Source organism: Streptococcus rubneri (genome assembly GCF_004785935.1).
Classification (GTDB): Bacteria; Bacillota; Bacilli; order Lactobacillales; family Streptococcaceae; genus Streptococcus; species Streptococcus rubneri.
In genome coordinates this window covers 1-57,370 of record NZ_SRRP01000003.1, presented here as the reverse complement: position 1 = coordinate 57,370, position 57,370 = coordinate 1, and the positions used below count along the sequence as shown (strand labels likewise).

The following is a 57,370-nucleotide window of genomic DNA, read 5'->3' as shown; positions in this document are numbered from 1 at the left end:
ATTTCTCTGCCGTCACAGCACCCAGAGTTAAGATGGTTGCTTGGTCCGCATAGCGAGGAAGAATACGGTGAAGAAATGTGAGTTCTTCCTGGCGTGACCAAGTCGCCATTTTCTGGTAGGCATCCGCAAACAACTCTTTTAAAACCCGTTGCTTAGTGACCAGTGTCGATTGGCGCTTTTGATTTTCAATTTGTTGGCTTTCACGTTGCAAGTGGCGCTCAATGGTTTGCAATTGAACCGTCCGTTGGTGTAACTTTTCTTCTACCAAACGTGCTTCCTGCAACTGGGCTTCTGCTTGGATCTTAGCCGTCGCTTCCGCCACTAATTTCCGGCCTTTTTCATGGGCCTGTTCAAGGATGGAATCCTTTAATTGGGAATAATCCGTCATTGTTTTTATTTCCTCCTTTGGAGTTCTTCACCACCGATAATAGACGAAGAGAAGCCTCCTCATCTTCGACTTAGGTGTGTCTAGATTAGCCGACGCGAAGAGTCAAAAGGAAGGACACAACGAAGGCCAAGATAGCATAGGTTTCAACCATGGCCGCAAGGATAACTCCTTTCATCATGTCTTCTGGGCGTTTTGCCAAGATTTGCATCCCAGCCGTTGCGACATTCCCTTGGTGTTTCGCTGAGAAATAACCAACAATCGCAACTGGAAGAGCTGTAAAGAAGTAAGCGACCCCTGTTTCAAGAGCCATATCTGGCTTAATTTGCAACCAGATCAAGATCCCAATAACGAAACCATACAAACCTTGTGTACCTGGCAACAATTGCAAGATCAAGGCTTGGGCAAATTTTTCGGGTTGTTCTTTCAAGAGTGCGGCAGCAGCCTGACCGGTCTTACCAACACCTAGGGCTGAACCCATTCCGCTAAGAGCCACTGCAATGGCTACACCAAGGGCTGCAAAGAAGGCCCCCCCATGAGCTGAGAAATATGAAGCTAAAGATTCCATGAATATACTCCTATAAAATTTTGTATGAATGATTTACTGAATTATTTTTTTGTTTTGACATAGCGTTCCGACGGTTTTAGAGGTTGGAAGGGCTTGCCACCACCCTCGTAGAACTTGCCAAAGAACTCGACAAAAATCAAACGCGCTCCATGCACATAGCCTGATAAGAAGGACAGGAACATGTTGATGGCATGGAGGAGGACAAAGAGGACTAGGCCAACTGTGAACCGTCCCAGGGTTGGGAAGAGATTGACAATCAGGTTAAAGGCTGACCCGATGCTGGCCCCGGACAAGCCAAGCGCCATCAAACGGGTAAAGCTGACCAAGTCTCCGACATACCCACTAACATTGTAGAGATTAAAGAGACCTGCTGCTAGTCCTGATAATTTCTTGGCACTGACAATGGACACCACCAGAATCCCAATCGCATTGAGAATAGCTAGCCACTGACCAATGGGGACTAGGTAGGATAAGCCTGGTAGGATATTTCCGACTGCTAAGAGCATCAAGCCCAATAAAATCAAGACCCAGGCAAAGCCTGCGTTGTAAGCTTCGGTGTAGTCTTTCAGGCGGATATTTTTCATCCCTCCTAGGAAGAGACCGACCAAAACGGTGATAAAACCAAAGACGACCGATAGGATCAAGATGGTCATGGCATTGGTCGTCGTACTGATCAAAGCAAAGGGCATCTCAAAGCCGAAGAAGGAACCGTAGACGACTCCCCAAAGGGCTACCGAGATTCCTAAGAGGCAGAAGAAGCGAAGGTTTTTTGCTGCGCTCGGCTGTAGCTGGAAAGCTTTTAAAGCAAAGCCAGTTGCCAGCGTTAACAAGAGCCCATAACCGATATCTGCTACCATCATGCCGAAGAAGACAAAGTAGAAGAGAGAGACGATTGGCGTCGGATCTTTCTCGTAATACTTGGGCAAAGCATACATCTCCGTCACTAACTCGAAGGGCTCCACCAAGGCATTGTTTTTCAGTTTGATGGGTACCTGATCCCATTCTTCTTGGGTGACCTCTCGCGTCTGCAAGACGACTTGCTCCCCAAATTCCTTTTGAAGTTTAGTCTTTAAAGCTTCTAGTTGAGCTGTTTCGATCCATCCCTCTAGGGCAACCAGGTGGGCTGTACTAGCAAGAGAGCCTTTGGCCTCTTCTCGGGCTCCTAAACTCAAGACATAATCTAGTTGGTACTTGAGTTGGTTGAGGTCTTCCTTAGCCTGACTGAGCGTTTCCAAAGTAGCTGCTTCGACAGCACCTTGTTCTTTGATCTCTCTCTTGAGTTGCTCTAAACGTTCTTTCGGCAGGGCCTCTCCTTGGTAGTCAAACTCTTTAAAATGCGAACTGGTCAGCGTATCTTGAAGGTCTGTTAAATCCCCAGACTTATACAAGACTACCACTCCATGTTCCGTTTCCGAGCTGAAAACCACATCAACCTCTACATCTGGATGCGCCAGCAAGGCCTGACGCGCCTGATCCTGTTCACTATTCGGAATGGTACCGATTAAGCCACGGACATAGCGGAAACGCTTGAGTTGGTCCGGTGTCGTTGTCAAGTCAACCCATTTTTCCAAAGAGGCAAGCTCTTCTTGGGCTAGTTGAATTCGATCCCGCGCCTTTGCTAAGACAGCTAATTGTTTGTGCACCGACTGTAAGAGACGTTGCTCATCACGGATAAGCCCATGGGACTCTAGCTCTTGGAAAGACAAAGACAAAGGAGCTTCTTTCAGTTTTTCTAATCCCTTCTTTTGAGGAATGAAAGGCTCCAAGGCCTGAATGGCCTTTTCCAACTGTTCTTCCCGACGTCTTAGTTCATCCAGTCTTTGAGCTAATCCTTTGGTCCCATCACTCGTCTGAAAAGCAACTTGCCAATCTTCTTGTGCGCTCAAATCATAGATTTGGACAGATTCCTCTGACTGGAGCGACAAGAGAAGCTCGTCCATTAGATTTGTGGGCAAGACCAGGGAAAGGTGTTGCATTGGGCTAATTGCCATAGGTTGCTACCACCTTTTCTACAATTTCGTCTACCAAAGCTGCGCGCTTATCTGTCATGGCTTGCTGCACCTTTTCGTCATTGCGTTGACTGGTCACTGCAAGGTCTGCTTCCAAGCTAGTAATCATCGCTTTCGAGGACTCTTCCCGCTCTGCTACTAGCTTAGCGGTCTCTTTGTCATAGGATGCTGCTACCTCCTGTAGGTGATTACCTAGCTGTTGGCGCAAATCTTGGACCTGATCCTCGTAACTTGCGACAACGGCTTCTGCCGCCATTTCAATCTCTTGCATCATTTCCAGTGTTGCATTGGCCATCACTCCACCTCCTTACATCTTCCCCTTTTGAAAAAGAGGAAGCCATTCTTGTGTAAATTATATCACATTTTGACTAGTTTTTAGAACCTTTCCACAGGTAACCTTGTTTATTTTACAGGCAGGATGAATGAAAGCCTCCCCGTCTTCATTCTAGCCCTGATTTCAAGCTCCTCTCTTACCATATTGCTTGTATATCAGTGTTATTTATGTTATAATATGTAATATATTATGGTTTTTTCCTCCAGGTATAAACTTGGTAGAAAGGAGAACAGCTGTGAAACAAGATCAAGATCTTCGGAATATCATTACGAGTCATCAAGCAGAAATGACTGAGCTAGAGTTAGACATCGCCCGCTATTTTTTGTCCCCTGAAGCACAGCAGCACTCCCTTTCCTCTTCTAGAGTAACCCAACTCTTACACGTATCCAAGGCAGCCTTGACCCGTTTTTCTCAAAAATGTGGCTTCACTGGTTATCGTGAGTTTATCTACCACTTTAACGAAGAAACTAAATCAAAAAAATTAGAAACGCCCCATGACGAACTAACACAAGATGTCTTACGTCGTTACAAACAAGTCCTACAGGCAACCGAAAACCTAGCCAAAGATGAACAAATCAAGGAAATCGCTCAGCTCATTGCTCAGGCTGGACGTGTCTATTTCTTTGGAAAAGGAAGTTCCGGTCTAGTTGCCTCAGAAATGAAGCTTCGCTTTCTCCGACTAGGGGTGGTCTGTGAAGCCCTAACTGACCAGGATGGCTTTGCTTGGACGACCAGCATCTTAGACGAGTCTTGTCTGGTCATTGCCTTCTCCCTCTCAGGGACCACTCGCTCTATTATTCATAGTCTCTTGGATGCTAAAGAAATGGGGGCCAAAACTGTCCTCCTCACTGCGAAACCAGCTACTATCAAGGAGGCTTTTACCGAAATATTACCGGTGGCTCCCCTACCAGGTAGCACCTACATCGATCGTATTACAGCTACTCTTCCTTTCTTGCCAGCTATTGATTTGATTTATGCTCATTTCCTAGAAATGGATCGGGAACGCAAGGAAAGAATTTTTAACAGCTATTGGGAAAACAAAAAACTCAATGGCTATGACTCTCGCAAACGATAACTTTCTTAAGCGGAGTTAGCTCCGAGAGATTTTCTCTTTTTTGCTGGTTTAGTTACTAGATATAAAATGCTCGCGCAAATTGCGCGAGCATTTTTATACTTCTTTTCGGCTAGATTGCTTTTGTTTGAAATGGTAGTAGGCTCCTATCATACCCGCTGTATTTTGATGACGAGCAAACTCCAGTTGCATTTTATCTGCTAAGCTTGGAACCAGGGAGGCCTTAAGAGCAGCTGAAATTTTTGGTTTCAATATCGCTTCTTGTCCCATAACCCCACCACCAAGAATGACCACCTGAGGGTTGACCACATAACAGATATTGGCAAGGCCTATGCCGAGATAGTCAACCATTCGATCGATTCCCGCCATACAGATGGTATTTCCTTGGGTCGCTTCCTTGAAAATTCTACGACCACTCCATTGTTCTACGGGATCCCCATGCTGGCTTGCAACGTAGTCTACCAGAGCAGTTGTGGAAGCTAAATCCTGGAAGGCTCCATCTTGGAGATGAAGGTAGCCTACTTCACAGGCGGAATTACTAAAGCCATGGAAAATCTCTCCATTAATCAAGAGACAGCCACCGATTCCCGTACCAACGGTTAAACAGACAGCGACTTGAGCGCCCTGCCCATTCCCTGACATGACTTCTGCTAAACCAGCACAATTCACATCATTTTCAATCTCGCAGGGAATTTGATAAGCTTCCTCAATTTCTTTTTTGAACTGAGTCCCGGCATAATTAGGAATCTGAGGGCCTGCATAAAAGATTTCTCCCTTATCTGGATCCACCATGCCAGCTGAAGAAATACAGACTCCAAGAATATTATTTTCTTCGAGGTAAGATTCTACCAGAGCTTTGGTCTTCCTAAGAATTCCAGGTCCACCTTGTTCAGCCTCTGTTGGCATCTCGTGGGACTCAATCAAATTTTCCTCTTCGTCGATTAGACCATATTTGATATTGGTTCCACCGATATCAATCGCTAGGTAATAGGTCATACACCTCTCCTTTCCGATTTTTATTCCTTATTTAGAGAAAACGTTTCTTAACCTCACAGATCAAGCTAGCTGCTTTTTGAACCACTTCCTGGTCTGCTTCAGTCACTGGCGTTAATGGGCAACGCACAGAGCCTAATTCCAACCCTTCGTTAATCCGCAATACTTCCTTAATCACCCCATACATATTTCCATGAGCAGAAGTCAAGACTCCAATAATATCATTGATGGCAAATTGCAAGTCACGCGCTTGCTCCAAGTCTTTCTCTGCAATCAGTTGATTGAGTCTCAAGAACAATTCCGGCATAGCTCCGTAGGTACCTCCAATACCAGCTCCTGCTCCCATGAGACGGCCACCTAAGAATTGCTCATCCGGACCATTAAAGACGATGTGGTCTTCACCACCTAAAGAAGCAAAGGTTTGAATATCCTGCACCGGCATCGAAGAGTTTTTCACCCCAATGACCCGTGGATTTTTCAACATTTCTTTATAAAGACTCGGGGTCAAAGCTACCCCTGCCAATTGCGGGATATTGTAGATGACAAAGTCTGTCTTTGGCGCTGCTGCGCTGATTTCATTCCAGTAGTGGGCAACACTATACTCTGGCAATCGGAAGTAAATCGGCGGAATGGCTGCAATGGCATCAACCCCTAACTCTTCTGCATGTCGTGCCAATTCAACGCTATCCTTGGTATTGTTGCAGGCTACGTGAGCGATGATGGTCAATTTTCCTTTAGCCACCGCCATGACTTCTTCCAAGACTAGCTTGCGATCTTCCACGCTCTGGTAGATACATTCGCCAGAAGATCCGTTGACATACAAGCCCTGCACACCTTTCTCGATAAAATACTCCACCAGAGAGCGCACTCTCTCTGGACTGATCTCCCCCTGGTCATCATAGCAGGCGTAAAAAGCTGGGATGACCCCTTCATATTTTTTTAAATGTGACATTTTTTCTCCTTTTCTATTCACTACATCCTAAAACTTTTCTTTTTATTCTTTATAACGAGCAAAAATCTTTTCCATCAAGCCTACTTGGAAGTAAGCCAAGCTTGAAAATCCAATTAAGAAAAAAACCATTCCTCCTAATAGGAAGGCCAAGACAGAGGTCGCTAACACCATAATAAGGAGTAACAAGATTCCTCCCATCACGAAAAACCAAGGGAAGTGAAGCCCTGTAACTAATAGGGCTTTTTGAAGGCAGTCCCTCCAGGTTAGTTGGTAGCGTGCTGCCAGCGGATAAGCCGCTAACAAGACCAAGACCATAAAGAGGAAGAGGCCAAGACAAAGCGCTTTGATCCCGTGCATCGGCAAGGCTGTTTGGTTCCAAAGAAGGAGGAGATCCAACAGGCAAATGCCTGACACAAGCAACTCAATCGCCCCCAATTGAAGCCCCAGCTTCCAGTTTTCTTTAAAGGCTCGACTATATTTGCGAATCACTGGAACTCTACGCTGGTGTTTGATATCAAACAAGGTCTGATACAAACTAATTTTCGCAATTCCAATAGTAACAATTGGCAGACAGGTCAGTACAAAAAGGAGGTTGACCGTCACCAAATCTAAAATTTTTTCACTGATACGCATCACTAGATTGTCCGTATCAAAAACAGTTTTGATTAATCCTGCTCCCTTTTGCGACATGCTGTCTCCCTTCTGTTACTTCTAATCAATCAAGATTTTATATAAGTGTTTTCGAACCACTTCCTCTTGACCTGCATAGCCATTGGGCTGGTGAGGCTCACCTGGGAAGAAAATGGCAAAATTATGATAGCCCAGATGAAGCGGATAAGATTCCTGGCAATGAACAAAGCCAATATCCGAAGCTTCATCAAAGGCCTGAGCTTCATCTTTGATCCGCGATCCATAAGCTGAATACTCGTGCCCTTCTACCAATAAATGCAAATCTGCATATTTTTTATGATGCTCAAAGCGATTATTTTCTTCTTTATTGAGGGTGTTTTCTTGGACAACTAGGAAGACCTTGTCATCGTCGATATCATATTTCCCCAGCTCAAAAGAATCCTTCCGGTGCTCATAGAGAAAATCAATAGCCTTATCCAAATTTGGATGGATTCCTTTGTAAAAAGTGATGTTTTTTAAATCATCGAATATCATACTCTATCCTTTCAGCACTTTTTAATGACGAGAAAAGAAAACAAGTGGTTTCTTCCCCAGCCCTTCTAGGGCACTGATGAGGCGCGGAGCCCATAAGAACCCTACACCTCTCAGCCTAGAAAAAAGTATCTGTACACAACTATCGTTTGTCCAAGCGGACAACTTATCCTTTAACCGCTCCCATAGTGATTCCTTGTGTGAAGGATTTTTGGAAGACAAGGAAGACCGTAACAATTGGCACCGCCGCCATGGCTGCACCTGCCATGATCAAACCATAGTTGGTCGCCATTTCGGCCTGCATGGTCGCAACCCCTAGTGAAATAGTCAGGTTTTGACGAGAGGTCAGCATTACCAATTGCATAAAGTAGTCGTTCCAAGTGTTGATGAAGGTGAAGATAGCAAGTGCCGCAAATCCCGGCTTGACAATCGGGAAGGCAACGCTCCAGAAGGTCCGCAATTCCCCACAACCATCAATCTTAGCAGATTCTAAGAGTTCCGTTGGAATATTTTCACTAAATTGTTTCATCAAGAAGACCCCGAATGGCCATCCCACCAATGGTAGGATAACGGCCGCAAGAGTATCGTGGATTCCCATGAAATTGATAATCCGCACCAATGGAACTAAGACAACTTGTTTCGGCAGAGCCATAGCTGCGATGAAGATGGCAAAGAGAATCCGCTGACCATAGAAACGTTTCTTAGCCAAAACATAGCCGGCCAAGGAAGACGTCATACAAACCAAGAGCATGGTTGCAAGGGAGATAAAGACACTGTTCCACAACCATTGTAGGGCTGGGTTTTGCACCATCAACTGTTGGAAGTTTTCCATGGTTGGTGTCTTTGGCCACCACTGAGGTGGGATCATAATCGTATCCGGTTGAGACTTGAAAGCTCCTGTTAAAATCCAATAGAAAGGGAAAATGAACAAGACTGTTAAAAGGAGCAAAATGATGGTTGAAATCACTGTAAAGGCAGTGATTGGTTTCTTTTGTGTTGGTTTCATCTGAGGCTCCTTTCTTTAGTATTCTACGTCGTTTCCGAGGATCTTGAATTGCGCAAAACTGATAATGGCAATCATCACCGCCAAGAAGACACCCATAGTGTTGGCGTAACCATATTCAGACAGTTTAAAGGCTTTTTCGTAGAGGTAGTACATCAGAGTACTAGTTGAGTAGTTTGGCCCACCGGATGTCAATAATTGGATCAAGGCGAAACATTGGAAAGAGTTAATGGTCGTAATGATGGCAATGTATAAGGTTGTTGGCAACAAGCTCGGCCATTTAATCTTCCAGAAAACTTGGAGTTCAGTCGCACCATCTACACGTGCTGCTTCTACAAGTGAATTATCGATATTCCCCATAGCCGCGATGTAGAGGATGATCGGCTGACCAACAGAAGTTGTCAACAAGATGATAATGATAGCCATCAAAGCCCAGTGCTTATCCCCTAACCAAGAAATATTTTGGTCGATGACATGACCTGATTTGAGGACAAAGTTCAAAATACCTGATAGCGGATCATAAATCCATTTCCATACAACCGTTACAGCAACACTCCCAGTAACAACAGGAAGGAAGAAAACGAAACGGTAGAAGGAACGAGCAATGGCATTTTGGTGATAGGTTTGTGATGCTACAAAGAGGGAGAAAAGTACTACGATTGGCACGGACCCAATTACGATGATCACAGTATTAATCAAGGATTTGATAAAAACCTCATCACTAAACATCCGTTTGTAATTATCAAGGCCGATAAATTCAAAGGAGGTCATAGAGTAGTTAAAGAAACTAGTAATGAAGCCCATAATCATCGGTGCTAATACAAAGACAATAAAGAAGATTAAAATGGGTGCTAAGAATGCGTAGGAAACCAGTGTCTCCCGCATTCGGATTTTATTTACCTTCACAGCAAGGCACCTCCTGATGTTCTTTTTCTATAGTTATTCCCTTAAGCTTATGCGCGAAGTGATCAGAGCTCCTCTTCCTGCATAAGATTAATAGAAGAATGAGAACATAAGGCCCCCTCTTTCAATCTACACATGGAGATAAGAAACCGAGGGGGCCTATGCTTTCTTATTTCTATGAAAGGATCATTTGAGTTTCATAGATGATCGATTATTTCTTGATCGTTTCGTTCGCTTTTTCGGTGAATGTCTTCAAAGCATCTTCTGCTTTTTCATCTCCGTTTGAAACAGATTGCAACATTGGGAACCAAAGTGTACGCATTTCTGCAAAGCCATCGATTGTGTTGTAGTATGGTGAGTAGTATTGAGTCCAAGTGCTGATGGTTTCCATCCGTTTGTCATCGTACAACTTACCAAATGAGTTACGAACTGGGAATGCTCCTGTACGAACAACGTCTTTTGGACCCCATTCTTTGTCATCAGCAATAAATTGAATAAACTTCTTGGCTGCTGCTACTTTCTTTTCATCCTTGTTATTGAAGACTGCAAATCCATTGACAAGGTATTCCAATTTAGGTTTTCCTGAATCAGATGGGAATGGTACTTCCACAACTTCTACTTTACTTGCTTCCAACAATTTAGCTTGGATACCATTTTGACTTGGTGCCCACAAGATGGTGTAAGAAGTTTGACCATTTGCAAAGTTTTGGATGTCTGCTCCACCATCGAATTGAGAGCCGTTCATCATCAAACCGTCTTTAATCCATTTAGACGCCTTGTCCAAACCTTTGACAAATTTTGGATCATCTGTTGTATACTTGGTTACTTTTTCATCTGTTACAGAACCACCGTAAAGGTTGGCGATAAAGGCACGAGTACCTTGGTCTCCACCTTGACCATTACTGAAGAGCGATCCTGGTGTGTAACCTTTATCTTTTAAGGCTTTCAAGACTTTTTCAAAATCATCAGTTGTCCAGCCTTCTTTGACAAGGTCTAGAACCCCAGCATCTTCCAACATTTTCTTGTTCATGGCCATGTAGAATGGTGCAGAACTGATTGGATACATGTAAGCAGTGTCTCCAGCTTTACTAGCTTGGATGATATTGTCGTTGTTGACATCTTTTACGAAATCATCAGTGAACAAATCGTTCAAGTCTGCCAATTTCCCATTTTTACCGTATTGGATGATCCGCCCTGGTGCGTCAAAGAGCACATCTGGAGCAGTTCCAGCTTCGATTGCTGTCGTGATTTTTTCAGGACCAGATTTGAAGTCAATGGTTTCCAACTTCACTTTAATATCTGGATTTGCTTTTTCGAAGGCTTCGATAATAGATTTTTCGTAGGTTCCTACGCCATCATCAGCTTTCTCTTGAGTAAAGACTGGGAAGGCCCACCAAGTGATTTCTGTTTTACCAGAGTTATCACTTGAAGATTCGGATTTAGATCCTCCTCCAGATCCACAAGCTGCAAGTGCAAGCACCGCTGCACCAGCTACCAACGAGTACAGTACTTTTTTCATTTTCATGTGATTTTCTCCTCACGTTTGCGGTAAGATTGCTCTTACATGGGTATATCCTCGACGAGGACGTCAGCATATTTATTTTCTGTTTTACCGGATCACTCTGCTCTAGCTTCCTGCCTCCATATTTTTCTATTCTTTATTAGTTAATGTAAAGCTGCGACAAATCGTTCTGTGATTTCCTTTGGCCGTGTGATGGCACCTCCGACAACAATTCCTCTCACGCCTAGGTCGTGAATTTCTTTGACCTGTGCTGGATAGTGAATCTTGCCCTCAGCGATGACATCGACTCCTGCTTGACAGAGTTGGCGAATTAACTCGATATCTGGTCCGTCTACTTTCGGGCTGTAATCTGTGTAGCCTGATAAGGTCGTTCCGACAAAGTCAACTCCAGCTTCCGCAGCAGTCACCCCTTCTTCAAAGGTACTAATATCGGCCATGAGCAGCTGGTCAGGATACTTTTCTTTCACCTGATAAATAAAGTCGACAATCGAGAGCCCATCGTGACGCGGACGTTTGGTACAATCCAGTGCAATAACTGCGATATCTAGTGCTGCCAACTCATCTACTTCTTTCATGGTAGCAGTTATGAATGGTTCTTCAGGAGGATAATCTCTCTTGATAATCCCGATAATTGGAAGTTTTGTCACTTCCTTGATTTCTTTGATATCGCGGACGCTATTAGCCCGGATTCCAATCGCTCCTCCCTGCTCAGCCGCTTTGACCAAGAGAGGGATCACACCTCCTGCCTCTGTATAGAGAGGTTCATGAGGAAGCGCCTGACAAGAAACGATAATGCCGTCTTTGATCTGTTGAATCAATTCTTCTTTCGTGATCTTGGACATACATTCCATCTCCTTTGTTTATTACGACAACTCGAGTACTTGTAAAGTTATTATATAGTATTTTTGAAGCGCTTACAATATTAACTGACTAAAATGATAATAGTTTCATGTTTTAAACTATCCTCTCTTTCCTCTGAAACTAGTTTCAGAGGAAAGACACTCCACTCATTTTTGAAAAAAATCAATTATTTTAAAAATTTTTCAGACTTTCTACGAATAATATAAGTGACCAATCAAAAAGAAAGGAGGACCACAGATGTACTATACTCCCATTATCATCCCATGGTTTTTGTATTACTTCTTCCGAAAATAAATAAGGAAAGGGAATACCTAATATGAAAAAGAATACACAAGCTTTTATTCTATTACTTTTCCTCTCGTTAATCATGTTATAAGGAGGCTGTATGAAAAAATGGAATAAAAAGAAAAAGGCACTCATCATACTCGCTAGCATTCTAGCACCCGTTTTGATGTATGGCATCTATCAAGTAGGCTACGAACTAGGAAAAACGCTAGCCAATGTGCTCTAACAGAAAGGAAATATCATGACAACAATTGATAAAAAGTTTTCAAAACTAAACGACGCTGAACTAGAAGAATGCACGGGAGGTTTCCTCCCTTTCATCTTGATTCCTCTTGGACTTTTGACTTTAAGTAGTTGCCAAAGAAAGTAATAACAGACAATACATTAGAAAAGGAGATAGCTTATGACACAAACAAATCAACTGATTGACAATCAATTCACTACTCTGACAGATGAAGAGTTAACTCATGTCAACGGTGGGGTAGCACCTTTTATCGTCTACGGAGGATGCATCCTCGGAGGACTTGCTCTCGGCTTCATTTTAGGATAAGGCTTATGAAACGACATTTACACACCATTATTTTCGCCTTCATTATCGGATTAACCATGTTACACGATGCACATCTGATTGCATTTCAACCCAATATTAATTTAGCCATTGCAGCTACAATCTATTTGGCAGTCGATGCTACCCTAAACCAAGTAAAAAATAAAAAGGAAAACTAAATGACAACAGAATTCACACAAAACTTTGTAACCTTGACGGAAGATGAACTGGTCGATGTTAGTGGCGGAGCAGTAGTTTCAGCAGGAGTCTGCGTTGCCCTCGTCGCTCTATCCTATACAATTGGCAAAGATATCAAAAAGAAATTCTTCTAAAAGGAGGCATTTCTATGATTTCTCTGCCCTTTATCACCCTCATCCTTTTGACAGGATACTGCATTCTAGATAAGAAAGACCCCAAACAGGTAGAAGGCTACTTTCCTAAATTTGCCATTGCCTTTATGGTTGCTTTCACTATTTTGAATGAGGCTATCGACTTACTCTACACGATTTTACATTAAGGAGGACACCGATGGATACAAGTTTCCATTACACCTGCCTGACTGAGGCAGAACTAGCCACCATTGACGGAGGAGGATCCGTCTTTGATTCGGCCAAGTTTATCGTACAGACCTGGAACATTTTATACAATTCGGGGCGTGATTTCGGTCGTAGCATCGTCAACGGCATCATGCACTAGAAAGGAGCAAGCATGAAACTCGAAGAAACACGTTTTAAAAGCTTATCCGAGCAGGAACTCAGTCAAGTGGATGGAGGATCCGTCTGGCTGGCTGTTGGACTAATCGCCACCCCTCTCATCATGGGGACCTTTGCCGGAGCCTTTGATGAATATGCCCGTAAACGTGGGGCCCACTAAGCAAGGACTAAAGGCCTTGAGGGTTCTTCCTTGCACATCTCTTAAACAGTTCAAAAAATCCCAGCTTTTAAGAAAGCTAGGATTTTTTCGTGTGAACGAAGCAAGACCTTTTTCTATTCTCCCTCTTCATCATCGAGGAAAGTGATCCCCAATAAATGTCTTCTAGAACTTTCAATGCACTAGGCCATTTTTTGAACCGGTTTTTCATTTACGACAAACACAAATCCGATAGAGCCGACGAATGCCCCAAGCAAGATCCAATAAACTATATCCGTTGAAGTAAACGGACCTTCTAAGAGACCAGCCAATAAAAAGAGATCAATATACAGTCTGGTGTCACGATAAAAGTTCCAATTGAAATGGTAGCTACCTACTGGATGCTGGCGATTGGACACCTGCGGTTGAAAGACCTGAAGAAGAATCAAAATCCCTACAAAAGCAAGATAAGCAAGGCTAACAACCGAAAGCGGATTCTGTGTCATCATAGCTACAGCCACTAAAAGTAAGACCAAGAGCCAGAAATGGAAGTCCAACCAGAACTCACGATGATAATGGAACACTTTCATAAGATCACACCTTTCTATTTATGTTATATTTCTAATCATATTATAGTACGTTTTATTAGGAATGGCAAGTAAATAGATGTGACAAGAACAACTACTACATCTGTTAAAAAGGACAGGAACATGAAACTGTTGCTGTCCTTTTTGTTTCAGCATCAAACGATTGAGCCTTCTTAGCTGAGGTCGTTATCAATAATAACTTTCAAGGCATTGTTTTCACCAGCATGTTTGAAGATTTCGTATGCCTTCTCTGCTTCTGAAAGTTTGAAGTGGTGGGTCACCAACTTCGTCGCGTCAATCTTACCTGACTTCAAGACATTAAGAAGCATTTCAGTTGTATTGGCATTAACCAAACCAGTGTTGAGCGTGATGTTCTTAATCCAAAGATCATCAAGATTGAAACTAACTGGCTTCCCATGCACTCCGACGTTGGCAATATGACCACCAACAGAAATTATATTTTGGCAGACATCGAAGGTTGCTGGATAGCCCACACATTCCATAGAGATGTCAACACCACGACCATCGGTCACTTCATTGATAAAGGCCTTGATTTCATCAATATCACTTGAACAGATGGTATGGGTAGCTCCAAACTTCTTAGAAGCTTCGAGACGTGATTCTGACAAGTCTACCATGATAATAGTAGCTGGAGAGAAGAATTGTACGGTTAAGAGAGCTGCCAAACCGATCGGCCCTGCACCAACGATACAAACGTTGTCCCCAGGTTTCACATGAGATGGGAGCACCCCAATTTCATAGGAAGTTGGGAGAATATCTGAGAGCATAACCAGGGCTTCATCATCTACAGAAGCTGGCGCATGATAGAGACTGCCGTCTGCGTGAGGGATATGAACATACTCTGCTTGAGTTCCGTTAATTAAGTGACCAAGGATCCATCCCCCATCTTCACAGTGAGATGGCAAGCCACGTTTACAGTAGTAGCAGGTATTACAAGCCGTTACACAAGAAATAATGACCTTATCTCCAACCTTAAAGTTCGTGACCGCATCACCTACTTCTTCGACAATCCCAATTCCTTCGTGACCGAGGATGGTCCCTTCTTTACAGGCTGGAACATCTCCTCCCAAAATATGGAGGTCTGTTCCACAAATGGTCGTTTTTACCAAACGCACAATTGCATCAGTCGGTTTCTTGATGACTGGTTTTGGTTGATCAATCAACTGAAGATTTCCTGCGGATACATATGTTGCTGCTTTCATAAGCGACTCCTTTTTATTGGTTTCATCAAACCATTTTAATATAGTTTTTCTTTGTGAATATTATAACATACAAAGGTAAGCGCTTGCAACATATTTATTAGATTTTTTTAAAAGATAATTTTCAGATCACAAAAATAAATTTCTATCGTTAAAATGAAGAAAAATCCCCCGCTCTTTTGAGCGAGGGATAGCTGATAAACATCAGTTGTTCAGTAGCGCCTTATTTACGACGTCCTGGACGTTCTTTGTAACCATAGTAAGCATCTTCGATGATTTCTTGCATATGGTCTACCATTGGAAGACGTGGGTTAGCTGGCGAACATTGATCTTCGTAAGCAAGGAAGGCCAATTCGCGAGAATGTTTCTTCCATTCTTTTTCATCGATTCCTTGTGCTTTAAAGTTCATTTGGATTCCTACGCGTTCACCAAGTTCGTAAACAGCTTTTGCATAAGCTTCTACTGCTTCTTCTGGTGTAGAACATGGAAGTCCTAACATACGAGCGATGTCTTGATACTTCTCATCTGCACGGTAGTAGTTGTACTTAGGCCATGTCGCTGTCTTAGCTGGGCGTGTACCGTTGTAGCGAATAACGTATGGAAGCAAGATCGCATTAGTTCGTCCGTGAATTGTGTGGAATTGCGCACCAATCTTGTGGGCCATTGAGTGAGAAATACCGAGGAAGGCATTGGCGAAGGCCATACCTGCGATAGTTGACGCATTGTGCATCTTTTCGCGTGAATGGAAGTCCGCGTTCTTCACTGAGCTTTCCAAGTTTTCGAAGACAAGTTTGATGGCTTGAAGAGCAAGACCATCAGTGTAATCACTTGCCATTTGAGATACATAAGCTTCTGTTGCGTGAGTCAAAACGTCCATACCAGTGTCCGCTGCAACAGATCCTGGAACAGTCAATACCAAGGCAGGGTCTACGATGGCAACAGTTGGAGTCAATGAGTAGTCTGCGATTGGGTATTTACGGTTGTTTGCTTTATCAGAGATAACGGCAAATGGTGTTACTTCAGATCCTGTACCAGATGTTGTTGGGATGGCAATGAATTTGGTCTTCTTACCAAGCAATGGGAACTTGAAGGCACGTTTACGGATATCCATGAATTTTTGAACCAAGTCACGGAAGTCCACTTCTGGTTGTTCGTAGAAGAGCCACATTACTTTAGCCGCATCCATTGGAGATCCACCACCGAGAGCGACGATGGTATCTGGTTTGAAGGCACGCATGATCTCTGTACCACGTTCAACGGTTGTGATATCTGGATCTGGTTCTACGTCTGCAAAGATTTGGTAAACCACCTTGTTGCGACGAAGGTCAAGCTGTTCGATGATGCGATCAAGGAAACCAAGCTCTACCATAGCGTGGTCTGTAACGATCATGACACGTTCAACGTCACGACATTTTTGTAGGTATTCAATTGAATCACGTTCAAAGTATGTTTTTGAAGGTAGTTTCATCCATTGCATGTTATTTCTCCGGCGTCCGACTTTTTTGATATTCAAGAGGTTGATGGCACTAACGTTGTCCCCAACAGAGTTGCGTCCGTAAGAACCACATCCAAGTGTCAATGATGGCAAGAAGGCATTGTAAACATCCCCGATACCACCGAAAGTCGAAGGAGAGTTGCAGATCACACGAATGGCTTTAACTGCTTTACCAAATTCTTTGGTCAATTCTTGGTCTGCTGTATGGATAGCAGCTGAGTGGCCAAGACCGTTGAATTCAACCATTTGGCGTGCTTTGTTAATTCCGTCTTCACGGCTTTCAGATTTCAAGACTGCAATGACTGGTGACAATTTTTCACGAGTCAACGGCTCTTTTTCACCAACTTCTTTACATTCTGCAGCAAGGATATTGGTTCCTTCTGGGACTGAGAAGCCAGCTTGTTCAGCGATCCATGCTGCTGGTTTCCCAACGATGTCCGCATTCAACTTCGCACCCGCACAGTTTTTGCTGTTGGCTTTTACGCCGAAGCAGAACTCTTCAAGAAGGGCTTTTTCTTTTTTGTTAACAAAGTAAGTGTGGTAAGATTTGAATTCTTCAACAAACTCATCATAAATCTCTTTATCGATGATGACCGCTTGTTCAGACGCACAGACCATTCCGTTGTCAAATGATTTAGACATGACGATATCGTGTGCAGCTTGGCGGATGTTGGCTGATTTTTCAACATAAGCAGGGACGTTACCTGCACCTACCCCAAGAGCTGGTTTCCCGCAAGAGTAGGCCGCTTTCACCATGGCATTCCCACCTGTTGCAAGGATGGTTGCAATTCCTTCATGGTTCATAAGGGCACTGGTTGCTTCCATAGATGGTTGTGTGATCCATTGCACACAGTTTTCAGGTGCTCCCGCCTTAATCGCTGCATCGCGGACGATTTGTGCCGCATGAGCGGATGATTCTTGAGCGGATGGGTGGAAGGCAAAGACGATAGGGTTCCGTGTCTTCAAGGAAATCAAAGCTTTAAAGATTGCTGTTGAAGTTGGGTTTGTTGTAGGAGTGATCCCGCAAACGACTCCGACTGGCTCAGCAATAAGGGTCAAACCAGTGACGTCATCTTCTGAAATGACACCAACTGTCTTCGTGTGACGCATGTTGTTCACAACGTGCTCACAAGCGAACAAGTTTTTAGTCGCCTTGTCTTCAAAGACTCCACGACCAGTTTCTTCATATGCATGAAGAGCAAGCTCACCGTGTGCGTCAAGAGCAGCTACAGATGCTTTTGCAACGATGTAGTCTACTTGTTCCTGATCCAATTTGCGCATTTCTTCAAGCGCAACAAGCGCTTTTTGCACCAACTCGTCTACGTGTTTTTCAGCAGCGAGTTTCTTTTCTTCAGGTGAGAGAGTTTTTTTATCAGCCATTTGATGCTTTCCTCCAATGTTTGAAACCCTTATCCTTTTCGAGATCATTTTCCTGTTTTCAGAAACTTTCAAGAATAGTGTAAGAAATTTCGATTTGTTAATTTTTTCACAATATAATTGTACTCTATTTTAAGATTTTTGTAAATACTTTCACAACAAATTCACAAAGATTTTTTTAATTTATTTAAAATATCAACCCGATTCTGCCAATAGCAAGGTATTTACTGCAAAAGTAGTCATTATTTATAAAAATATTTTTAAAATTTCACAAACTAAAATTTTCACAAATTTTATGTAAGCGTTTTCTTTTGCTTGCTAAAACAAGCAATCTTTTTTGTGGAAAAGACTGCTTATTTTGATGACCAATCCTTAAGGCTTAATAGCCCCCTTTTTGGCTTCTTCAACTGCTTTTTTGACAACATTGGCATAAAGCTCTCCGCCAATATCGATAGAACCATCTGTCTCCAGTCCAAAATGGACATTGTCTGTTCCAGCCCAAATAGCTGGATTTTCTAGAGCAGCCTGATACCAGTCTGCTACAAAGACATAGTCGTATTTTTTAGCCAACTCTAGCTCATAATTCCGTGTCTGAACCGTTACACTGCTGTCATCACCTGCTTCTCGTCCATCATAAGGAGTGACAAAGATCAGGCGGTGGCCTTTCGGCAACTTTTCAACAAACTGGTCTAGGAGTTCTTTATAATTATCCGATGAGTTGGTTCCCAGAGCGATGATAACATTTTTTAGCAGGACATGGTTAGAGATATCTGTCTCATAAACTTTCAAGCCCGACTCAAGATTTCGGCTGACAAGGGCATCCACCTGAATATCCGGTAGAACTTTTTTTAGGTAATCAGAAGCTCGAAGGTTGACTGAGTCTCCGATCATCGTCTCCCCATCAGTGACATTATAAGAGGTTGCTGAAGCATTATCGACCTGACTACGTGTGATCTGCATCTTGTTATCTGATTGGCGAAGGCCCTCGGTAATGAGATTCTCATCAAAGGCTCCTACTCGAGGGGCGAAGAGAATAATCCCAAACATGAGCAAGGTCAAAGGAATCGCACTGTAGAAAATCGGACGCGTGATGCTTCGCAGATCCATCTGCAGTCCAAAAATCTTTGGTTGACGGCCAGCCAAGGTAGGCTCAATAATATAAAAACTTAAAGCTGCTAGACTAAAGGAAACGATCGTCGTCAAGAGTGAGGCCCAGCCATTAGTCATCAATTGAGAAAAGATGATGTAAAAAGGCCAATGGAAGAGATAAACTCCATAACTAGTATCTGCGATAAAGGAGATTACAGCTGGTTCTTTTTGGTCTGGTGTTTTTTCATGCAAGACACGAGTTGCTACAATCATGCTTGCTGCAGCCAGAGTCGCCACTAAAAAGCCAAATAAATAGGTCCAAATACTATCGAAAGGAAGAATAAAGGTCAATAGAAGCAAGACCGCAAATGCTCCCCCTAAGACGCTTAAGGCCTTCTTGCTTGTCCAAGATTTTGCTAACTTAGTGAAGTTGGGACTCACGGTGGTAATGCCCGTCACTGTGGCTAGGGCACTTCCCACAAAGAAGGGGAAGATATGGGCCATACTTGAAAAATAAACATTGGACAGATTCTTAGTCAAGAGGGCCCCGATAAAGAAGGTCATAAAGCTCACTAGAAAGAGGCCGACAGAAGAGAGGAATATTAAGCCTCTGTACTGGCCAACCGTTTTCGCTTTTTTAGCCAAAAACCAAGCTAGCAGAGCCCACAAAACATAATAATGAACCTCTAGAGCTAAGCTCCACGTATGGATAAAGAGATGGGGGATAAATTGACTTTCATAACTCCCGCCACTAAGCATCTCATAAAAATTGGTCACAAAACCAAAAACAGCCGCAATTTGTGTCCCAATCCCTGCGATAAAATCTCGACGCACCAAGAAAGTAAAGGGCATGACCAGCAAGACCATGAAAACCAAGGGTGGCACAATCCGATAAAAACGACGCTTAAGAAAGCCCTTGAGATCAATTTTTTGATGACGTGCAAACTCATCAATCAGAAGAGCCGTGATCAGAAACCCTGAGAAGGTGAAGAAAATATCGACTCCAATAAATCCTCCAGGGAAAAATTTTTGAAAGAAATGGTAGAGAAGAACGAGAAGTAAACCCGTTATCCGAACCAGCGAAAACCACTTAATGCGCATTTTGATAAATCCCCTGTTTAAATGTTCCTTTGTAGACAACATTTTGCTCTGTTGTCAGGGTCCCCTTGCCTTCTGGTTGACCATTGACAAACTCACCCTCATATTTCCAACCAGCTTTAGATGTAAAAGTTCCCTTGCCGCTGAAAGTTCCATTGACAAAGTTCCCCTTGTAGGTATCCCCGTTTTGGAAGGTTACTGTTCCTTCTCCATTCATTTTGCCTCGCACGACACTTCCATCATAGCGAATAGCCCCATTATCCAAGGTCAAAACACCTCGAAGGGGAATGGAGGAAAGAAACACCCACAAAGCAGACAAGACAATGACTGCTAGAGAGAAACGTTCAATATGATGTCTGGTTAGATAAACCTTATAGGTATCGTATAATTCTTGTATCTTTTTCATTAGCTCTTTCACATTATTTTATCTTGATTCTTAAAGAACCGACTGGAAATTATCCATCTTTGCTGATTTCTGTAACACCAGTTGGTCACTCCACTAAGCAGTGAATGTCTATTCCGCTAGGCGATTGATCCACTCTTGACAACCTGCTAGGACACGGCGATAGGTTTCTTCGAAATCTCCGGTATACCATGGATCTGGTACACTTTCTCCTGCAAAGAGGTGAATCTTATGTTCTGTCCCGGCAGGTGCCATCTGCTTGAGGTCGGCAACATTGCTTTCATCCATACCCAGGATTAGATCAAAGGTATGAAAATCTTGGTCGCTGATTTGAAGAGAGGTTTTCCTTAGATCATAAGGCACCCCGTGGGTACGGAAGATTTTCTGAGTTCCTTTATGGATAGGATTTCCGTGTTCCCAGCTAGAGGTGGCACGACTTTCGATTTCATACTGGTCTGTCAAATCTTTCATGACAAACTCTGCCATGGGGCTTCGACAAATATTTCCTAAACATACAAATACTATTTTTTTCATGATGGCACCTCCTTTCTATTATATCAAAATGTGACTAAAATATGGCATGATTAAATTATAATTCTCAAGTAGAAAGAAAAAGACTGTCCAGCTTTATTACCGGACTAGTCTTATAGGTATTACCTTGGTTTAGAGGTCTTTTACCTCTAATGAGGGCCATTTCTGGAGCCAATCTTTTTTAGCCATCCGCTCCCGATAAACAGCTAGTCGTTCTGGGTCCTCTCTAAAATGAGGGGTCGGTTGCACAATCATTTGTTCCAGCTCTCCCAAGCCATAGGGAGTAAAAAGTTCCAACTCCTGATTCGGTGTTAAACGAACTGCAATCGCCGTACACTGCTCAGGGTACTTAGAAATAGCATCGAAAGAACTGGTGTATGGATAAGTCCCAGGACTATGGCCATGCATGTAAACCTGATTTTTCACCTCCCAAGCATACTGGGGATAGGTCTTCTTTAATCCCTGCTCAATCTGGAGAGTCTCCTCATAACTGATCGTAGGATCATAAAAGACTAGATCCATATCGGTTGTCGCATCAAATCCTGGTCTTCCAGAGAGCTGGTTCCATATGAAATTTCGCACCGCGCCCGCTGCAAGCCATGCATCTGCCAAGCCTAGATCTCGAATAATAGTCAAGACGGCCATCATCTCTTGATCCATCTGGATCTGTTCTACTATCGCTTCTTCCGTCAGCATCTTCTTTTAGTCTCCATTGTAGGGATAGCCCAGGTGTTCATAAGCCTTACGGGTCGCCACGCGCCCTGTCCGGGTCCGCATGATAAAGCCTTTTTGAATCAAGTAAGGCTCATACATATCTTCTACTGTCTCCCTCTCTTCAGCAATATTGACCGATAGGGTCCCAAGCCCAACTGGGCCTCCTCCGTACATCTCAATCATAGTGCGCAGGATCTTTTGATCGACATAGTCCAATCCTTCATGGTCCACATCCAGCATAGAGAGGGCCTTGTCAGTAATGGTGTCGTCAATCAAGCCATCGCCCATAATCTGGGCAAAATCACGTACTCGCTTGAGCAAGCGGTTAGCGATTCGAGGGGTCCCTCGGCTACGAAGAGAAAGCTCTTCAGCGGCCTCGTGGGTAATCTCCATCTCAAAGATGTCAGCTGTCCGCTCGATAATCTCCGTCAAATCATCCTGCTCATAGTATTCCATATGACCCGTAATCCCAAAGCGAGCGCGCAAGGGATTGGACAACATACCCGCTCGAGTCGTCGCTCCAATCAAGGTAAAGGGAGGGAGATCCAGATGGACACTCCGGCTAGTCTCTCCGGCTCCAATCATAATGTCGATGTAAAAATCTTCCATGGCGCTGTAGAGCACTTCTTCGACTGACATAGGAAGGCGGTGAATCTCATCGATAAAGAGAACATCCCCCGGCTCTAGGTCGTTGAGGATAGCCACCAAGTCACCAGCCTTTTCAATAACAGGACCTGAAGTCTGCTTGAGATTAACACCCAGCTCATTGGCAATCACAAAGGCCATGGTTGTTTTCCCCAGCCCCGGAGGTCCAAAAAGAAGGACATGATCCAGTGCTTCATCTCGAAGCTTAGCCGCTTCAATAAAGATTTTCAGCTGGTCCTTGACCTTATCTTGACCGATATATTCATGTAAATATTGCGGGCGTAAAGTCCGTTCAACAGCCTCTTCGTCGCCCATAATTTCATTGTCTAAAATTCTACTCATACAGTCTATTATAGCAAAAAATAATGCCTCCTGTTGATTTAAAATCATATCTCGTTTTATATCACTAGTTATTCATTGTTGGGTGTTCGGAACCGAGTTTCTTTTTAAGAAACGTAGTTTTTCGCTTCGCTCAAACTGCATCACTATCTCTAAATTCGGTTGAACTCTCTGAGCTCACCTCATTAATTTTTTTAAAGATCGTAGTCCTCACTAACGTTCGAATTGCGTCAACGTACCTAAACTCGCTGATGCTCGTAAAAATAAGAATCGTAGTTCTCACTACCGTTCGAACTGCGTCAACGTACCTAAGTTTGTCTGCGTCCCTATCAGGCTTGGTTAGATGAAATAGGTTTAGTAATAATTACATAACGCAGTGGTTGATTGGTATCTTTGTTCGCTCTTATATCTCCAAAGATTACCTACTAATGAGGAAACGAGGTTTCCTATATCCGCAACCTCAAACAGTCTCCCAGACTGTTTGATCTATGCGGGGGTGAGACAATTGAAAAGTTTTGGGGAACCTTTTCAACCTAAGCCAAAAAATAAGGAAGCGAAGAAATTTTAAAAAATTGTTCTGTCTCACTCCCATAAAAAAAGCCACCGGTTTTGGTGGCTCTTATAGGGAGATTATTATGAAAAAGTTTTAGGAGTTTTATCATTCAAAGTTAGGAGGTCTTTGATGATGGTATTAGTATACGACGGGACTCTTAAAGTTTTCTTATAGTATTTTTAAATCTTTAAAAACTTTTTTCGACCATAAAGAGGTGTCCTCAAACATGGATGCTACATCCTTGCTCGGGCCACCCCTTTCCTCATTATTTCTTAGCGATGGCATGGTAGCTAGTCTTGCTGGTGAAGACTTGCCCTGCTCTCAGGATGACCTTTTCAGCTTGATCACTGTGAATGGCATCTGGTACGGTTTGGAATTCTAAGGCCAGACCATTGTGCTGAACCATTGGTTTGCCTTCAATATAAACAGTATCATCCACAAAGTTAGCTGAATACACCACCAAGGCTGGAGCTTCTGACTTGAAGGTCAAAAAGCGTCCAGACGGCTGATGGTAGAAAAAGCCTGCATTTTTATGCCCTTCTGGAAGAGCAAAAGGATGATCCAAACCTTCTACCAGGCGGATTTGCGGATCAGCATCCTTAAAGAGATCCTCTAAAAGCATGGCTTGGTAGAGATGCTGAGCGATCGGACTTTCTCTATCCACGGTGTGAAGAGGGACACCATCGGGATGGATAGGGTAGAGCCCTTGATGGTTGATTTGAAAGACATGGTCATTAATCGGCTGGGTGAAGTTTCCAGATAGGTTAAAATAGCTGTGATTGGTCGGATTGACCAAGGTGTCTTGGTCCGTTTCCACCCGGTAGCTGATTTCCAGCTCCCCTACTTCAGTCAAACTATAGGTCACCCAGATCTTAAGATTTCCAGGGAAACCACCGGTGCCATCTGCACGCTCTGTGTAAAGAGTGATCTCTTGGTCCGTTACAGACTCCACGCTAAACAAGGCGCTGTCCCAGCCAGTCGATCCACTGTGATTGCAGTTGGCTCCATTATTGGCTTCCAAGTGATAGGTTTGACCATTGAGCTCAAAGCTGGCCCCTGCAATCCGGCCCGCGACTGGGCCAATGCTAGCCCCATACTTAGGGCTATTGCCGACATAGGCATCAAAATTGTCAAAACCCAATACAATATTAGCGAATTGATCCTGTTTGTCTGGTGTCACATACTCTAAGATCGTCGCCCCATAGGTCATGACAGACAATTGATAACCTAGGCCATTTTCGAGACGATAAGCTTTTACATCTTGGCCCTCCAATTGACCAAATAGATATTTTTGATAGTGTTTCACAAGTTGTCTCCTCCAACAACGTTCATTCTAGTGAAAAGGGTGAATCACCACTCCTTGTACAACACGGTTCACCGTTCCAGTTGGTGATGGCGTGTCTGGGCGATTTTGAACCTTGAGCGAAGTCAAGAGAGAAATCAATTGACCATAGATAATGTATGGGAAAGCACGGTAGATATCTAGTGAGTCTGCAGAAGCTTCTACCAAAACTTCACGTACATGCTCAATACCAGCAACTTGGTCCGTCAAGAGAACGACCTGACGGGCAATCTGATCTCCGGCTACTTCTCCGACCAAATCTAGATCATACTGACACGTGTAAGGATCAATGGAGCCAAAGACCAAGACTAGGGTCTGATCATTGATGAGGGATTTTGGACCGTGACGGAAGCCGACAGGACTCTCGTACATGGTCGCGATTTTACCGGCAGTTAACTCTAAAATCTTGAGCTGAGCTTCATGAGCTAGCCCAAAGAAAGGTCCTGCTCCTAGATAGATGACGCGCTCGAAATCTAAATCTACAACTTCCTTGACCTCGCGGTCTTTCTCCAAGACCCGCTCTGACAGATGAATCAATTCTTCTACCCGTTTTTCTTTGGTTTCTTCCTTGCTTGGGTCAAAGACCAAGAGGGCTGTCAAGAGCATAGAGGTAAAGCTAGAAGTCATGGCGAAGCCGGCATCATTGGTTTCTTTTGGTTGCAAGAGCAAGAGATTGCGCTCATCTCCGTGAGCCTGCTGGGCCAGCTTCCCTTCTTCCGCACAGGTAATGGTGATTTGATAGAGATCCTCCACCAATTGTTGAGCCAACTCAACTGTCGCGACACTTTCAGGTGAGTTGCCACTTCGTGCAAAGGAAACCAAGACAGTCGCTACTTTTTTTTTGAGATAGGTTTGCGGATGCGCTACGATATCGGTCGTCGCAATCGATTGGAAATTCCAATGCCGTTCATCATGTACTTCTTGTAAGTAAGGTACCAAGGTATCCCCAACATAAGCTGAAGTTCCCGCACCTGTCAAGATGACCTTGATGTAGCCATGACGCTTTCCGATGGTCTCTAAAAACTCTTTGATTTCTTTTTCTTTCTCTTGATAAAGACGATAGGTTTCTTTCCAGACTTCCGGTTGTTGGTAGATTTCGCGAGTTGTGATTTCTGCTCCTAGTTCAAGTAATTGTTCTCTTGTATAGTCTAGCATGCTTATCCTCTTTTCTTTTTTAGTGACCGCTTTGCAAGCGGTAAGAGGCTGAGACAATCGTCCCAGCCTCATTCCAAATGGTCAAGCGTTTTTTACGCTACTGCATCTTATTCGTCCTCGTCGTCATCAAAGCTAGATAGAAGATTGTTAACCTTCACGACACTTTCACGTGCACGTTCTGGATAGTTCTCTTCTCCACCGACAAGGCTATGGTTAATAAATTCAATCACCATTGGCAAGTTCATCCCTGCGTAGAGGTCAATCGCGCGTCCTTCAAGAATCAGGCGACTAACTGCGTTACAAGGAGTCCCTCCTAAAAGATCTGCGAAGACGATATAGTCATCAAAGTCTGCAACACAGGCTTCAAACTTAGCTGTAAACTCTTCTGGTCCATCCTCTGGCAAGAGGGCCACGGTGTGAATGTTCTCTTGTGGTCCCATAATCATTTCTGTGCTGGCTTTGAGCTCTTCACAAAAGCGACCATGGCTAACCAATACTAGGTGTTTACTCATTATTCTCCCTCACACTCTGCTCTCAGTTGGGAATTATTGTCCCATACCAAGGACAAAATGTCCAAATGCAGAGAGTGCAATCGCAAGAACGATAATGATTCCGATAACTTTCGTTGAGTTCATACCTTTCTTACCAAGCAACCAGAAGATGAATCCTGTAAAGATTGCTGGAAGCAAGCGAGGGAAGATAGTATTCAAGATGTCTTGGAAGTCGATCATCTTTTCACCGATTGGCAACTTATAAGAAATCTCGAAGTTGATCATGGTTGCAACCAAAGCTCCCATCATGAAGACCCCAAGGACTGAAGCTGCTTCAATCAAAGCAGTCAAGGTGCTTTGCATGTTGTTGATCAAGTTTGTTCCTTCTTTATAGGCAAACTCTAACTGTTTCCAACGGAAGATATCGTAAGCAACAGCTACTGCGATCCAAAGGAAGATTCCCCAAGGTTGACCAGCAATCGCCATTGTTGCAGCGATAGATCCCATAATTGCAGGAACCAATGAACCAAAGATGGTATCTCCAAGAGGAGCGAACGGTCCCATCAAACCTGTCTTAATCCCGTTGACCCCATCTTTAGACTGAACGCCATCTTTTTCTTCCATGGCAAGGTCAAAACCAGCGATAATAGTATGGAAGAATGGTGAAGTATTGAAGAATTGAGTATGAACTTTCATCATTTCTTTCAATTCAGGAGTGCCATCCCCATACATCTTACGCAATTGCGGAAGAAGCATGTACAGGTAACCAGAAGCTTGCATCCGTTCATAGTTCCAACCTAATTGGAAAGTGAACAAGCTACGTTTGTTAATTTGATTAAAATCCTCTTTTGTGAGTTTATAATTCTTAGAATTCGTCATCTTCAATTTCCCCACTTTCTGATGATGTAGAAGGTGCTGCCACAGCTACTTTTTGGCTGTTTTTGAAATGAGCAACAGCTAAGAAGATACCGACGATCGTGATACCGATCATTGGTAAGCCTTTGAAATCATTGAGAAAGGCAATGTTTGCTGCCACTTCTTTTGGTAAAGTAGCGATGATGCCTGATACCGCACCACCCAAGCTCGAAACATTTGCATAAAGAACGGTTAACATCGCTGTCAAACCAAATCCCATCGCTAAATAGTGAAGGTTACGACGAACTGGAAGGTAACGAAGCAAGATAGCAAATCCAAGACCTGGAAGCATACGTCCTGCAAGTGTCAAACCATCTGCAATCCATTGGTATTCTTTAACAACATTTACAACACCTTGTACGAATTCTCCACCGAATCGAAGGGCGAAGAATACTGGAAGGGCACGAGAGAGAGCCCATGGAATCGCTCCAAGAAGGTAGTTCCGTTCGATTCCTTTGTAGTCAAAGCGTTCGATCGCTGCATCAATACGGTGAGCGAAGAAAGTAGTGGTCATACGACCAAGGATATCGAAGTAGGTCAAAAGAGCTGCTACCGGAACGGCAATAGTAGTGATTGCCAATTCTGGTTTGATCCCTTGAGCAACTGAGAAGGCTGTTGCAAGTACAGCACCTGAAGTTGCGTCAATACGAGAAGCTCCACCGAATGTTCCTACCCCAAGAACAAACAATTGCAAGCTACCACCGATAAACAAACCGGTTGTGAGATCTCCCATAATCAAACCGGTGATGAAACCAGCAAAGACCGGTGAGCCTGCTGATGAAACGATTGTCAGCTCATCACAGATTTGATAAGCTGAGTACAAAGTAAGTAGTAAAATTTGCCACCATTGTATCATGACAATTTCCTCCTAAAATTTTTCTTTTTATTTTATACACTATTTGAGTAACTTCAAGAAGTCTTCGACTGGATCATTTGGAACCATTTGAGCTGTTAGTTTAACACCCTTTTCAGCTAACTTGTGGAAAGCTTCTACGTCCGCATCCACTACGTTGATGGAGCGAGTAATAGAACGAGTCTCATCTGATTGGGACATGTTTCCAACGTTTAAGGTTTCAAGTGGTACACCTGCTTCTACCAAGCGCAAGAAGCGATCTGGTTTACGTGCTACGATGAAGAGACGTTGGCTATCATATTTTCCTGCTAAAATATTTTCAGCAGCCTTAGCGATTGGCAAAATGCTAAGCTTGACTCCTGGTGGTGTCGCTAGCTTTAAACCACTTTTTTCAAGATCATTTTGAGCCACCTCATCGTCGATGACCATGATCCGCGAGACATTGAGCTTAGCAGTCCAGAGATTGGCTACCTGCCCGTGGATTAAACGACCGTCAATACGGCATCCTACAATAGTCATAAGTTTTCCCCCTTTACGTCTTTGAATGTAGGTTTTTGAACGAGTTGTAAGGTCTCCTTCCAAGTCCCCTCCGTCTCAAAGACGAGGATTTCATTTTCCCCATCCTTGAGAAAACCATGAGGGACGTAGAGAGAGATGGTTGGACCGACTTCCCAGAAGCGACCGATATGGTGGCCATTGACAAGGACGATCCCTTTTCCAAATCCGGTCATGTCAAGGAAGGTATCCTTAACCTGATCCAGATGAAAAACAAATTGATAGAAAGCTGGTTGATCTGCTTGCCATTCTTTTGAGAAATCCAAGCGATCTAGCTGGGTGAAATCAAGCGCATATTGTTTCCAATTGAGCTTGAAATGAAGATCTAAACAAACTCCAGTTCGGATTCCTTTTCGCTGGGTATCTGCTAAGAGTTTGTGGCCGTAGTTGACCCGACCCATATTTTCAACCAAGAGCTTGAGGTTTGTAACCGTTTTCTTTTCTCCGTTTAAAAAAAGATCATGGCCTATTTCTTCTTGGTACTGGGTAGCAAGTAACTGATCGTTCGCATAGATTTGTACCCGGTCACGGGCATCGATCACGCGCAAGCGTTCCTCATCAGCGTCCATCTCTACCTCTGTCTCATAGAGCAGATAGCCCAAAGGGTGTTCTACCTCTTCCATTGACTGGGGATAGAGTGTTTCTGTGACCTGAGCAATCGTTTCTAGGTTGCCAAACAAGCTAGTCTTTTGAGTGACTTCTAAAGTTTGCTCTGGCAGGCACGATTTAACCAAGGGGTCGAACTGTGGATACTCTGGATAATGGGTAGCAAGCATCTCTTTCACTGCATCATACTTAGCAGTAGGATTTCCCTGCTCATCCAATAAAGCATCGTAGTCATAAGAAGTAACCTGAGGTAAATCCATCGTCCCACGGGCGGAGCATCCATTCATAAAGCCAAAGTTTGTGCCTCCATGAAACATATAGAGATTGATGGAGCCTTCTTGTAACACCTCGTGAACAGCTTCTGCAAGCTCCTTGGGATCCCGTTTAATGATGGGTTCTTTCCAGCGGTTAAACCAACCATCCCAAAACTCCATACACATGAGTGGCCACACTTTACCATGCTCTGCGAAGAACTCTTTCATTTGAGAGAAATTGTAGTTAGCTCGTGAGCCAAAATTCCCCGTCACGAAGATATCATCCTCTATCAAGGTTCCTGTACGAAGAGTGGCTCTCCAGGGCCCGTCAGATGTAAAGAGGGGACAGATAATTCCCCGCTCTACCATCAAGTCTCTGATGGCTCGAAGGTAGGCTTTGTCCTCACCATAGGATCCATACTCATTTTCGATTTGCATCATGAGAATCGGTCCACCGTGATCCAATTGGTACTGGGCTACACGTGATAAAAGATGATCGTAATAATGAGCAACAGCTTCAACAAAGGCTGGATCAGATGAGCGAATCCGGAGATCCTCCTCTAGCAACCAGGCTGGCAAGCCACCAAACTCCCACTCTGCACAGATAAAAGGCGAGGGACGTAGAATCACGTAGAGTCCCAACTCTTGAGCGAGCTGGATGAAATGCTCCAAATCCAAGTTCCCCTCAAAGTGGAAGTGGCCTTTTTGAGGCTCATGGGCATTCCAGGGGACATAGGTTTCAACGGTATTAAAACCTAGTGCTTTCAAGTTATATAAGGAATGATACCAATCCTCACGATCAATCCGAAAATAATGAATTGCACCAGATAAAATCTTAAAGGGTTGGCCGTTTAAATAAAAATCTTCACGGATTTCAAATGCCCCCATACTGAGAACCTCCTTCTAAGAAATCCTTTTCAAATATCAATATAATATATTAATAAAAAAATGTCAACCACTTTTAAAAAAATATGTTAAAATAATATTAATAAGGGATATCGAAAGAAGAGGTGAAGCACATGGCAATCCCAAAGTACCAACACATCAAAGATGATTTGAAGCAACAAATTATCTCAGGCAAATTTGAAAACGGAGATAAATTTTACACAGAAGCTGAGTTGATCAAGATTTACAATGTCAGCTCGATCACTGTTGTGCGAGCTTTGAACGATTTGGCTAGCGATGGATACATCGTCCGCCAACAAGGAAAAGGAACCTTCGTTTCTCGCGCTAGAAAACACAAACTGGTTGAATTTTCAGACGTAGAAACCTTCCCCATCCAAAAAGCGACTGTAAAAGTTCTCTCCATCAAGCGTGGTAACACGCTCAATATCCTAGATAAGCTAGGTCTTGCTCCGTCTCAATTCTACTATAAGATTGAGCGCATCCGTCAGATTGGGGATGATATTTATATCTTCCATCAGACTTACGTTCCAGAGCAATACATCAACCCTAACTACCCGAACTTAGACTACTACAGTTCGATCTATGACCGCTTCAAAGAAGATTATCATATTCATATGAATGATGAACACTTTGAAGAAATTAATGACATCGTCTTCCCAACACCAAGCAAAATCGCATCCGTGTTGAATATCGATGAAAATTTCCCAACCGTTCGTCAAGTGAAGACGACCAAGTTGGAAGCAACTGGTCAGATCCTTGAATATAGTGAAACCTACAAACGTGGAGATTACTATAAAATCAAATTTATCTCATGTGATCGTGATCATTGATCTTTCAAAAGGTCTGAGGGCTCCCTCAGACTTTTATGATGCAATTATAACATAGAAATATAGCTTTTTAAAGATGGATAGACGAGAATCTATAATTAGTGACAAACTTCCTATAAATAGTTTAATCAATCAAAATTTATTATGATAAATTCAGGGTCTAGAGCACCTGATTTAGACAAAGAAAAGAGAGTGGGACAGAAATCGGTAATTCGTTAGAATTCGATTTCGTCGTCCCACCTCCGCACAGTTGAGTAGGGCTGTAAAAGCTGATGAAATCAGCGTAGTAGAGCCCACTCAACCACTGCGTCTTGCTCGACAATCCAAAGACAATTGAGAGGCTAGGACTTTTGTCCCAGCCTCTTTTCGTATATTTTTCAAATTCCCGTTTTTCGTTGCAATTAGTCTCCCAAACCGATGCGTTCAAAGATTTCATCCACCCGTTTTGTATAGTAAGTTGGATTGAAGATTTCGTCAATTTCTTCTTGAGTGAGGCGAGAAGTCACTTCTGGATCTGCTTCAAGCAGTGGTTTGAAGTCGACTTGGTTATCCCATGATTGGGCAGTCTTCGGTTGAACAAGGTCGTAGGCTTGCTCACGTGTCATGCCTTTTTCAATCAAAGTCAACATGGCACGTTGGCTGAAAATCAAACCAAATGTAGAGTTCATGTTGCGGATCATGTTTTCTGGGAAGACCGTCAAGTTCTTGACGATATTTCCAAAACGGTTAAGCATGTAGTCAATCAAGATAGTTGTGTCTGGTGCGATGATCCGCTCAGCTGATGAGTGAGAGATATCCCGTTCGTGCCAAAGGGCTACATTTTCATAAGCTGTGACCATGTGACCACGGATCACACGTGCCAGACCTGTCATGTTTTCAGAACCGATAGGGTTGCGTTTGTGAGGCATGGCTGAAGAACCTTTTTGACCTTTAGCAAAGAACTCTTCTACTTCACGTTGTTCAGATTTTTGAAGACCACGGATTTCAGTCGCCATCCGTTCGATTGAAGTTGCGATGCTCGCAAGAACTGCAAAGTACTCAGCGTGAAGGTCACGAGGAAGGACCTGTGTAGAGATTTCTTGAGCACGGATACCCAATTTATCGCAGACGTATTTTTCAACGAATGGTGGGATGTTGGCAAAGTTACCAACCGCACCAGAGATTTTACCAGCTTCTACGCCAGCAGCTGCATGCTCGAAACGCTCGATGTTCCGTTTCATTTCGCTGTACCAAGTGGCCAATTTAAGACCAAAAGTTGTTGGCTCAGCGTGCACACCGTGGGTACGACCCATCATGATAGTAAACTTGTGCTCCTTAGCCTTATCAGCGATGATGTTGGTGAAGTTTTCAAGGTCCTTACGGATGATGTCGTTGGCTTGTTTGTAGAGGTAACCGTAGGCCGTATCCACCACGTCAGTAGAAGTCAAACCATAGTGGACCCACTTACGCTCTTCACCAAGCGTCTCAGAAACCGCACGCGTAAAAGCCACTACGTCATGGCGAGTCTCTTGCTCAATCTCCAAAATACGGTCGATATCAAAGTCCGCTTTTTCGCGGATCAAAGCCACATCTTCCTTAGGAATTTCTCCCAACTCAGCCCATGCCTCGTCAGCCAAGATTTCCACCTCAAGCCACGCACGGTATTTATTTTCTTCAGTCCAAATGTTCGCCATTTCTGGGCGGCTATATCTATCAATCATGTTTTCTTTTCCTTTCTGTTGATGTTTCACTTAAGTGGGGCGGACGTCAGCAGCTTCCTCCAGAATCTCATGACTAAATCTTGAGCCTGAAGTCTCAAAATTTCCGTCGCTTACGCTTTCCTCTCGGCATGAAACATCTGTTTAACGACTAAAAGTCGTTTTATTCAAATTCTTCTTTCCCAATCCACACAGATGGGTAGTGATCTAGTGTATTCAAATCCGTATCCAACGGGACATCATAGATGGCTAAATAGTTTTCAGGATATTGAGACGTTAGCTCTTCATACTTAACTTTCACCTTTTCGTGATCGCTACTAGCATACAAAACTTCTACGACTGCTCCAGTCTTGTCCTTCTCAACAAAAGCATTGACGATGAGTTGAATCATAAAACCTCCTAAATCGAAATGCCCTTCATATTTGCTTCCAGAATAGGCATCTTCACACCTAACTCCTGACCAGTCTGATAGACACTTTGACAACAATAGAAGATGTCCTGTTTATCATTGTGCAAGGTCATGATTTTTCGGGTTAGCTCATTTTTCGCAAACATGACTTTCATGGCCTTGCCGGCTATCCAAGCGGGAATTTTGTATGGCAAGAGTTCTGCTTTGTAAAGCTTCAAATTCACGCCACGCGCTTCTACGACTTTCAAAGCCTCTCGAATGGCCTTGATGGCCAATGACAATTCTGAAGAACTATTCATCAAGTTCAAAGCCAATTCTTCTGGGTTTTCCAGATTCCCCGAACGTGCAGCTGTCGAAGTGACACCTGCATTAATCGCCATGTGAATCCAAATCCACTCGACCATATCATGAGGCACTTCCCACTTCAAATCTGCAGAAGTCAGTAAATCTGTCAAATCAGCATAGTTAGAGATCTGTGCTTTTTGCTCACCTTCTAGCATTAAATGGTCAAACAAGACGCCATCTAAATGATCCTCCTGCATATGACCACCCGCTGTCGGAAAAGCCAGGATATAGTCGTAATCTCCTGCCCACTCTTGGACCTCTTTTCGAGTATCCCAGAAATTGCAGAAGAAAACAAGGGTACCTTTGATATTATTTTTTTGCAAGGTCTCCACAGCTTCTTTGACAAACCCATGGCGCACACTGAGAAAAATAAAATCATATTCCGAATCGACTTCTGCCACACGAACCTCATAGGTGTCGTGTTTGTTCTCACCTTTGGAATGATAACGGCCATCTAGCAGATCAACCAACAACTCCTTGGGAGCATTGTTTTTCTTACTATCTCTCAGTACGTGTTCCACTTGATGACCTGCTTTTTGAAAGGCGTAGGCATAAGTTGTCCCGATGACTCCAAGTCCTAGAATCGCTATTTTCACTTAAAAATCAATCCCTTTCCAGCAGTGGTTGTCTGGCTTCTCTTGTCGATTTTCGCCTGCGACAAGCCTAGTCAACCTTGCAGGGGTAAGACGACGGACCTTATAACTGGGGTCCTGTCTTACTCCCCAAACTCTTCAACCTTATCCGGTTCATCACTAAACAAGGTCACATGTCCCATTTTGCGGTTGTGCTTTGCTTCTAGTTTACCATATAAGTGGAGGTGAGCACTTGGATTTTCTGTCACATATGTTTCAGCAGCTTCGACGTGTTGGCCGAGTACATTGAGCATGACTGCAGGCGCATGGAGGTGAATAGCAGGAAGTGGTGCTCCGAGAATACCCAGAATATGGGTATCAAACTGGGAAAAATCGCAAGCTTCAATCGAGTAGTGGCCTGAATTGTGTGGGCGTGGTGCAATTTCGTTGACGATGATATCATCAGCTGTAGCAAACATTTCCACGCAGAGTGTTCCAGATAGGTTCAGTTGTTCTGCAATTCGCACTGCCATTGCTTTGGCTTTTTCAGCTAGACTTTCTGAAATACGAGCAGGTACAATGGTTTTTGAAAGAATGTTGTTGCGATGAATATTTTCCTGAACGGGGAAAATCGTCACATCCTTACCATTCCCAGACACGATGACAGAAATCTCAAGGTCGAAATTGACAAATTCTTCCAAAACGCAGTCGGCTGAATCCGCTAGTGCATAGGCTTCTTCTAAATCTTCCGCTGAACGAATAACCTTTTGTCCATGGCCATCGTAGCCACCTGTCGCAGTTTTGAGGACACAGTTTTTAGAGAGGTCAATATCTGCCAAATCCTGGCTTGAAGTCACGACCTTATAGGGGGCCACAGTGACTTGAGCCTTGTTGGAAAGAAAGTCCTTCTCAAAAATGCGATTTTGGGAAATGCGAAGCAGGTCGGTCCCTTGTGGTAGCTGTCCTTCTTTGATAACAGCATCAAGGCCGTCAGCATCGACATTTTCAAATTCATAAGTGAGAACATCACAGCGGTCTGCCAATTGACGAAGGGCTTCCACGTCGTTAAAAGGTGCCACGATGATTTCCGCCACACGAGAGGCCGGACAATCCGCTGCTGGATCTAGAGCGATAACCTTGTGCCCCATGTAGATAGCAGAAATGGCCATCATCTGCCCCAGCTGACCGCCACCGATAATTCCGATTGTTTTAGATGAGCTCATTTGTCGACTCCTCTGCGATTTTTCCTTGTTCTTCTGCGAAATCTGCTAACGCTATTGCAATAGCCTGATCCTCTACTGAAAGAAGACGGAGGGCAAAGAGGGCCGCATTGGTCGCACCTGCTTCACCGATCGCCATGGTTGCGACTGGCACGCCACCCGGCATCTGCACAATGGAATAAAGTGAATCCAAACCGCTAAGGGCACGAGACTTGACAGGTACCCCGATGACTGGAAGGGTCGTTTTAGCTGCTACCATACCTGGCAAGTGAGCAGCGCCACCTGCACCCGCGATGATGACCTTGATGCCACGGCTACGTGCTTCTTCGGCATGTTTGAACATGAGGTCAGGCGTCCGGTGTGCGGAAACAACTTTCTTTTCGTAAGCGACGCCGAAGTTGTCTAGGACTTCAGCGGTTTTTTGCATGGTTGCCCAGTCGGATTTTGAGCCCATGATAATGGAAATTACTGGTTTCATTTCTTCTCCTTTTTTTGATAATCGTCTAATGTAGTGCGGACGTAAGCGACCGCCTAGGGCGTTCCATTACTAAAACTGGAGCCTGAGTCTCCAGTTTTCCGCTCCTAGTAGCAAAGCTACTAGGAGTTCCACTACTGCGACGATTATCCTATACTAGCTCGCTAACGCTCGCAAATTAAGCGACCATTATCTTAGTTTGGCTCACTTTCGCTCGCCTTTTACGACCTACGGTCGCTAATTATTTGTTAGCCTTGCTACCAATGTCCGTACGGTAGAACAAGCCTTCTGTGTTTTGTCTGTTGAGTTCGTTGTAGATAATGTTTTGGCCGTCTTTGACGGTGTCGGCTGTGGTGACCAACATGTAAACACGTCCTCCGTTTGAGAGGAGGTCTTGGTCGTTTTCAGCGAATTTAGCACCAGCATAGTAAGTGATGATGTCGCCTTCTGTCTTGGCTGGAAGCTTGACACCCTTCTCATAAGCGAGTGGGTAGCCGTTTGAAGCTACAACCACGCCTAGTGTCACACCCTTGTCCGTCCAAGTGATGGCTGGCTCTTTACCTTCCAAAATGTCAGTGATATTTTGTGCAAAATCAGATGTCAAACGAGGCAAAATAATTTGCGTTTCAGGATCTCCGAAACGAGCGTTAAACTCGATGACTTTAGGCCCGTCAGCAGTCAAGATAAGTCCCGCGTAAAGGACACCTGTGTATGGACGACCCTCTTTGATCATACCTTCGAGGACTGGCTTGACAATAGTGTCAACCGCTGTGTCAACCACACTCTGTAGCAAGTGAGGAACTGGCGCATAGGCACCCATCCCACCAGTGTTAGGACCCTTGTCGCCATCGTAGGCACGTTTGTGGTCCTGAGCCGTTGGCATAATGTAGAACTTATCCCCATTGACAAAAGCAAAGAGAGAGAACTCTTCCCCGTCAAGGAATTCCTCGATGACCACACGTGCACCTGAATCACCGAATTTATTGTCCAAAAGCATCTCGTGAGCAGCTTCGACGGCTTGCTCAACTGTCTCAGCAACGACGACACCTTTCCCAAGGGCCAAACCGTCTGCCTTGACAACGATTGGAGCGCCTTTTTCTTCGATGTAGGCCTTGGCTTCCTCGAAACCTGAAAATGTCCCATAGGCTGCTGTCGGAACGTCGTATTTGACCATGATTTCCTTAGCAAAATCCTTAGACCACTCCAGCTCAGCCGCAACCTTGGTCGGACCAAATGCCTTGAGACCAGCTGCATTGAAATCATCCACGATTCCAGCTGCAAGGGCATCATCTGGGCCGATAAAGGTCCAAGCAATATCGTTCGCTTTTGCGAAGTCAATCAGCTTAGAATGTTCGGAAATTCCAATATTGATCAAATCCAGACCATCTAATTGCATCCCGTCATTACCAGGAGCCACAAAAACCTGCTCAACGTTTGTAGACTCCAACAATTTCTTGGCAATCGCATGCTCACGACCGCCAGATCCAACAACCAAAAGTTTCATCTTGAACCTCTTTTGCGAATTATTTTATTAAATTATATCATAATCGTTCGTTTTAATCTAATTATTATAGCGAAAGAAGCTATTTTCTCATAGAATCCAAACTTTTTTCGTAAATGATGGAATTTTGCACTTTTTTTACGAATAGTATAAATGAACCTCGATTTTTTAGAAAAGGAGTTTTATGCGAACGATAAAAAAACTACTCATTGCTATTTGCGCCCTATGGGCAGGATCTTCTCAAGCTGTCACTGCTGATGACCAACTTAATTATATCTATGCAGAAAAAGGAAGATTGAATATCCATATCGGAACCGTACCTGATCAGTTCCAGTCAATCAGACTTCCAATCTGGTCCGATCAAAAGGGACAGGATGATCTAATCTGGTATCCCGTCCAGAGAGGAGAGCGCGGATTTGACCTTCAGGTTCCCTTGACCAATCACCAAGACCAAGCAGGTCTTTATCATGTTCATGTTTATGGACAAGGCGCGCATGGAGAATTGGTGGGACTTTTCCCATTGACGACCACTGTCGAGAAGAAGGACCTCGCAGCTTCTCAACCCACTATCTCCATTCAGCAAGTTTCCTCACACGAATTTGATGTCAAACTCAAGCTCTTTGAAGATGTCGAGGAAGTGCTTTTCCCAATCTGGTCTGATCAAGATGGTCAAGACGACTTAGTTTGGTATCCTGCTAAAAAGATCGCTCCCGGTCAATACCAACTTCGCTTTCATGCCCAAAACCATAAGGGCAAAGGTCTCTTTCATCTTCATGTCTACCAAAAGAATAAGGGACAAGTCAAAGGCCTCTTACCGACAAGTTTTCAGGTCCAAGAGGAGAAACCACGACCTCTCATCACTCATCCTGATAATTTTTATCCTGTAGGCGAGTGTACTTGGGGGACCAAAGAGCTAGCCCCCTGGGCACAAAACTGGTGGGGAAACGGTGGCATGTGGGCAGCTAGTGCACGCGCTGCTGGCTTCCGGACAGGAAACACCCCAGAGGTAGGAGCCATTGTCTGCTGGGACGACGGTAGCTATGGCCACGTCGGCCTTGTTACAGACGTCGAACACGAGCAAAAGATTCAAATCCAGGAAGCCAACTACAACGGAAATCGGACCATCAACAATTTCCGTGGCTGGTTTGACCCCACGAATGTTGTCTGGGGAACGGTCAGCTATATCTATCCAAATTAAGGAATTCCTAACCAGCAGAAAAGGCACTCATCCATCGATGAGTGCCTTTTTTGATTAATGTCTAAAGTGACGAACACCTGTAAAAATCATGGTCAAGCCATATTTATCCGCCGCTTCGATTGACTCTTGGTCACGGACGGATCCACCCGGTTGGATGATGGCCTTGATACCTGCTTTAGCAATTTCTTCCACGTTATCCGCAAATGGGAAGAAGGCGTCTGAAGCGAGGACCGCGCCGTCAAGACGGTCTTTAGCTTGGTCAATAGCAATGCGAACAGAAGCCACACGATTGGTTTGACCTGGGCCAACGCCAAGTGTCATGTGGTCATTAGTCACGATGATCCCGTTTGATTTGACATACTTGATGGCTTTCCATGCAAACTCAAGAGCAGTCGCTTCTGTCTCAGTTGGTTGGCGTTTGGTCACCACTTGCCAGTCAGCTGGGCTTTCTTTGACCACGTCTTGGTTTTGAACAAGAAGTCCACCTACAACACCAGTGTATTCTGCTTCCACTTCACTGGCATCTTGAGCGTCAAATGGCAATTCAAGGATCCGCAAGTTTTTTTTCTTGGTAGTCAAGATTTCAAGCGCTTCATCTGTATAGCTTGGTGCAATGATGATTTCAAGGAAAACACCGTGCATTTTTTGAGCTGTCGCAGCGTCCACTTCACGGTTGAGGACGACGATTCCACCAAAGATAGAAACTGAATCAGACTCATAAGCGTAGTCCCAAGCAGTCTCGATGTCGTCAGCTTGACCAATCCCACATGGATTCATGTGTTTAAGAGCCACAACGGTTGGACGATCTTTGAAATCACGGATGATCCGGATTGCCGCATCCGCGTCTCGGATATTGTTAAAGGACAATTCTTTACCGTTTAATTGTTTAGCGGATGCAATGGAATAATCCGTTGGCAAGGCTTTTTGGTAGAAATCTGCGTCTTGTTGAGGGTTTTCCCCGTAACGCATCGCTTGTTTGAGATCATAGGTCAGAGTGAGTTTTTCAGGTTTTTCTTCACCCACTTGAGCTGTGAAGTATGCCGCAATCAAGGCATCGTAGGCTGCTGTGTGACGGAAAACCTTGGCTGCCAACCGTTGGCGAGTTTCGTAAGTGGTTTCGCCCTTGGCTGCCAATTCGTCCAAAACCACAGCATAGTCAGCAGGATCTACCACAACTGTGACGCTAGCGTGGTTCTTCGCTGCTGAACGAAGCATAGAGGGCCCACCAATATCGATGTTTTCAACGGCGTCAGCATAAGTCACATCTGGTTTGAGAATGGTTTCCTTGAATGGATAAAGGTTGACCACCACAAGGTCAATGAGCTCAATCTTGTTGTCCTTAGCAGCCTCTAGGTGACTATCAAGGTCACGACGAGCGAGGAGACCTCCGTGGATATTTGGGTGGAGGGTCTTCACACGACCGTCCATCATTTCTGGGAAACCCGTCACATCATCGATTGCAATGGTGTCAACACCGGCATTATCAAGGGCAACTTTGGTACCACCTGTTGAGATGATATCCCAACCAAGTTTTTTAAGTTCTTGGGCAAATTCAACAATGCCCGCTTTGTCTGAAACACTAATTAGTGCACGTTTAGTCATGTTTCTTCCTTTTCTATTTTCTACAAACAATCATTATTTCTTAAAATAAACCTCAATAGAAGGTGAGTAAGACTGGACTCCTTCTATAAAGTGATTTTTTACATCTGGCTGATTCAGGCTTTGATTGACAGGAATGGCTTTCGAGTTATTCCCTCTTGCACGAAGAGCCATTACGGTAGTAGAGTGGAATAATTTTACGAAAAGAGTAATAAAGGGATTAACAAAGTAGCCATCGTTAGATTTTGAAACCACCAAAGTCTGTGCTTCTCGTAAATCAATCATCCCGAACCGCTGACCGAACAGAATGAGATGGTCCTTATAAATAGCTACTCCCGCTCTCTTATCCAAATAAGATGCCGTCATCTCAAGATGATCAAAGGCTCCCATTAGTTCTGGATAGAGTTTGAATAGCTCTCTCTTAGCTTGTCGAGCTCTCCTCCATTGGAGAATGAGATAGCCATTTGGGACAGCCGCAAAGACTCCATAGATAAGAAGCAAGACCAGCCCTGCAACCAACATACTTTGAACCTGATTGTCTAATTCTGATATTGAGAAATAGTCCTCTTTTTCAAAATAGAGAGAAACCTCTTTGTCCAAATCTTTTGACTGGCTGGTCTCTTGGACGACTTTTTGAATAAGAGGATGAGGCTTGGAACCGTTACGACTCCCTAAGACTCTCTGAGGATGCTCCTCCAAGTGATCAGCATTCTTTATAAGTTCTTTGGTTTCTTTGCTATTGGGATCTGCTTGTAGGATAAAGTAGTTGACCAACTGATCGGATAAGCGATAACCGGCCAAGTAGAGGTTGGTCCCATCTACATCTGTTTGAATCGGTTTAGGATCTAGGTAAGTAATATTAAGATAGCTATTTCCTCGAACAGACATCCAACCTGAATCATGGGTTTTAATATCATCCTCAAAAAAATTGCAGGTAAAGCTATAACTGAGAAAAAGTATGAAAGCTGATAAAAGGAGAACACCAATCTCTGTTTTTCCAAAATACCTTACTTTCATTTTTTACTTCCTTCCTACTCCTAGCTCTTCTAGGACTTCTGGATAGAGCTTATACTCTGTTTCGTGAATGCGGGTTTCGAAAGTGTCAAGGGTATCCCCTTCAAGGCGTGGTACACGGACTTGTTTGATGACCTTACCGGTATCCACGCCCGAGTCCACCCAATGAATGGTCACACCAGACTGCTCAACACCTGCATTCCAAGCATCCTCAATACCATGAGCTCCCGGAAATTCTGGAAGGTAAGCCGGGTGAATATTGATAATACGGCCTTCATAAGCCGCTAGCAAGGTTGGACCGACGATTTTCATATAACCCGCCAAACAGACTAGGTCAATCTCGTGCTCATCCAAGAGCTCGACGATGGCTCCTTCGTAGTCTGCTTTGCTCTCAAACTCCTTGAGTTCAAAAGCATAGGAAGGAACTCCAAGCTTTTCGGAACGCTCGAGCACATAGGCATCCCGGTGATCTGAAAAGACAAATTCTACTGGAAATTGTTCCGCAATCACCTGAAAGTTTGAGCCGTTGCCAGAGGCAAATACAGCAATCTTCATATTCGATACAAAGGGACGTTTCGGCTAGCCGAACAGTTTCGTAGAAAAATAGGAAATCATTGCTGGATGCTTGCACACAAAATGATTTCTCTTTTTTCCTAGAAAATGAGTCCCGTGTTCAGTTAGGCTTGCTAACTAAACACTCCTTTCTACAATTTCTCCGTATAAAATGGTGATTTCACCATTATTTAATCACCACACTTGCATCTGTCTTCTTGACAATCCGACCAATTTCATACACAGGTTCGTCAAGAAGTTCTTTAACACGTTCCACATGTTCTGGCTTCACTGCAAGCATGAGACCAATACCCATGTTGAAGATTTCAAACATTTCTTCGTGTTTGATTTGTCCATATTTTTCAAGGGCTTTGAAAATTGGAAGAACTGGAACCTTGCTTTCGTCAATTTCAGCCGCCAAATTATCTGCGAACATACGAGGTACATTTTCGATGAAACCACCACCTGTGATGTGGGCAATTCCATTGACCAATTCTTCTTTGATCAGTGGCAGAACAGCTTTAACGTAGATGCGAGTTGGTTCCAAAAGAACGTCTTTCAGTTTCTTACCTTCCAACTCAGGCAATACTTCTTCACCTGTATAGTCCGCAAAGACCCGACGCACGAGTGAGTAACCATTTGAGTGGATTCCGCTTGAGGCAAGTCCAAGAATCACATCCCCTGCTGCCACTTTTGAACCGTCGATAATTTGAGATTTTTCAGCGACACCTACTGCAAAACCAGCCAAGTCATAGTCGTCTTCACCGTACATGCCAGGCATTTCAGCCGTTTCCCCACCGATGAGGGCTGCGCCTGCTTGCACACACCCTTCTGCAACACCAGCAACCACTTGTTCTAGCTTAGCTGGTTCATTTTTCCCAGTCGCCACATAGTCTAGGAAGTAGAGGGGCTCCGCGCCTGCAGCAATGATATCGTTGACACACATAGCTACACAGTCTTGACCGATGGTATCGTGCTTGTCATACTTGATGGCTAACATGAGCTTGGTTCCAACACCGTCAGTTCCTGAGATCAAAACGGGCTCTTTAACACCTGTTTTTGAAAGGTCGAACATGCCACCAAAACCACCAAGAGCTCCCATAACACCTGCGCGCTCCGTACGTGCTACGTGTTTTTTGATCCGTTCAACAACTTCATAACCCGCTTCAACATCCACACCAGACTGCGCATAAGCATTTTTATTCGTCATTTTATTCATTCCTTTTCTTTTGCACTGTTCTTAATAGAAAGAAGTGTGTTCTTTCAAACTTTCTACATAGCGTTCTTCGTAGTCATACAATGGGGTTGGGTATTTCCCATCAAAGTAGGCTACACAAAGACCACCGTTTGGTGCATCGGTATCAATCCCAATAGAATCAATCAAGCCATCAACGGACAAGTAAGTCAAGCTATCCGCACCGATAATCTCACAAGTTTCCTCCACTGTATGGTTGGCTGCGATCAGCTCCTCACGGCTCTGAATATCAATTCCATAAAAACATGGATAAGCCAAAGCTGGGCTGGCAATTGCCACATGGACTTCTGTAGCCCCTGCTTCTTTCAACAGTTTCACAATCCGACGAGAGGTCGTTCCACGCACGATAGAGTCATCAATCATCACGACCCGTTTGCCTTTCACGACACCAGATACGGCAGAGAGTTTCATTCGCACTCCTTGTTCCCGCAATTCCTGAGTCGGTTGGATAAAGGTCCGTTGGACATACTGATTCTTGATTAAGCCCATTTCATTAGGCAAGCCAGATTCTTCCGCAAAGCCCATGGCAGCACTGAGAGAGGAGTTGGGCACCCCCACTACAATATCTGCTTGGTTCTTAAATTCTCGAGCCAACTGAGCTCCCATCCGCTTGCGAGCCGTATGGACATTGACTCCTTGGATATTGGAGTCGGGACGAGCAAAATAGATATACTCCATGGAACAAATTGCTAGTTGGGTATCATCCGTATAGCGATCATAGGTAATGCCGTTTTCATCGAAGATAACAAGCTCACCCGGATGTACATCTCGGATCCATTCTGCCCCAATCACCTCAAAAGCACAGGTTTCAGAAGAAACAACCAAGGCTCCATTAGCCATTTTCCCGATAGAAAGAGGACGGAAGCCATTTGGATCCAGAGCAGCGATTAGCTTATCTTCAAATAACATCAGATAAGCAAAACCACCTTTGACTGTATTGAGCGCTTCCTTGATTTTCCCCATAAAGGAAGGGTTGTGACTCCGTCGAATCAAGTGAGCCAGAATTTCTGAGTCAGAGGTTGAGCTAAAGATGGCTCCATTTTTTTCTAATTCAGATTTGAGAGATTGGGCATTGGTCAAATTCCCATTATGGGCCAGACCAAACTGCGTATCTTGAAAGCGGAAGAGGAAGGGTTGGATGTTATCCACAGACGCTTCCCCGGCTGTCGCATAGCGAACATGCCCAATAGCAGAAGATCCTGTCAATTTCTCCAGATTTAAAGGATTTCGAAAGACTTCTGAAAGAAGGCCTGTATCCCGATGTCGTCTCAGGGTTCCTTGGTCATTGGCCAGGATTCCTGCTCCTTCTTGTCCCCGGTGTTGGAGACTGTGAAGCCCAAAATAAGTGAGTTTCGCAGCATCTGGATGTCCCCAAATCCCAAAGACTCCACACTCTTCATTAAGAGATTTTACTTCGTATGTCATGTTGTATACCTTTTATTTTCCAGTAAAATATTGAACCGCTGATGCAAAAAGATGCTGGTCTTTATTTCCTGGAATATTTTGGAAGAGACCGTCTTCAAAACGTTCTGAGTGACCCATCTTCCCAATGATTTGACCGTTCTTGCTGGTAATCCCTTCGATCGCATGGACAGATCCGTTAGGATTGTATTTAGAATCCATGCTTGGCCTACCTTCGAAGTCAACGTATTGGCTAAAGATTTGACCATTATCACGGAGTTCCTCAAATTCTTCAGCTGTCACGACAAACTTCCCTTCACCGTGTGATACTGGGATGGCATGGATGTCCCCAACTTGCACTCCAGCAAGCCATGGTGAGTTGGTATTGGCAATCCGTGTTTCCACCATCTTAGCCACGTGTTGATTGGCATCATTGTAGAAGAGGGTTGGACTGGTACTGCTTGCATCTTCAAAGTTACCGTATGGAAGAAGACCTGATTTAACAAGGGCTTGGAATCCATTACAGATACCGATGATCAAACCACCACCTTCGATGAAACTATCAATAGCTGCACGCACTTTTTCGTTAAGCAAGATATTGACGATAAATTTAGCAGATCCATCTGGTTCATCCGCAGCCGAGAAGCCACCAGCAAAGAAGATAATGTTAGCTTTTTCGATATTGTCAACCATAGTGTCAACCGACTTGACAATCGCTTCTTCATTCAATGTGACAAATGGTACCAAGTTGACTTTGGCCCCTTCTTTTTCAAAGGCCTTTGCTGAGTCATATTCTGAGTTGGTTCCTGGGAATACTGGGATGTAAACCACTGGTGTCTCAACTGTTTCTTTAGCTTTAATCACAGCATCTGATGTTACAGCAGGTACTTCTTCCAACTCAGTTGCCTGTTCAAACTCAGTAGGGTAAACTTCTTCCAATTTGCCTTGGAAGGCACTGTCAAGGTTGTGTCCATCAAGCGTTACACCGTTGACAAGCAGTGTAAAGTCTGCAACTGTTTGTCCAATCTTCTCAACACCTGCAATCTCTTCAGGTGAAGTGAAAATGAATCCGCCCAATTGGGCTGTCAAGATTGTGTCAAGGTTAGCTAATTCAACAGTAGCTCCAATATGGTTCCCAAATGTTGCAAGTGCAAGAGCTTCAAGGACACCTCCATATTTGACAGCTGATGCTGCTGTCACTTTGTGGATTGCTTGAATAGCTTCAAACTGAGCAAAGTTAGACTTGATAAGATCAAAATCAATTTCTTGGGCCAAAGCTTGACCTGGGATGTAATAGATATTTTCACCAGCAGCTTTGAATTCTGGAGAAAGAACCTTACGGCTATCTGCAGTTGTTACCCCAAAAGCAACCAATGTTGGTGGTACTGTTAATTCTTCAAAGGTACCAGACATAGAGTCCTTCCCACCGATAGATGGCAAACCAAGTTGAATCTGAGCTTCAATTGATCCAAGAAGAGCTGCTACTGGTTGACCAAAACGCTCTGCCTGTTTATCCATCCGCTCGAAGTACTCTTGGTAAGAGAAACGAGCCTTAGACCAGTTGGCGCCAGCAGCAACCAAACGGGCAGTTGCTTCGATGACCGCATAAGCAGCACCATGATATGGAGACCATTCGGCTACATAAGGGTTGAAGCCTTGCGCCATGACAGAAGCCGTATGCGTCACGCCATGTTGAACTGGCAATTTCTGAACAGAAGCTTCCGTTGGTGTGATTTGATAGCGACCACCGAGTGGGTGATTAACTGTTGAACGACCAACTGAACTATCAAAGATGGTTTGTAAACCTTTTTGACTGGCATGGTTAAGGTCAGCCAAGACTTCAAGAGTGTCAGCTTCAAGGGTTTCGGCAGATGTTTGACGTTCTTCTGGAAGCTTGACATCCTTGTCAACCACCTTAGCATCTACGACCACACGTACACCATTTGTATCAAGGAAACGACGTTCCAAATCAACGATTGTTTCACCATTCCAGTGCATGACAAGATTTGGCTTCTCCGTCACTGTTGCAACGACAACCGCGTCAATATTTTCTTTGTTACATGCTGCAATGAAGGCGTCAACATCTTCTGGACGAACCACTACAGCCATCCGTTCTTGAGATTCAGAGATAGCAATTTCTGTACCATTCAAACCTTGGTATTTCAATGGCACTTTATCTAGATCAATTTCAAGACCATCTGCCAATTCACCGATCGCTACACAGACACCACCAGCACCAAAGTCATTTGATTTCTTGATCAGTCGAGTCACTTCCCCATTACGGAAAAGACGTTGAATCTTCCGTTCTTCGATAGCATTCCCTTTTTGAACCTCAGCACCAGCCGTTTCAACAGATTCAACCGTTTGAACTTTAGAAGAACCTGTCGCACCACCGACACCGTCACGTCCAGTCTTACCACCGAGCAAGATAATCACATCACCAGCTTCAGGTTTTTCACGGACCACATTTTCCTTAGGAGCCGCACCGACAACAGCACCTAGCTCCATACGCTTAGCAACGAAACCTGGGTGGAAGTATTCACGGACATAGGTTGTTGCCAGACCAATTTGGTTCCCGTATGAAGAATAACCGTGAGCGGCTGTCTTAGAAATGACTTGTTGTGGCAATTTACCAGCGCGAGTTTCTGAAATTGGAGCTGTAATATCACCAGCACCTGAGATACGCATGGCTTGGTAAACGTATGAACGCCCTGACAATGGGTCACGAATGGCACCACCGATACAAGTAGCCGCTCCACCAAATGGTTCAATCTCCGTTGGATGGTTGTGGGTTTCGTTCTTGAACATGAGAAGCCATGGCTCTTTCACACCATTGACATCCACTTCAATTTCAACAGAGCAGGCATTGATTTCATCAGACACTTCCATGTCGTCCAAACGACCATTGACACGCTCATAACGACCAAAAATAGTCGCCATATCCATCAAGGTTTGAGGTTTTTCGGTACGTCCCAACTCATCACGCATGGCAATATACTTGTCATAAGTCGCTTGCAATTGTTTTTCAAATTTAGAAGCTGAGAAGTCGATGTTTTTCAACTCAGTCTCGAAAGTTGTGTGACGACAGTGGTCAGACCAGTAAGTATCCAAAACCTTCAACTCAGTCTCAGTAGGCACACGTCCAATTGACTTGAAATAGTCTTGAATGAAGAGAAGGTCATCCACTTCCATTGCCAATCCTTGCTCTGCCTTATACTGTGCAAAATCTTCTGCCGTATAAGTTTCAAAGAAATCCAAACTTGGAATGGTCTTGTCAGACTCAGAGAAATCCTGTTTCGCAATGCCAACAGTGATGTCTTTGAAACGAGAATCCACTGGGTTCAAGAGGTAGTTTTTGACAGCTTCCAACTCATTCGCATCAATATCCTTGTTAACCAAGTAAAGTTGCGCTGTGTTCACCGTTACATCATTTGAACTACCAAGCAACAACAAAGCTTCCTGTGAAGATGCCGCACGTTGGTCAAATTGACCAGGCAAACTTTCGATAGCAAAGAAAGCATGCTTCTCAAGATCAGCCTTAACCGTAGCTTCATCCAAAACAGTATCGGTCACTTGCTCAGAGAAGATGTGTTTTTCCGCACGCGCAAACAAGTCCTCTGCCAAACCAAAAACATCATAAACCTGAACAATACGAAGATCCTTCAAAGTTTTCAACTGAAGATTATGCTGTAATTCTTTTACTAAAGAGTGAGATTTCACACGAAAATCAGCTTTTTTCTCAACGAAAATACGTTTATCCATTTTAGTTCCCTTATTTATTTCTATTTAAATAGCTAGTGAAGACGAAGAAAATCATTGCTTCAAGCCCTGTAATTTCTCCAACACAACTTGATAAACATCTGTCAAGCTATCGAGATCACGACGGAGTGAAAAGGTCTAGTAGACCTTTTCAGCCTGAGTCCTTTTACTTGAAAGACGAAGGTTTTCCGTTTCAAAAAGATCACTTCAAACCTTGCAATTTTTCTAAAACAACTTTATATACATCCGTTAAACTGCCCAAATCTCTACGGAAAACATCCTTGTCCATATGGTGCCCTTCCGCATCCCAAAGGCGGCAGTTATCTGGTGAAAATTCATCTGCCAAGATAATTTTGCCATCCTTATCAAAACCAAATTCCAATTTGAAGTCAATCAAACGCAGACCAATTTGTGCAAACCAATCTTTCAGCAATTCATTGATCCGACGCGTTTCTTCCTTGATATAGGCAATTTGTTCATCATTGGCAATATCCAAGAACTTGACGTGTTCATCATTGATAAATGGATCGTCCAACTCATCGTTTTTATAGTAAAATTCAACGATTGGAGTTTCCAAATCCAAACCTTCTTCAACGCCAAACCGTTTGGAGAAAGAACCTGCAGTCACATTACGAAGCACAACCTCCAAAGGAATGATGGTCACCTTCTTATTGAGTTGTTCGGTATCAGAAATACGCTTGATAAAGTGCGTCTCCACTCCAGCAGCATTCAATTTTTCAAAAATAAGAGACGAAATCTGATTATTCAGCACACCTTTGCCTTCGATGGTCTCTTTACGAGCCCCATTCAGCATAGTGGCTTGGTCCTTATAAACGGACTTAATCACATGTTCGTCTTCTGTACTATAAATATCTTTAGCTTTTCCCGTATAAATTAATTGATGAGACATTTCTTGTTCGCCTTTCGTATTTTCTCCCTTTCAGTTTATCATACCCTATCTTATTTTTCAAGAAATCCCCGTACTTTGGTTTTAGTTTATAAGAAAAAAATAAGGGAATGAGGCAAAATCACTCTATTCCCTTATTTATATATTCTTTTTAATGGTAAAAACCGAACATTATTTGCTCACTTTTTTATCCACATAGTCTACCATATCTCCAACAGTCACCATGGCATCAATATCCTTGTCTGGAATATCAATATGATAGGTTTCTTCTAAATAAATGATGCATTCCATCAAATCAACTGAATCAATCTCTAGCTCTTTTCGTAAATCCATATCTAAGGTTACTTGAAAATCAGAATCTTTCTGATCTTTGATTAACTCTTCTACTGCTGCAATAATTTCTTTCCGACGACTCATTTCTCTTCCTCCAATTCTGATAATTCAACAACCGATTTACGAATAACATCCGTCTCCAACATGGTACGAATCTGACGAATCGTACTATACACTGCCTTGGCATCACTTGAACCATGGGTTTTTACAACAGGTGCTTGTAAGCCAAACAAGACCGCTCCGCCAACATCTGAATAGTCCAAGGTTTTCTTCAAGCCTCGTAGGTCATTCTTCAACAAAAGGGCTCCTAATTTGGCCTTCAAGCCACCTCCACCGAGAACCGTCTTCAACTGCTTAAAGAGACCCAAAGCAGTTCCTTCCATGGTCTTAAGGACAGCATTTCCTGTGAATCCATCTGTAACGATGACGTCAGCAACTCCATCCATCAAGTCACGCGCTTCCACATTTCCTACAAAGTTGAGAGCAGGATCCGCTGCTAATAATTGATAGGTTTCTTTACGTAGGGGATCTCCCTTACTTTCCTCTGTCCCATTATTCAAAAGGCCGACTCGTGGACGCTTAATTCCACGAACATTTTCTGCATAATAGGCTCCCATAATCGCATATTGGTGCAAATGGGTGGGCGTGTTTTCCGCATTGGCTCCGAGATCCAGCATATCATAACCTTTCCCATCTAGGGTTGGAAGGGTAGACATCAAGCCCGGACGATCGATAACCTTAATCCTCCCAACGATAAAGTAACCAGAAGCCAAGAGAGCACCTGTATTCCCGGCTGATAGCATGGCATCAGCTTCCCCATTTTTAACTGCATGAGCAGCTAGCACCATGCTGGCTTGTTTTTTCCGACGAATGGCCCGAGTTGGTTCATCATCAGAGTCAATTTTCTCATCTGTATGGACAATGGATACTCGTTCGCTTGCAGTCAGATACTGCTTAATTTTTGCTTCATCTCCATACAAAATCACTTCGATATCCTTAAATTCTTGTATGGCTTGATTAACCCCTTCTACTAGGGCCTGTGGAGCATTATCTCCGCCCATTGCATCGACTGCAATTCGTTTCATATCTTACCTCCAGACTGATCTTTTAAAATCTCTCCCCAGCTTCCCAGGGAATCAATAAATTTCTTAGCTTTTAGATGAATACCTACATACTCATCATAGAGTTGATCCAGACACTGTCGTAATTTTTGCTTCATCTCTTCATGGATAGAAATGGTCTCTAGCTCACTGAATTCCACTCCCTGAAACTGATCTAATAAATAAAGGGCATTGGGATCCCAGTGAGCCCGTCTCTCATCTCGATCATAATGATCCGGACAAAGAACCCCGCCGAAACGGAAGGAAAAATCAAAGGGAAGACCTACTCGGTGACAGATACAGCACTCATGGACATTCAAACTCACTCCAAACCGAGATAAAATCTGCATTTCAAAAATATTGGTCAAAATTTCATAATCCAAGCCGCGATCCATCAAGCGCAAGGTCTGTTCTAAAAAAGTAAAGAGGGCCGAATCTGGCTGACGATCCTGCATACTAGCATCAGCTAAGGCCAGAATATAGGTCGCATAAGAGAGACGAAATAAATCTTGATGAATCCCCTGAAAGCTATGAACCTCATGAATATCTTCAATATAGCTGAGTCCATCATCATTGATTTTCAAATACATGTCCGCCAAAGTTAAGGGTTGGATCATTGGATTTAGACGGGAGTTATTCGCATGTTTCACGAAAAACATGAGCTTTCCTGCACGCTCTGTAAAGATTTTTACCAGCTTATCATCTTCTCGGAAATCTCGGTTGTAAAGGACCAAGCCTCGACTCTCAATGCTCTCCAGCATGTTCTTCCATAAACTCCTTCAAACGTCTCATTGCTTCTTGAATCACTTCCATACTCGCTGCATAGGACAAACGTACATAACCTTCGCCATAGGTTCCAAAGGCTGCTCCCGGGATAAAAGCAACGGCTTTTTCATAGGCCAAAGCTTTCAAAAAAGCGAACGAATCTTGATTGTAACCTGGTGGAATCTTGGCAAAGATATAAAAGGCCCCATCAGGTCGGATAATCTCAAAGCCCATGGATGACATCGCATCCATGATATAGTCGCGACGCTTGATGTATTCCTGTTTCATTGGTTCAGCATCATCTTTTCCAACTGTCAAGGCCTCAATGGCTGCATACTGGTTCATGGTGCCCGCTGCAGTGACCAAATACTGATGGCTCTTGATTAGCTGAGCGGTTAACGAAGCAGGCGCAAAAATGAAGCCCAGTCGCCAACCTGTCATAGCATGAGATTTAGACAAGCCATTGATAAGGATGGCTTGATCTGGTAAGTAAGTCCCTAAGGATACATGAGACTGATCCGTATAGGTCAATTCTGAGTAGACCTCATCACAGACCACAAAGACTTGATATTTTTTCAACACTCCAGCCAAAGCCTGCATCTGTTCCTTAGAATAAGTCACTCCTGTCGGATTTGCAGGATAATTGAGAATAACTGCCTTGACCCGATTTCCTTGTTCCTGAAGGGCTTCTTCCAAAGCTTCCGGAGTCAGGATAAATTGATGTGCCCTAGTATCAATCTCGACGACACTAGCCCCCACTAGTTTGATAATGGGTTCATAACCTGGATAGGCTGGTGCTGGCAAAAGGACTACATCTCCAGGCTCCAAGATAGCTGTCAAGGTGGCTGAAAGAGCCTCAGTAGCTCCAATCGTTACTAAAATCTCATCTTCTGCTCGATAATGAAGATTGTATTTATCCGCTACAAATTGACTAGCCGCTTGACGCAAAGCTAACAAGCCACTCATCCCTGTATAATGGCTCTGATTAGCATCAATGGCAGCCTTAGCGGCTTCCTTGACATGCTCCGGCGTGGTAAAATCTGGCTCCCCTAAAGTCAAACGCAAGATACCTGGAATCTCAGAAATGGCCTGATCAAACTGACGAATCAAGGAAATCTCAATTCGATTTAAATTTTTATTAAAACGCTTTGTTAAATCCATAGCCACCTCCAAAAAAGATCTACTCCCATTATACTATAAATTGAAAGTCATCGCAAAAAAGCAAACGACTCCAAGACAAATGATACAAAATTGACATTTTTCATCAAAAATAGGACCTAGCTTATGCTAAATCCTATCATAAAATCATTATTAACAAATCTATCTTATTCTTGGCCACGGGTTGCCACATAATTTAACTGATCACCGTGTTTTGCTAAGAAATCCTTCATTTCAGAATCTGGGATCTGACGAAGATAGAGATTAGAACGGATAGTATCGTCTTCTTCACGACAAGTTGACAAGACTAAATACTTATCAGACGCTTTAATCTTGATATTTGGATTTTTGGTACGAGCTGACTCATAGATATTTTTAAGTTGGGTAGTAAAATCTTTATCATCCGCAAAACTTGTACGATAGAAAGCAGTGGTTTCAGGAACGATGACTAAGCCCATTGCTTCATAATAATACTTGCGCTCAGGTGTTTCAATTACAACATAAGGATGTTGATCAAAATACTCTTGTTTGTCGTAGTAGTTCACATCGTTAAACATGCGGTGATCTCCTACCTGGCTACCACGAGCATGTCCAAACAACCAAGTCAAACGATCACTAAAGTCCTTCTTGTTGTCCATATCCATAAAGACAGTTCCCAAGAAAGGTTGGTTCCCACCCTCAAAAGTCTTATCTAAGTAGGTTTCATTATCCCCTGTTTGTACAACAGGCTCATCTAACTCAGTTCCAGGAGCATAAACATAGGCAATCGCTTCAGGATTGACCGACGTTAATTGAGCAAATCGGTTAGCTAAATAGTCTTTTTCCTCTTGACTTGGCTCATATTTGACCTCTTTGCTACTTGCAGTAGATGATGAGCTAGTGTTCTTCTTATCAGATGTAGTATGCTTTCCAAATGGATTAAAAAGGAAGAAACCACCTACAAGAGCAAGAATAGCAACCAAAGTAAGAATAAGCGCAAGGCCCTTTCCTTTAGAACTAGAATTTTTATCAGTACGATTCATAAAAATAAGATCCCCTATATAACGTTCAATCTAAAAAATAACACCGAGCCCGAAGGCTCAGTGATATTTAATTTAAGAGCTAATTAATAAAATTATTTAACTGCGCTTGTTTTTGGAAGAGCTTTACCAGCTTGTTTTGAACCAGCTTTACCAGCTTCTGCTTTTTTAGCTGCTTCTTCTGCTTTAGCTGCTTCTTCTTTAGATTGTTTAGCTGCTTCTTCTTGAGAAATTCCATGTTCTTTCAAGTAACGTGCGTTAGCTTGTTCTGGAGTTTCGTTCAAGATGTAGTAACGTCCTTCTTTTTTCTTAGCTGTGTTTTGAACAGTTTGGAATTGTTTAACGTATTTGTTACGTACGTTCAAGAATGAAGTGTTGAATGCTGCTTCATAAGCTGCTTTCTTTTCTCCGTAAAGGTGTGAACCACCTTCAACAGCGTCAAATTCAGCTTTAGCTGCTACTACTGCAGGATCTTGTGCTGCTTCAGCGCTGATGTCTTCCATATGACCGTTAAGGTATTCTTCAACTGTACGAGCACTTACAAATTCTGATTGGTTTTCGTATGCTTCACGAGAATCAAAAGCACCTGGAGTGTTAGCTCCACCGTTGATTGAAGGATTGTCATTTGCGAATGCTGGTGCTGCTGCAGCAAAAACTGCAAGAGCTGCTACTGATGATAATAAAACTTTTTTCATTGTTTTATCTCCTTTTTTTATTTAAAAAATAGTTCGTTACTTCGTAACTATTATTATTTTACTACGATAAGTTTTCTTTGTCAATAAAATCTGACCTATTTTTTTAATTAATTTTAAGGAATTCTATATTTTTTTACAGGTAAGTTAACGATTTGACTGCTAAAATAGAATCCTTTGATTTCGTAAGCGTTTTCCTTGTTTTATTTGACTGCAGAGCTCTTTGGCAAGGTCTTTTTTGGTAAGGTTGGATCTGCTTCTTCCTCAGTTTTTTGAGCTTCTTTTAAGAGCTCTTTACTTGTATCGACTACATTTTTTTCCTTAGTAAACCAGTTGAATAACATAAAAATCCTTTCTATTAGAAAAGAGGCTATTTCCAGCCTCTTTGTTAACTTTTCTTAGCGTTTCCTATCTCAAACAAAGGAGAGAGTGGCCGTTTTTCATGAATTCGGACAATAGCCTCCGCTAGAAGCTTAGCAATGGAGATTTGTTCAATCTTATCAATCAAGCGTTCCTCAGGTAGGAAGATGGTATCCAATACGACCAATTTCTTAATGGCTGATTTCTGAATATTATCTAAGGCTGGGCCAGATAGGACTGGGTGCGTACAACTTGCATAAACTTCAACAGCTCCTGCTTCAGCAAGGGCATCAGCAGCATGACAAATCGTTCCAGCTGTATCAATCATATCATCGATAAGAATACAGGTTTTTCCTTCCACATTCCCGATAATGTTCATGACCTCACTGGTATTCATCTTATCAACACTCCGACGCTTATCAATAATAGCAATTGGAGTCTTGAGAAACTCAGCAAGCTTGCGAGCTCGAGTCACTCCACCATGGTCTGGACTGACAACTACATAATCCGGACCAATCATTCCACGGCGTTCGAAATAATCAGCAATAAGAGGAGCCCCCATCAAGTGATCCACTGGAATATCAAAGAACCCTTGAATCTGAGAAGCATGTAGGTCAATGGTCAAGAGGCGATCAACCCCTGCAATTTCTAACATATTGGCCACTAATTTAGAAGTAATTGGCTCACGAGCACGAGCCTTTCTATCCTGACGGGCATAACCATAATAAGGCATCACCACATTGATTGATTGAGCACTCGCCCGTTTGAGGGCATCTACCATGATTAAGATTTCCATTAGATTATCATTGACAGGCGAACTCGTAGATTGAAGGATATAAACTTCCTTCCCACGAATCGACTCTTCAATGTTAACCTGGATTTCTCCATCTGAAAATTGACGTACGGTTGACTTCCCAAGTGGCAGACCCATCTCTCTAGAGACACGCTCAGCCAAGTCTTGGTTAGACGATAAAGCAAAAAGCATTAAATCCGAAAACGACATGATTTCCTCCACATTTTTAAACCTCATTGTACCAATGTACAAATGTTCTCCTTACTCATTGTAACCCTTTTTAAAGGAATTTTCAATTCAAAATAAGCTTCAAGCCTAAAATAAAAAATTTGAAAAAAAAAACTACTCACCTGAGGCGAGTAGTTAACATATCTTAGTTTGGATAAATATAAGTTACAGTACCTTGTGCAGTAGTTGGGTTAAACCATCCACGGTAATTGCCAATACTTTGGTTACCCGCATAGTTTGCTTCAGAAACTTGGATACTTGTAGTAGATTGAACAGCCGTAACAACTGCTACGTGCCCATAACCACCATCGTTCCAACAAGCGATAGCACCAACCTGTGGTTGACTACCAGTACGGAATCCAGCTGCTGCAGCACTTGCTGCCCACTGACCTCCATTACCCCAGTAGTTTCCAGCCCAAGGTGCAAGAATTTTAGCACCCCAAGTACATTGACCTACTGGATAAGTGTTTCCTGCAGAACTGTATGACGTACGAGCCACAGGTGTAGTTGCCACAGTATTGTTTGTAGCTGGTGTAGCCACAGTCGCCTGTGGTTGACTAGCTTGCGCAGCAGGAGTTTGTGTAGCAGGAGCTTGAGTAGCTGCCTGTACTTGAGCCTGTAAGCTTGTATTTGCAGAGGCAACAGTTGCCTGACGTTCAGCTTCTTGTTTTGCACGATAAGCAGCCTCTGCAGCAGCAGCTTCTGCAGCAGCTTTTTCTGCAGCAGCCTTCTCTGCCAATAAAGCATTCTTTTCATTTTCAGCAGAAGATTTTTCAACTGCTAAGCTCAATTGAGCAGCTTTCAACTCAGCTTCTTTAGTTGACAATGTTTGTGCATCATCATCTAATTGTTGCTTGTTAGCAATAACTGTGTTGATCGCATCATTATTCTCTTTTTGCTTGATATCAATTGCTTCTTTATCACGTTTTTGCTCTTCTAACATTTTATTGTTAGCATTAGCAATTTCGTTCATGGCAGAAACTCGAGAAATCGCTTCAGTAATAGAACCAGAGCTTACAATCGCATTAATGTAGTTTGTTGCTGTTCCGGTAGTCTGAGCACTACGAGCTTGATTTGCAAGAGATTCTTGACGAGCAACAATATTTTTTGAAAGTTCTTCAATTTCAGCAGAAAGACGAGCAGACTCTTCATTTAATCGATCGTTCTCAGCTTGAAGGCTTTCTTGTTGCTTCTTAATTTCAGAAACTTGCGCTTGAATCTGATCAACTTGTGCTTGCGCACTTACTTGTTGAGCATTCAAACTGTCAATTTTACTGTTTTGTGCTGCGATCTTATCATCAGTTGAATCAGCAGTTACGTTGATCACTGTAGCAACTTGTGATAATGCTACTGTACTTAATAAAATCGTAGTCAATAATTTTTTCTTCATATGTATAAAAAACTCCTTCATATAAGACACTAACTAGTATAACAAAAAATACTCAAAGAAATATTACGCCTTTGTTACATTTTTATTTCTATCCAAAAATATATGAAATAAAAAAAGTGGCTCTTTGTCAACTGTAGTGGGTTGATGAAAAGTTACAACCTGGAGAGGACCAAATTGGTTCTCTCCTTTTTGATGTTCAAAGCAATTAGAATTCTAGTTTTAAAGTTGT

Annotated in this window: 60 protein-coding genes (1 of these 60 cut by a window edge); 11 read left to right on the top strand and 49 right to left on the bottom strand. The window is 43.3% G+C overall.

Annotated features, from left to right (window positions below):
* The 4 genes from E5S68_RS10140 to E5S68_RS10125 all read right to left on the bottom strand — a co-directional run.
* Positions 1–388, bottom strand: partial view of a hypothetical protein gene (locus E5S68_RS10140; RefSeq protein ID WP_135783457.1) — the 5' portion only. 203 nt of this gene lie to the left of the window's left edge; 388 of the gene's 591 nt are visible here — the first part of the coding sequence; it begins with the start codon at positions 386–388; its stop codon lies beyond the left edge, outside the window.
* Between the two features lie 85 nt (positions 389–473).
* Entirely contained in the window at positions 474–953 is a 480-nt protein-coding gene (locus E5S68_RS10135) for a V-type ATP synthase subunit K (protein WP_135783456.1), read from the bottom strand.
* A gap of 41 nt (positions 954–994) precedes the next feature.
* Positions 995–2,944: a V-type ATP synthase subunit I gene (locus E5S68_RS10130; RefSeq protein ID WP_135783455.1), complete on the bottom strand. Its 1,950-nt coding sequence runs from the start codon at positions 2,942–2,944 to the stop codon at positions 995–997.
* The gene (locus E5S68_RS10125; RefSeq protein ID WP_135783454.1) at positions 2,934–3,257 is read right to left on the bottom strand and encodes a hypothetical protein; all 324 of its coding nucleotides are present in this window, start codon (positions 3,255–3,257) and stop codon (positions 2,934–2,936) included. The genes E5S68_RS10130 and E5S68_RS10125 overlap by 11 nt, the downstream gene beginning before the upstream one ends.
* A 274-nt stretch (positions 3,258–3,531) precedes the next feature.
* Between E5S68_RS10125 and E5S68_RS10120 the strand changes: the two genes are divergently transcribed.
* Positions 3,532–4,371, top strand: a complete 840-nt coding sequence (locus tag E5S68_RS10120) for a MurR/RpiR family transcriptional regulator (RefSeq protein WP_135783453.1) — start codon at positions 3,532–3,534, stop codon at positions 4,369–4,371.
* A gap of 93 nt (positions 4,372–4,464) precedes the next feature.
* Here the strand turns inward: E5S68_RS10120 and E5S68_RS10115 are convergent, their stop codons facing one another.
* The 8 genes from E5S68_RS10115 to E5S68_RS10080 form a co-directional block, all read right to left on the bottom strand.
* Positions 4,465–5,364 (bottom strand): ROK family protein, encoded by a 900-nt coding sequence (locus E5S68_RS10115; RefSeq protein WP_135783452.1) that lies wholly within the window; start codon positions 5,362–5,364, stop codon positions 4,465–4,467.
* A 31-nt stretch (positions 5,365–5,395) separates the two neighbouring features.
* Positions 5,396–6,313 (bottom strand): dihydrodipicolinate synthase family protein, encoded by a 918-nt coding sequence (locus tag E5S68_RS10110; protein ID WP_135783451.1) that lies wholly within the window; start codon positions 6,311–6,313, stop codon positions 5,396–5,398.
* Positions 6,314–6,355: 42 nt separating this feature from the next.
* On the bottom strand, positions 6,356–7,003 hold the full coding sequence (locus E5S68_RS10105) for a DUF624 domain-containing protein (protein WP_135783450.1): 648 nt from the start codon (positions 7,001–7,003) through the stop codon (positions 6,356–6,358).
* Positions 7,004–7,024: 21 nt separating this feature from the next.
* Positions 7,025–7,477 (bottom strand): NanQ anomerase/TabA/YiaL family protein, encoded by a 453-nt coding sequence (locus E5S68_RS10100; protein WP_135783449.1) that lies wholly within the window; start codon positions 7,475–7,477, stop codon positions 7,025–7,027.
* A gap of 163 nt (positions 7,478–7,640) precedes the next feature.
* Positions 7,641–8,480, bottom strand: a complete 840-nt coding sequence (locus E5S68_RS10095) for a carbohydrate ABC transporter permease (RefSeq protein WP_135783448.1) — start codon at positions 8,478–8,480, stop codon at positions 7,641–7,643.
* A gap of 15 nt (positions 8,481–8,495) precedes the next feature.
* Positions 8,496–9,383 (bottom strand): carbohydrate ABC transporter permease, encoded by an 888-nt coding sequence (locus E5S68_RS10090; RefSeq protein ID WP_135783447.1) that lies wholly within the window; start codon positions 9,381–9,383, stop codon positions 8,496–8,498.
* A 208-nt stretch (positions 9,384–9,591) separates the two neighbouring features.
* A complete protein-coding gene (locus E5S68_RS10085) occupies positions 9,592–10,905 on the bottom strand; it encodes an extracellular solute-binding protein (RefSeq protein ID WP_135783446.1) in 1,314 nt (437 codons plus the stop codon).
* A gap of 140 nt (positions 10,906–11,045) precedes the next feature.
* Complete coding sequence (locus tag E5S68_RS10080) at positions 11,046–11,744, bottom strand: N-acetylmannosamine-6-phosphate 2-epimerase (RefSeq protein ID WP_135783445.1); 699 nt, start codon at positions 11,742–11,744, stop codon at positions 11,046–11,048.
* 404 nt (positions 11,745–12,148) lie between these two features.
* On the opposite strand from E5S68_RS10080, the gene E5S68_RS10820 reads away from it, so the two are divergent.
* The 8 genes from E5S68_RS10820 to E5S68_RS10060 are packed head-to-tail and all read left to right on the top strand — an operon-like array spanning position 12,149 to position 13,468.
* On the top strand, positions 12,149–12,274 hold the full coding sequence (locus E5S68_RS10820; protein WP_267910574.1) for a hypothetical protein: 126 nt from the start codon (positions 12,149–12,151) through the stop codon (positions 12,272–12,274).
* Positions 12,275–12,289: 15 nt separating this feature from the next.
* On the top strand, positions 12,290–12,418 hold the full coding sequence (locus tag E5S68_RS10815) for a hypothetical protein (RefSeq protein ID WP_267910575.1): 129 nt from the start codon (positions 12,290–12,292) through the stop codon (positions 12,416–12,418).
* A 33-nt stretch (positions 12,419–12,451) separates the two neighbouring features.
* Positions 12,452–12,598, top strand: a complete 147-nt coding sequence (locus tag E5S68_RS10075; RefSeq protein ID WP_135783444.1) for a class IIb bacteriocin, lactobin A/cerein 7B family — start codon at positions 12,452–12,454, stop codon at positions 12,596–12,598.
* A 5-nt stretch (positions 12,599–12,603) separates the two neighbouring features.
* Positions 12,604–12,774 (top strand): hypothetical protein, encoded by a 171-nt coding sequence (locus tag E5S68_RS10600; RefSeq protein WP_167470865.1) that lies wholly within the window; start codon positions 12,604–12,606, stop codon positions 12,772–12,774.
* Complete coding sequence (locus tag E5S68_RS10070) at positions 12,775–12,927, top strand: class IIb bacteriocin, lactobin A/cerein 7B family (protein WP_125329991.1); 153 nt, start codon at positions 12,775–12,777, stop codon at positions 12,925–12,927.
* Positions 12,928–12,941: 14 nt separating this feature from the next.
* Entirely contained in the window at positions 12,942–13,112 is a 171-nt protein-coding gene (locus tag E5S68_RS10595) for a hypothetical protein (protein ID WP_167470864.1), read from the top strand.
* Positions 13,113–13,123: 11 nt separating this feature from the next.
* Entirely contained in the window at positions 13,124–13,291 is a 168-nt protein-coding gene (locus E5S68_RS10065) for an alcohol dehydrogenase (RefSeq protein ID WP_135783443.1), read from the top strand.
* 12 nt (positions 13,292–13,303) lie between these two features.
* Positions 13,304–13,468: a class IIb bacteriocin, lactobin A/cerein 7B family gene (locus E5S68_RS10060; protein WP_135783442.1), complete on the top strand. Its 165-nt coding sequence runs from the start codon at positions 13,304–13,306 to the stop codon at positions 13,466–13,468.
* 179 nt (positions 13,469–13,647) lie between these two features.
* On the opposite strand, the gene E5S68_RS10055 is transcribed toward E5S68_RS10060, so the two are convergent.
* The 15 genes from E5S68_RS10055 to E5S68_RS09975 form a co-directional block, all read right to left on the bottom strand.
* The gene (locus E5S68_RS10055) at positions 13,648–14,034 is read right to left on the bottom strand and encodes an ABC transporter permease (RefSeq protein ID WP_135783441.1); all 387 of its coding nucleotides are present in this window, start codon (positions 14,032–14,034) and stop codon (positions 13,648–13,650) included.
* A 170-nt stretch (positions 14,035–14,204) separates the two neighbouring features.
* Positions 14,205–15,254 (bottom strand): zinc-dependent alcohol dehydrogenase family protein, encoded by a 1,050-nt coding sequence (locus tag E5S68_RS10050; RefSeq protein ID WP_023027479.1) that lies wholly within the window; start codon positions 15,252–15,254, stop codon positions 14,205–14,207.
* 220 nt (positions 15,255–15,474) lie between these two features.
* Positions 15,475–18,126 (bottom strand): bifunctional acetaldehyde-CoA/alcohol dehydrogenase, encoded by a 2,652-nt coding sequence (adhE, locus tag E5S68_RS10045; RefSeq protein WP_135783440.1) that lies wholly within the window; start codon positions 18,124–18,126, stop codon positions 15,475–15,477.
* 369 nt (positions 18,127–18,495) lie between these two features.
* Positions 18,496–20,313 carry an acyltransferase family protein gene (locus E5S68_RS10040; RefSeq protein ID WP_135783439.1) on the bottom strand — a complete coding sequence of 606 codons (1,818 nt, stop codon included), beginning with the start codon at positions 20,311–20,313 and terminating at the stop codon, positions 18,496–18,498.
* Positions 20,303–20,716 (bottom strand): MORN repeat-containing protein, encoded by a 414-nt coding sequence (locus tag E5S68_RS10035; protein ID WP_135783438.1) that lies wholly within the window; start codon positions 20,714–20,716, stop codon positions 20,303–20,305. The genes E5S68_RS10040 and E5S68_RS10035 overlap by 11 nt, the downstream gene beginning before the upstream one ends.
* Positions 20,717–20,824: 108 nt before the next feature.
* A complete protein-coding gene (locus E5S68_RS10030; RefSeq protein ID WP_135783437.1) occupies positions 20,825–21,247 on the bottom strand; it encodes a low molecular weight protein-tyrosine-phosphatase in 423 nt (140 codons plus the stop codon).
* 129 nt (positions 21,248–21,376) lie between these two features.
* Complete coding sequence (locus tag E5S68_RS10025) at positions 21,377–21,940, bottom strand: nucleotidyltransferase family protein (protein WP_135783436.1); 564 nt, start codon at positions 21,938–21,940, stop codon at positions 21,377–21,379.
* A gap of 6 nt (positions 21,941–21,946) precedes the next feature.
* The gene (gene ruvB / locus E5S68_RS10020; RefSeq protein WP_135783435.1) at positions 21,947–22,945 is read right to left on the bottom strand and encodes a Holliday junction branch migration DNA helicase RuvB; all 999 of its coding nucleotides are present in this window, start codon (positions 22,943–22,945) and stop codon (positions 21,947–21,949) included.
* 815 nt (positions 22,946–23,760) lie between these two features.
* Positions 23,761–24,801, bottom strand: a complete 1,041-nt coding sequence (locus tag E5S68_RS10005) for an aldose epimerase family protein (RefSeq protein ID WP_135783434.1) — start codon at positions 24,799–24,801, stop codon at positions 23,761–23,763.
* 27 nt (positions 24,802–24,828) lie between these two features.
* Positions 24,829–25,992, bottom strand: coding sequence for an SIS domain-containing protein (locus E5S68_RS10000; protein WP_135783433.1), 1,164 nt, complete (start codon positions 25,990–25,992; stop codon positions 24,829–24,831).
* Between the two features lie 107 nt (positions 25,993–26,099).
* Positions 26,100–26,504, bottom strand: coding sequence for a PTS sugar transporter subunit IIA (locus E5S68_RS09995; RefSeq protein ID WP_135783432.1), 405 nt, complete (start codon positions 26,502–26,504; stop codon positions 26,100–26,102).
* A 33-nt stretch (positions 26,505–26,537) separates the two neighbouring features.
* A complete protein-coding gene (locus E5S68_RS09990) occupies positions 26,538–27,362 on the bottom strand; it encodes a PTS system mannose/fructose/sorbose family transporter subunit IID (protein ID WP_135783431.1) in 825 nt (274 codons plus the stop codon).
* Positions 27,349–28,254 carry a PTS mannose/fructose/sorbose/N-acetylgalactosamine transporter subunit IIC gene (locus E5S68_RS09985; RefSeq protein ID WP_135783430.1) on the bottom strand — a complete coding sequence of 302 codons (906 nt, stop codon included), beginning with the start codon at positions 28,252–28,254 and terminating at the stop codon, positions 27,349–27,351. The genes E5S68_RS09990 and E5S68_RS09985 overlap by 14 nt, the downstream gene beginning before the upstream one ends.
* 39 nt (positions 28,255–28,293) lie before the next feature.
* Positions 28,294–28,770, bottom strand: a complete 477-nt coding sequence (locus E5S68_RS09980) for a PTS sugar transporter subunit IIB (protein WP_135783429.1) — start codon at positions 28,768–28,770, stop codon at positions 28,294–28,296.
* Positions 28,767–30,554, bottom strand: coding sequence for a glycoside hydrolase family 35 protein (locus E5S68_RS09975; RefSeq protein WP_135783428.1), 1,788 nt, complete (start codon positions 30,552–30,554; stop codon positions 28,767–28,769). Before E5S68_RS09975 ends, E5S68_RS09980 begins: the two co-directional genes overlap by 4 nt.
* A gap of 131 nt (positions 30,555–30,685) precedes the next feature.
* Between E5S68_RS09975 and E5S68_RS09970 the strand changes: the two genes are divergently transcribed.
* The gene (locus E5S68_RS09970) at positions 30,686–31,402 is read left to right on the top strand and encodes a GntR family transcriptional regulator (protein WP_135783427.1); all 717 of its coding nucleotides are present in this window, start codon (positions 30,686–30,688) and stop codon (positions 31,400–31,402) included.
* A 398-nt stretch (positions 31,403–31,800) separates the two neighbouring features.
* Here E5S68_RS09970 and purB read toward each other — a convergent pair whose 3' ends face one another.
* The 6 genes from purB to purD all read right to left on the bottom strand — a co-directional run bounded on the left by purB (position 31,801) and on the right by purD (position 37,621).
* A complete protein-coding gene (gene purB / locus E5S68_RS09965; protein ID WP_135783426.1) occupies positions 31,801–33,099 on the bottom strand; it encodes an adenylosuccinate lyase in 1,299 nt (432 codons plus the stop codon).
* A 160-nt stretch (positions 33,100–33,259) separates the two neighbouring features.
* Complete coding sequence (locus E5S68_RS09960; RefSeq protein ID WP_135783425.1) at positions 33,260–33,487, bottom strand: phosphoribosylaminoimidazole carboxylase; 228 nt, start codon at positions 33,485–33,487, stop codon at positions 33,260–33,262.
* 8 nt (positions 33,488–33,495) lie between these two features.
* On the bottom strand, positions 33,496–34,446 hold the full coding sequence (locus E5S68_RS09955; protein WP_135783424.1) for a ketopantoate reductase family protein: 951 nt from the start codon (positions 34,444–34,446) through the stop codon (positions 33,496–33,498).
* A 119-nt stretch (positions 34,447–34,565) separates the two neighbouring features.
* Positions 34,566–35,645, bottom strand: a complete 1,080-nt coding sequence (gene purK / locus E5S68_RS09950) for a 5-(carboxyamino)imidazole ribonucleotide synthase (protein ID WP_135783423.1) — start codon at positions 35,643–35,645, stop codon at positions 34,566–34,568.
* Complete coding sequence (purE, locus tag E5S68_RS09945; protein ID WP_135783422.1) at positions 35,632–36,120, bottom strand: 5-(carboxyamino)imidazole ribonucleotide mutase; 489 nt, start codon at positions 36,118–36,120, stop codon at positions 35,632–35,634. Before purE ends, purK begins: the two co-directional genes overlap by 14 nt.
* Positions 36,121–36,358: 238 nt before the next feature.
* Positions 36,359–37,621 carry a phosphoribosylamine--glycine ligase gene (gene purD / locus E5S68_RS09940; RefSeq protein WP_135783421.1) on the bottom strand — a complete coding sequence of 421 codons (1,263 nt, stop codon included), beginning with the start codon at positions 37,619–37,621 and terminating at the stop codon, positions 36,359–36,361.
* A 181-nt stretch (positions 37,622–37,802) separates the two neighbouring features.
* On the opposite strand from purD, the gene E5S68_RS09935 reads away from it, so the two are divergent.
* Positions 37,803–38,816 (top strand): GBS Bsp-like repeat-containing protein, encoded by a 1,014-nt coding sequence (locus E5S68_RS09935; protein ID WP_135783420.1) that lies wholly within the window; start codon positions 37,803–37,805, stop codon positions 38,814–38,816.
* Between the two features lie 54 nt (positions 38,817–38,870).
* On the opposite strand, the gene purH is transcribed toward E5S68_RS09935, so the two are convergent.
* From purH to pcsB, 16 genes are all read right to left on the bottom strand, one after another.
* Positions 38,871–40,418, bottom strand: a complete 1,548-nt coding sequence (gene purH / locus E5S68_RS09930; RefSeq protein WP_135783419.1) for a bifunctional phosphoribosylaminoimidazolecarboxamide formyltransferase/IMP cyclohydrolase — start codon at positions 40,416–40,418, stop codon at positions 38,871–38,873.
* A gap of 33 nt (positions 40,419–40,451) precedes the next feature.
* Positions 40,452–41,432 (bottom strand): hypothetical protein, encoded by a 981-nt coding sequence (locus tag E5S68_RS09925; RefSeq protein WP_135783418.1) that lies wholly within the window; start codon positions 41,430–41,432, stop codon positions 40,452–40,454.
* Between the two features lie 3 nt (positions 41,433–41,435).
* Positions 41,436–41,984: a phosphoribosylglycinamide formyltransferase gene (purN, locus tag E5S68_RS09920; protein ID WP_135783417.1), complete on the bottom strand. Its 549-nt coding sequence runs from the start codon at positions 41,982–41,984 to the stop codon at positions 41,436–41,438.
* Between the two features lie 184 nt (positions 41,985–42,168).
* Entirely contained in the window at positions 42,169–43,191 is a 1,023-nt protein-coding gene (gene purM, locus E5S68_RS09915) for a phosphoribosylformylglycinamidine cyclo-ligase (protein WP_135783416.1), read from the bottom strand.
* Between the two features lie 30 nt (positions 43,192–43,221).
* Positions 43,222–44,661, bottom strand: a complete 1,440-nt coding sequence (purF, locus tag E5S68_RS09910; protein ID WP_135783415.1) for an amidophosphoribosyltransferase — start codon at positions 44,659–44,661, stop codon at positions 43,222–43,224.
* 12 nt (positions 44,662–44,673) lie between these two features.
* Positions 44,674–48,399 carry a phosphoribosylformylglycinamidine synthase gene (locus E5S68_RS09905; protein ID WP_135783414.1) on the bottom strand — a complete coding sequence of 1,242 codons (3,726 nt, stop codon included), beginning with the start codon at positions 48,397–48,399 and terminating at the stop codon, positions 44,674–44,676.
* A 199-nt stretch (positions 48,400–48,598) separates the two neighbouring features.
* Complete coding sequence (gene purC / locus E5S68_RS09900) at positions 48,599–49,306, bottom strand: phosphoribosylaminoimidazolesuccinocarboxamide synthase (RefSeq protein ID WP_135783413.1); 708 nt, start codon at positions 49,304–49,306, stop codon at positions 48,599–48,601.
* 168 nt (positions 49,307–49,474) lie between these two features.
* Positions 49,475–49,720 (bottom strand): phosphopantetheine-binding protein, encoded by a 246-nt coding sequence (locus E5S68_RS09895; RefSeq protein ID WP_135783412.1) that lies wholly within the window; start codon positions 49,718–49,720, stop codon positions 49,475–49,477.
* Complete coding sequence (gene plsX / locus E5S68_RS09890; RefSeq protein WP_135783411.1) at positions 49,717–50,721, bottom strand: phosphate acyltransferase PlsX; 1,005 nt, start codon at positions 50,719–50,721, stop codon at positions 49,717–49,719. The genes E5S68_RS09895 and plsX overlap by 4 nt, the downstream gene beginning before the upstream one ends.
* Positions 50,718–51,497, bottom strand: coding sequence for a DNA repair protein RecO (recO, locus tag E5S68_RS09885; RefSeq protein ID WP_135783410.1), 780 nt, complete (start codon positions 51,495–51,497; stop codon positions 50,718–50,720). Before recO ends, plsX begins: the two co-directional genes overlap by 4 nt.
* Positions 51,481–52,662 carry a pyridoxal phosphate-dependent aminotransferase gene (locus tag E5S68_RS09880; RefSeq protein WP_135783409.1) on the bottom strand — a complete coding sequence of 394 codons (1,182 nt, stop codon included), beginning with the start codon at positions 52,660–52,662 and terminating at the stop codon, positions 51,481–51,483. The genes recO and E5S68_RS09880 overlap by 17 nt, the downstream gene beginning before the upstream one ends.
* Before the next feature lie 164 nt (positions 52,663–52,826).
* Positions 52,827–53,681, bottom strand: a complete 855-nt coding sequence (srtB, locus tag E5S68_RS09875) for a class B sortase, LPKTxAVK-specific (RefSeq protein WP_135783408.1) — start codon at positions 53,679–53,681, stop codon at positions 52,827–52,829.
* Positions 53,682–53,773: 92 nt separating this feature from the next.
* Entirely contained in the window at positions 53,774–54,373 is a 600-nt protein-coding gene (gene abpA, locus E5S68_RS09870) for an amylase-binding adhesin AbpA (RefSeq protein ID WP_135783407.1), read from the bottom strand.
* Between the two features lie 200 nt (positions 54,374–54,573).
* The gene (locus E5S68_RS09865; RefSeq protein ID WP_135783406.1) at positions 54,574–54,714 is read right to left on the bottom strand and encodes an alpha/beta hydrolase; all 141 of its coding nucleotides are present in this window, start codon (positions 54,712–54,714) and stop codon (positions 54,574–54,576) included.
* Between the two features lie 44 nt (positions 54,715–54,758).
* A complete protein-coding gene (locus E5S68_RS09860; protein ID WP_135783405.1) occupies positions 54,759–55,733 on the bottom strand; it encodes a ribose-phosphate diphosphokinase in 975 nt (324 codons plus the stop codon).
* 163 nt (positions 55,734–55,896) lie between these two features.
* On the bottom strand, positions 55,897–57,141 hold the full coding sequence (pcsB, locus tag E5S68_RS09855) for a peptidoglycan hydrolase PcsB (RefSeq protein WP_135783404.1): 1,245 nt from the start codon (positions 57,139–57,141) through the stop codon (positions 55,897–55,899).
* Positions 57,142–57,370 lie beyond the last annotated feature (229 nt).

Excerpts from the sequence above, each read along its gene's own strand:
- E5S68_RS10135 (WP_135783456.1), bottom strand. The coding sequence starts at position 953 with ATGGAATCTTTAGCTTCATATTTCTCAGCTCATGGGGGGGCCTTCTTT.
- E5S68_RS10130 (WP_135783455.1), bottom strand. The coding sequence starts at position 2,944 with ATGGCAATTAGCCCAATGCAACACCTTTCCCTGGTCTTGCCCACAAAT.
- E5S68_RS10125 (WP_135783454.1), bottom strand. The coding sequence starts at position 3,257 with ATGGCCAATGCAACACTGGAAATGATGCAAGAGATTGAAATGGCGGCA.
- E5S68_RS10115 (WP_135783452.1), bottom strand. The coding sequence starts at position 5,364 with ATGACCTATTACCTAGCGATTGATATCGGTGGAACCAATATCAAATAT.
- E5S68_RS10110 (WP_135783451.1), bottom strand. The coding sequence starts at position 6,313 with ATGTCACATTTAAAAAAATATGAAGGGGTCATCCCAGCTTTTTACGCC.
- E5S68_RS10105 (WP_135783450.1), bottom strand. The coding sequence starts at position 7,003 with ATGTCGCAAAAGGGAGCAGGATTAATCAAAACTGTTTTTGATACGGAC.
- E5S68_RS10100 (WP_135783449.1), bottom strand. The coding sequence starts at position 7,477 with ATGATATTCGATGATTTAAAAAACATCACTTTTTACAAAGGAATCCAT.
- E5S68_RS10095 (WP_135783448.1), bottom strand. The coding sequence starts at position 8,480 with ATGAAACCAACACAAAAGAAACCAATCACTGCCTTTACAGTGATTTCA.
- E5S68_RS10085 (WP_135783446.1), bottom strand. The coding sequence starts at position 10,905 with ATGAAAATGAAAAAAGTACTGTACTCGTTGGTAGCTGGTGCAGCGGTG.
- E5S68_RS10080 (WP_135783445.1), bottom strand. The coding sequence starts at position 11,744 with ATGTCCAAGATCACGAAAGAAGAATTGATTCAACAGATCAAAGACGGC.
- E5S68_RS10820 (WP_267910574.1), top strand. The coding sequence starts at position 12,149 with ATGAAAAAATGGAATAAAAAGAAAAAGGCACTCATCATACTCGCTAGC.
- E5S68_RS10815 (WP_267910575.1), top strand. The coding sequence starts at position 12,290 with ATGACAACAATTGATAAAAAGTTTTCAAAACTAAACGACGCTGAACTA.
- E5S68_RS10075 (WP_135783444.1), top strand. The coding sequence starts at position 12,452 with ATGACACAAACAAATCAACTGATTGACAATCAATTCACTACTCTGACA.
- E5S68_RS10600 (WP_167470865.1), top strand. The coding sequence starts at position 12,604 with ATGAAACGACATTTACACACCATTATTTTCGCCTTCATTATCGGATTA.
- E5S68_RS10070 (WP_125329991.1), top strand. The coding sequence starts at position 12,775 with ATGACAACAGAATTCACACAAAACTTTGTAACCTTGACGGAAGATGAA.
- E5S68_RS10595 (WP_167470864.1), top strand. The coding sequence starts at position 12,942 with ATGATTTCTCTGCCCTTTATCACCCTCATCCTTTTGACAGGATACTGC.
- E5S68_RS10065 (WP_135783443.1), top strand. The coding sequence starts at position 13,124 with ATGGATACAAGTTTCCATTACACCTGCCTGACTGAGGCAGAACTAGCC.
- E5S68_RS10060 (WP_135783442.1), top strand. The coding sequence starts at position 13,304 with ATGAAACTCGAAGAAACACGTTTTAAAAGCTTATCCGAGCAGGAACTC.
- E5S68_RS10055 (WP_135783441.1), bottom strand. The coding sequence starts at position 14,034 with ATGAAAGTGTTCCATTATCATCGTGAGTTCTGGTTGGACTTCCATTTC.
- E5S68_RS10050 (WP_023027479.1), bottom strand. The coding sequence starts at position 15,254 with ATGAAAGCAGCAACATATGTATCCGCAGGAAATCTTCAGTTGATTGAT.
- adhE (WP_135783440.1), bottom strand. The coding sequence starts at position 18,126 with ATGGCTGATAAAAAAACTCTCTCACCTGAAGAAAAGAAACTCGCTGCT.
- E5S68_RS10040 (WP_135783439.1), bottom strand. The coding sequence starts at position 20,313 with ATGCGCATTAAGTGGTTTTCGCTGGTTCGGATAACGGGTTTACTTCTC.
- E5S68_RS10035 (WP_135783438.1), bottom strand. The coding sequence starts at position 20,716 with ATGAAAAAGATACAAGAATTATACGATACCTATAAGGTTTATCTAACC.
- E5S68_RS10030 (WP_135783437.1), bottom strand. The coding sequence starts at position 21,247 with ATGAAAAAAATAGTATTTGTATGTTTAGGAAATATTTGTCGAAGCCCC.
- E5S68_RS10025 (WP_135783436.1), bottom strand. The coding sequence starts at position 21,940 with ATGCTGACGGAAGAAGCGATAGTAGAACAGATCCAGATGGATCAAGAG.
- ruvB (WP_135783435.1), bottom strand. The coding sequence starts at position 22,945 with ATGAGTAGAATTTTAGACAATGAAATTATGGGCGACGAAGAGGCTGTT.
- E5S68_RS10000 (WP_135783433.1), bottom strand. The coding sequence starts at position 25,992 with ATGCTAGACTATACAAGAGAACAATTACTTGAACTAGGAGCAGAAATC.
- E5S68_RS09995 (WP_135783432.1), bottom strand. The coding sequence starts at position 26,504 with ATGAGTAAACACCTAGTATTGGTTAGCCATGGTCGCTTTTGTGAAGAG.
- E5S68_RS09990 (WP_135783431.1), bottom strand. The coding sequence starts at position 27,362 with ATGACGAATTCTAAGAATTATAAACTCACAAAAGAGGATTTTAATCAA.
- E5S68_RS09985 (WP_135783430.1), bottom strand. The coding sequence starts at position 28,254 with ATGATACAATGGTGGCAAATTTTACTACTTACTTTGTACTCAGCTTAT.
- E5S68_RS09980 (WP_135783429.1), bottom strand. The coding sequence starts at position 28,770 with ATGACTATTGTAGGATGCCGTATTGACGGTCGTTTAATCCACGGGCAG.
- E5S68_RS09975 (WP_135783428.1), bottom strand. The coding sequence starts at position 30,554 with ATGGGGGCATTTGAAATCCGTGAAGATTTTTATTTAAACGGCCAACCC.
- E5S68_RS09970 (WP_135783427.1), top strand. The coding sequence starts at position 30,686 with ATGGCAATCCCAAAGTACCAACACATCAAAGATGATTTGAAGCAACAA.
- purB (WP_135783426.1), bottom strand. The coding sequence starts at position 33,099 with ATGATTGATAGATATAGCCGCCCAGAAATGGCGAACATTTGGACTGAA.
- E5S68_RS09960 (WP_135783425.1), bottom strand. The coding sequence starts at position 33,487 with ATGATTCAACTCATCGTCAATGCTTTTGTTGAGAAGGACAAGACTGGA.
- purK (WP_135783423.1), bottom strand. The coding sequence starts at position 35,645 with ATGAGCTCATCTAAAACAATCGGAATTATCGGTGGCGGTCAGCTGGGG.
- purE (WP_135783422.1), bottom strand. The coding sequence starts at position 36,120 with ATGAAACCAGTAATTTCCATTATCATGGGCTCAAAATCCGACTGGGCA.
- purD (WP_135783421.1), bottom strand. The coding sequence starts at position 37,621 with ATGAAACTTTTGGTTGTTGGATCTGGCGGTCGTGAGCATGCGATTGCC.
- E5S68_RS09935 (WP_135783420.1), top strand. The coding sequence starts at position 37,803 with ATGCGAACGATAAAAAAACTACTCATTGCTATTTGCGCCCTATGGGCA.
- purH (WP_135783419.1), bottom strand. The coding sequence starts at position 40,418 with ATGACTAAACGTGCACTAATTAGTGTTTCAGACAAAGCGGGCATTGTT.
- E5S68_RS09925 (WP_135783418.1), bottom strand. The coding sequence starts at position 41,432 with ATGAAAGTAAGGTATTTTGGAAAAACAGAGATTGGTGTTCTCCTTTTA.
- purN (WP_135783417.1), bottom strand. The coding sequence starts at position 41,984 with ATGAAGATTGCTGTATTTGCCTCTGGCAACGGCTCAAACTTTCAGGTG.
- purM (WP_135783416.1), bottom strand. The coding sequence starts at position 43,191 with ATGACGAATAAAAATGCTTATGCGCAGTCTGGTGTGGATGTTGAAGCG.
- purF (WP_135783415.1), bottom strand. The coding sequence starts at position 44,661 with ATGACATACGAAGTAAAATCTCTTAATGAAGAGTGTGGAGTCTTTGGG.
- E5S68_RS09905 (WP_135783414.1), bottom strand. The coding sequence starts at position 48,399 with ATGGATAAACGTATTTTCGTTGAGAAAAAAGCTGATTTTCGTGTGAAA.
- purC (WP_135783413.1), bottom strand. The coding sequence starts at position 49,306 with ATGTCTCATCAATTAATTTATACGGGAAAAGCTAAAGATATTTATAGT.
- E5S68_RS09895 (WP_135783412.1), bottom strand. The coding sequence starts at position 49,720 with ATGAGTCGTCGGAAAGAAATTATTGCAGCAGTAGAAGAGTTAATCAAA.
- plsX (WP_135783411.1), bottom strand. The coding sequence starts at position 50,721 with ATGAAACGAATTGCAGTCGATGCAATGGGCGGAGATAATGCTCCACAG.
- recO (WP_135783410.1), bottom strand. The coding sequence starts at position 51,497 with ATGCTGGAGAGCATTGAGAGTCGAGGCTTGGTCCTTTACAACCGAGAT.
- E5S68_RS09880 (WP_135783409.1), bottom strand. The coding sequence starts at position 52,662 with ATGGATTTAACAAAGCGTTTTAATAAAAATTTAAATCGAATTGAGATT.
- srtB (WP_135783408.1), bottom strand. The coding sequence starts at position 53,681 with ATGAATCGTACTGATAAAAATTCTAGTTCTAAAGGAAAGGGCCTTGCG.
- abpA (WP_135783407.1), bottom strand. The coding sequence starts at position 54,373 with ATGAAAAAAGTTTTATTATCATCAGTAGCAGCTCTTGCAGTTTTTGCT.
- E5S68_RS09865 (WP_135783406.1), bottom strand. The coding sequence starts at position 54,714 with ATGTTATTCAACTGGTTTACTAAGGAAAAAAATGTAGTCGATACAAGT.
- E5S68_RS09860 (WP_135783405.1), bottom strand. The coding sequence starts at position 55,733 with ATGTCGTTTTCGGATTTAATGCTTTTTGCTTTATCGTCTAACCAAGAC.
- pcsB (WP_135783404.1), bottom strand. The coding sequence starts at position 57,141 with ATGAAGAAAAAATTATTGACTACGATTTTATTAAGTACAGTAGCATTA.